Genomic DNA, 48738 nt, shown 5'->3' with positions numbered 1-48738 from the left:
GCGTCCCGGTCCGGATCGGCGTAGACGGCTACGCTCGCGATACCGGCATCCCGGCAGGCACGGGCAACACGGACAGCGATCTCGCCACGGTTGGCGATGAGCACCTTGCGCACGATGGCTCCCTCCTTGAAACAAGCCGAGTTTAGGTACAGGCGACACCTCGCGCCGAGAAGACCCCGGGCGTGAGCTTGACCACACGGAGCGTGAACCTCGCGTTGGACGAACGTCCGGATCCCCCGTCGCTCCACGGTACGCCCGGTTTTCGCGGGCGTGGCGCGGTCCGCGATGTGGGCAAGGTCTCTGGCGTGCCGTGCTGCGGCGCTTCACGTTTCTTTGTGGAAACCCTACGAATGCCGGGCGGAAACTTTGCCACGGCGTTCAGCTCATCCGCACCTCTTGTCGGGGCGCTTACCCGTTAGTAGCGTGCTTCGGCACCGACAGAGTGGGAGGGGATCGCGGTGGCGCGCAGACCAGTGGCCGCGGTGGCGGCAGTGACGCTGATGGTCGAGGCGGTCGGCATAGCGCTGCTGAACTGGATCCTCGGCCTGGTCGTGGACCGTCAGCAGATGTCCATGGGCGGCCTGGACACCGACGCGATGTCGATCGGCACCTGGGTCGCGGGCGGCCTCTTCGGCCTCTATCTGCTGGTGTGCGGGGTGGTGCTGCTGCGCACCGCCGTGCGCGACCGCGCCCCCGGCCGCCTGGCCCGCATCCTGCTCATCACCTGTGCGGTGGTGCACGGGCTGGTGGGCGCGTTCTCGGTCGGCCTGGTGGGATGGGCGGCGTTCGCGTTCCTGATGGTGGTGCTGGGGCTGATCGTGCTGAGCCTGCTGGGGTACGAGGCGGAGCCGCCCGCCGAGCCCTCCGCCGAGCCCGCGGGCGGCGGCCAGGACGCCCCCAGCCCGGCCTGATCCGGGAAAGTTCCAGGGAAAGACCTGGGAGAAGTTCGGGGAAACGCCTAGCCGGAATTCCCTAGTCGTTCCAGAGGTCCGTGATCCGCACGTCCAGTTCGGCGAGCAGTCGGCGGAACAGCGGCAGGGACAGCCCGATCACGTTTCCGGAGTCGCCCTCGATGCCGTCGATGAACGGCGCGGAACGGCCGTCGAGGGTGAACGCGCCCGCCACGTGCAGCGGTTCGCCGCTGGCGACGTACGCCGCGATCTCCTCGTCCGTCGGCTCGCCGAAGCGGACCGTGGTGGACGCGGTGGCCGAGGTGCGGCGGCCGCTGGCCGTGTCGATCACGCAGTGCCCGGTGCGCAGCACCCCGGACCGGCCGCGCATCGACTTCCAGCGGGCGGTGGCCTCCTCGGCGTCGGCCGGTTTGCCGAGCGCCTGACCGTCCAGCTCCAGCACCGAGTCGCAGCCGACGACGAGGGAGCCGGCCGTCTCCGGAAGCCCGGCCACGGCGGTGGCTTTCGCCTCGGCCAGCACCCGGGCCAACTCGGCGGGGGTCTCGGCGCTGAGCGCGTCCTCGTCCACTCCGCTGACGATCACCTTCGGCGCCAATCCGGCCTGTCGCAGCAGCCCGAGCCGGGCGGGCGAGGCGGACGCGAGGACGAGAGTGCGCTGCGCAGTCATGCGCACCAGGGTAAGCCGCTCCCGGAGAGGGGCCGCGGGCCAGGGCCAGCTGNCCGGAGAGGGGCCGCGGGCCAGGGCCAGCTGCCCCCTCCCCGCCCCTTCCCGCAGCACCGATATGCGGCTCTGCCGCGTGGCAGGGGCTCCGCCCCCGGACCCCGAGGGCTCGGCACCTCACAGCGGTAGCTGGGGGAGCTTGAGGAGCGGGGTCTGGGGCGGAGCCCCAGTTGAGGGAAGGGGCGGGGAGGGGAAGCATCGATATGCTGCTCCGCCGCGTGGCCCGCCGCAGGCGTCACGACCCGCCGGACAGGACGTCCGCTAGGGCCACATCCCCAGGATGCACATCGCCAGCAGCACGGAGACGGTCAGCACGGTGCGGGCGCGGCGGAGCATGGCCTCGGCGCGCCGCAGTTCCTCGGGCGGCTCATCGGGCGGCTCGGACCACAGCATGAATCCGATCCTGAGGCCACAGACGCCGGGGCGCCTGAGTACGCGTACTCAGGCGCCCCGGCACGAAGGTGCCATTCGGCCCGCCGCGGTCCGCTCAGGCGGGCCAGTAGGTGGTGCGCCACGCCTTGGGGCCCGGGTGCGGCACCCGGTGGCTGGGGATGGTGCGGGCCGGGTCGGACCACTCCTCCGGATCGTCCTCGGTCTGCGCGGTGGCCATGGCGGCCGCCGCGCGTGCTCGCACCACCGCCAGAGCGGCGGCCAACTCCTCGGGGGTCGGGTTGCCCCGGACAATACGGATCATGGGAACAGCCCTTCGCTAGGGGGCTAGAGGGGGCCAGAGGGGGCTAGAGAGGGATGTTGCCGTGCTTCTTCGGGGGCAGCGCCTCGCGCTTGTTCCGCAAGGTCCGCAGACCGCGGACGATGTGGCGACGGGTCTCGGAGGGCATGATCACAGCATCCACATACCCCCGCTCGGCCGCGATATACGGATTCAGCAGGGTGTCCTCGTAGTCCGCGATCAGCTCGGTGCGGGTGGCCTCCGGATCGTCGGAGGAGGCGATGGTGCGCCGGTGGAGGATGTTGACCGCGCCCTGGGCGCCCATGACCGCGATCTGCGCGGTCGGCCAGGCCAGGTTGAGGTCCGCGCCCAGGTGCTTGGAGCCCATCACGTCGTACGCGCCACCGAACGCCTTGCGGGTGATGACCGTGATCAGCGGGACGGTGGCCTCCGCGTAGGCGAAGATCAGCTTGGCGCCGCGCCGGATGATGCCGTTGTACTCCTGGTCGGTGCCGGGCAGGAAGCCGGGCACGTCCACGAAGGTCAGGACGGGCACGTTGAACGCGTCGCAGGTGCGCACGAAGCGCGCGGCCTTCTCGGAGGCGTCGATGTCCAGGCAGCCGGCCAACTGCATCGGCTGGTTGGCCACGATGCCCACCGGGTGGCCCTCGACCCGTCCGAAACCGGTGATGATGTTGGGCGCGAAGAGCGCCTGCGTCTCCATGAACTCGTTGTCGTCCAGCACGTGCTCGATGGCCTTGTGCACGTCGTACGGCTGGTTCGCCGAGTCCGGGATGAGGGTGTCCATCTCCCGGTCCTCGTCCGAGACCTCCAGATCGGCCTCCTCGTCGGGGAAGGCCGGGGGCTGGGAGAGGTTGTTGGAGGGGAGGTAGGACAGCAGGGCCTTGACGTACTCGATGCCGTCCTTCTCGTCCCCGGCCATGTAGTGCGCGACACCGGAGGTGGTGTTGTGGGTCCGGGCGCCGCCCAGCGCCTCGAAGCCGACGTCCTCGCCCGTGACCGTCTTGATCACATCAGGGCCGGTGATGAACATGTGCGAGGTCTGGTCGACCATCACCGTGAAGTCGGTGATCGCCGGGGAGTAGACCGCCCCGCCCGCGCACGGGCCCACGACCAGGCTGATCTGCGGGATCACCCCGGAGGCGTGGGTGTTGCGGCGGAAGATCTCGCCGTACATGCCGAGGGAGACCACACCCTCCTGGATGCGGGCGCCACCGGAGTCGTTGATGCCGACGACCGGGCAGCCGGTCTTCAGCGCGAAGTCCATGACCTTGATGATCTTCTCGCCGAACACCTCCCCGAGCGCCCCGCCGAAGACCGTGAAGTCCTGGGAGAACACGGCCACCGGGCGGCCGTCGACCGTGCCGTAACCGGTGACGACCCCGTCCCCGTACGGCCGGTTCTGCTCGATGCCGAAGTTGGTCGAGCGGTGCCGGGCGAACTCGTCGAGCTCGGTGAAGGACCCCTCGTCCAGGAGGAGGTCGATGCGTTCGCGCGCGGTCAGCTTGCCCTTGGCGTGCTGCTTCTCCACCGCGCGCGCGGACCCGGCGTGGGTCGCTTCTTCGATGCGGCGCTGCAGGTCCGCGAGCTTCCCCGCGGTGGTGTGGCGGTCAGGAATCTCGGGGGCGGTCTCCGGCTCGGTGGACATCGGGATGCGGCTCCTGCTCGTCCTGGGGGTGGATACGGCGGGTCTTCAGGATCGGGGGAAGGCGGGGAACGGGGTCGTACGGGTGGGGATCGTGATCAGATGGGTCCTGTCGGGTTTCGGGGGTTCCGGACCGTTCGGCGGCTTTGCGCTGGCTGGGCTACCGGCACGTAGCGTATCGGCGGCACCGCTTGGTGGCACTGCGTCGTTGGCCACACCTCCTGACCCTAGGCTGGCCCCCATGACGCCTTCTGACACCTCAGGGAGCCCAGGTGACGCGCGCGGACGCTGGTCCGACCTGGAGCGGCCACCGCTGAACGCCGCCGCGCTGCGCCGGGGGCTGGTGCGCCCCGGCGGGCTGTGGACCGAGCTCGAGGTGGTGCGGGCGACCGGCTCGACCAATACGGATCTGGTCACCCGGGCCCGGGCCGGGGCCCCCGAGGGCGCGGTGCTCATCGCCGAGGAGCAGACCGCGGGACGCGGCCGGCTCGACCGCGCCTGGACGGCCCCGGCCCGGTCCGGGCTCTTCTTCTCCATCCTGCTACGGCCCGGCGACGCCGGCGTGCCCACCGAGCGCTGGGGCTGGCTGCCGCTGCTGGCCGGGGTCGCGGCCGCCGGGGCGCTCAGCCGTACGGCGGGCGTGGACACCGCGCTGAAGTGGCCGAACGACCTGCTGGTGACGGTCGGGGGCGAGGAGCGGAAGTTCGGCGGGATCCTCGCCGAGCGGGCCGGGGACGCGGTGGTGATCGGCATGGGGCTGAACGTTTCGCTGCGCGCCGGTGAACTTCCCGTTCCCACCGCCGGGTCGCTGGCCCTGGCGGACGCCGTCTCCACCGACCGCGATCCGCTGCTGCGGGCCGTGCTGCGCTCGATCGCGGAGTGGTACGGGGAGTGGCGCCGCTTCGAGGGCGACCCCGGGGCGAGCGGCCTCCAGGAGACGTACGCGGCGGGCTGTGCGACCCTCGGGCGCCAGGTGCGGGCCGAGCTTCCGGGCGGCCGGGAGCGGGTCGGCGAGGCGGTCGCGATCGACGGCGACGGGCGTCTGGTTCTGGCCACGGAAGGCGGGGTTCAGGAGCCGGTCTCCGCCGGGGACATCGTGCATCTACGCTCCGTACCGAGGGAGGAATGACCCTCCCGCGCGAGAGTGAGCTACGGCACACCTGACGTATCGTGGTCGCGGTCGGTCCAGCTCGGGGCGGCTGTGGACGAGCTCGGGACCGGGCCGGGAAGAGGGAACGGAAGGGCAGTGCGCAGGGATCGGACAGGGGGCGGGCGGTGACCGCCGACGACGCGGGTTCCGGTACGGCCGAGGAGCGCGAGGTGCTGGACGCCGCCGCGCCCGACGGGGCCGTACGGGACACCGGGGCGCGGGAGAGCGCCGCCGCGGAGACCCCCGACGAGGACCAGCCGGACCCCATCGCGCTCCGGCTGGAGCAGCTGATCCTCGGCGCCGAGCGGCGCTACACCCCGTTCCAGGCCGCCCGCAGCGCGGGCGTCTCGGTCGAGCTGGCCACCCGCTTCTGGCGGGCCATGGGCTTCGCCGACATCGGCCAGGCCAAGGCGCTGACCGAGGCGGACGTACTGGCGCTGCGCCGGCTGTCCGGCCTGGTGGAGGCCGGGCTGCTGAGTGAGCCGATGGCCATCCAGGTGGCGCGGTCCACCGGCCAGACCACCGCCCGGCTCGCCGACTGGCAGATCGACTCCTTCCTGGAGGGGCTCACCGACCCCCAGGAGACCGGGATGACCCGGACCGAGATCGCGTACCCGCTGGTCGAGCTGTTGCTGCCGGAGCTGGAGGAGTTCCTGGTCTACGTCTACCGGCGCCAGCTCGCGGCGGCGACCGGCCGGGTGGTCCAGGCGGCGGACGACGTCGAGATGGTGGACCGGCGGCTGGCGGTCGGCTTCGCGGACCTGGTGAGCTTCACCCGGCTGACCCGGCGGCTGGAGGAGGAGGAGCTCGGCGAGCTGGTCGAGGCGTTCGAGACCACGGCCGCCGACCTGGTGGCGGCGCACGGCGGGCGGCTGATCAAGACGCTGGGCGACGAGGTGCTCTACGCGGCCGACGACGCGGGCATCGCCGCCGAGATCGCGCTGCGCCTGATCGAGACGCTGACGCATGACGAGACGATGCCAGAGCTGCGGGTCGGGATCGCGTTCGGCACGGTCACGACGCGGATGGGCGATGTCTTCGGCACGACGGTGAACCTGGCCAGCCGGCTGACGTCCATAGCCCCCAAGAACGCGGTCCTGGTGGACGGCGCGTTCGCCGAGGAGCTGAGCCGCACCGGGGAGGCCCCGGTGTCGGAGGCGGAGGCCGCGGAGGCGGCCGCCGCGGCGGAGAAGGAGGGCGAGGAGCCGCCCTCGTACCGCTTCGCGCTGCAGCCGATGTGGCAGCGGCCGGTGCGTGGCCTCGGGGTCGTGGAGCCGTGGCTGCTGAGCCGTCGCGCGTGAGCCCGTGCGGGGCGCGCGGTGCGGGTGCGGCCGGATCGTTCCGGTGGCGCTGACCGGATCGGTGAACCGGGCGCGGTGAAGGGCCCGTTGGGCTAGCCTACGTCCGCAAGATCCACTCGGTGGATCGCAGGTCCTGTCGTCGAAGTAGCACCGTCCGCGTCCGCCCGCGGGGTGGGCCCGGCGGTGTCCAGGAGCACGTGTGACCCAGCTTTACGATTCGAGTGCTCAACGTCCGGGCGCCTTACCTCCGCCGGGCTGTCCCGCCCACGGGGAGGCCGGTGCCGAACCGCTCCACGCGCCCGAGTTCGGCGCGGACCCCTTCGCGGTCTACCGGCGGCTGCGCGAGGCCCACGGCCCGCTCGCGCCGGTGGAGCTGGACAGAGGCGTACCGGCCATGTTGTGCCTGGGGTACGACACGGCGCTGGAGGTCATGCGGCGCCCCGAGACCTTCTCCAAGGACCCCCGCCACTGGCGGGCCAGGAACGAGGGCCTGCTGCCGGAGTCCAGCTACGCCCCGCAGGTCATCAGGCCCCGGCCGCAGGTCGACTTCGTGGACGGCGAGGAGCACCGGCGGCTGCGCGGCGCCATCGAGGACACCACCGGCCGGATCGACTCCAGCGCCCTGCGGAACTATGTCGAGCGCATCGCCGACTCGCTGATCGACCAGTTCTGCGAGGCGGGCGAGGCCGAGCTGATCGGGGCGTACTGCGCACTGGTCCCGATCATGGTGACCAGCCAGCTCTTCGGCTGCCCGCAGGAGATCATGGATCGGCTGCTGCGGGGTGTGGCGGCGTTCATCGACGGCTCGGACCCCTCGGGCGGGGACCGGACCTCGGGCGCGGCGCTGCGCGAGCTGATCGACCTCAAGCGGCGCGAGCCGGGCGCCGACATCACCTCCTGGCTGATCGCCCACCCGGCGCGGCTGAGCGACGAGGAGCTGGTCGAGCAGCTTCTGCTGCTGATCGGGATGGTGACCGGGGTGGTGCCCGGCCTGATCGGCAACGCCCTGCGGGTGCTGCTCACCGACGAGCGGTTCTCGGGCGAGCTGATGGGCGGCAGCATGCTCGTCGAGGACGCCCTCGACGAGGTGCTGTGGACGGACCCGCCGCTGGCCAACCTGGGGCTCTACTTCCCGGTGCACGACACCAACCTCGCCGGGAAGCGGCTGCGCGCGGGCGACGCCGTGATGATCAGCTTCGCGGCGACCAACCGGGACGCTCTGCTGAGGTCCCCGCACAAGCAGGGCAACCGGGCCCATCTGGCGTTCGGCGCGGGCGCCCACGCGTGCCCCGGCCGGTCCTCGGCCCGGCTGATCGCCTCCGTCGCGCTGGAGAAGCTGCTGGACCGGATCCCCGATCTCGCGCTCGCCGGGGAGGTCGAGGAGCTGAGGTGGCTGTCCGGGATCTTCGTACGGGGGGTGATCACGCTGCCGGTGCGGTTCGCTCCCGTTCCCAGGCCGGGGAGCCGGCGCGGGGCGCCGCCCGCCGCCCGCCCCGGGGAGCCGGGTCCGCAGGGTCAGCCGGGCGCGCAGGGACAGCCGGGGCCGCTGGGTCAGCCGGGGCCGCTGGGCCAGCGGCAGGAGGCGCCTCCGGGGACGCCTCCGCCGCCGCCCATCCCGCCGATCTCGCTGCCGTTCGCCACCGACGCGGCGTCCGCGGCTGAACCCCCGACGGGGGCGGGGCCGGGGCCGGAGTCGGAGCAGCAGGCGGAGGACGGGCAGAAGCAGCAGTCGATCCTGCTGGGTTTCCTGAACCGGTGGCGGCGGGCGCGCTAGGCGCTCCGCGGGAAGTGGCGCAAGGTGCGGTCGTTCATCCGCGGCCGCGTAACCGCACCGGGCTTCAACGAGGTCGCTCAGGCCCTGTCCGGGGGCTCACCGGTTCCGCGCGCCCCGGGGAGCTGGAATGATCGCGGGCAGTGTGTTCACGGTCGTTAACCGGGAGGGTGCGTGATGAGTGAGCAGCGGTACGGGGAGTGGGTCGCGGTCCGCAGGGACGGCTTCGTGGCCGAGCTGGTGCTGGACCGGCCCAAGGCCATGAACGCCGTCTCGTCGGAGATGGCGCGCTCCATCGCGGCGGCCTGCGCGGCGCTGTCCGAGGACCGCGACGTCCGGGCCGTGGTGCTGACCTCGACCCATGAGCGGGCCTTCTGCGTGGGCGCCGACCTCAAGGAGCGCAACTCGCTCACCGACGCCGAGATGATGCGGCACCGGCCGGTCTCCCGCGCCGCCTACACCGGGGTGCTGGAGCTGCCGATGCCCGCCATCGCCGCGGTGCACGGCTATGCGCTGGGCGGCGGCTTCGAGCTGGCCCTGTCGTGTGACGTGATCGTGGCCGACCCCACCGCCGTGGTGGGGCTGCCCGAGGTGTCGGTCGGGGTGATCCCGGGCGGCGGCGGCACCCAGCTGCTGCCGCGCCGGGTGGGCGCCGCGCGCGCCGCCGAGCTGATCTTCTCCGCACGCCGGGTGGCCGCGGCTGAGGCCCACGCCCTGGGCCTGGTGGACCGGCTGACGGCGGAGGGCGAGGACCGGGCGGAGGCGCTGGAGCTGGCCCGGGGCATCGCCGCGAACTCCCCGGTCGGCGTGCGGGCCGCCAAGAAGGCGCTGCGGCTGGGGCAGGGGCTCGATCTGCGGGCCGGCCTTGAGGTCGAGGACGCGGCGTGGCGGACGGTGGCCTTCTCGGGGGACCGCGCGGAGGGTGTGGCGGCGTTCAACGAGAAGCGACCGGCGAACTGGCCGGGGGAGTGACGGACCCGGACCGGGCGGCGTACCGGGGACCGGGGACCGGGGTACCCGACCGGGGAGTACCGAGGACCGGGGAGTACTGAGGAGCGGGGAGTACCGAGGAACGGATCCCGACCGGAGAGTACCCCGACCGGGGAGTACCCCGACCGGGGGAGTAGCGAGCCCGGACCGGGGAAGCTGACCGAATCCGGGGAATGGCCCCGGCCCGGGGGGAGCGATACGGCCACCGGGGGTGACCGTTCGCTCGGATACCCGGGGTGAACGGCCCGCAGCGGATTGTTCTCGACGTTCTTACGCTGGAGAGCAGAGCGAACGATGCATGGCCGTGAGGAATGCGAGGCCGTCGTGACGGACAACGGGGAGATCGGCGGACGGCCCGGCGGGGTCGACGGACGATTGCGGGCGGTCGTACGGCTCGCTCAGGAGATGGCGGCGGCGCACACCCCGCAGGAGTCGGTGGGCGCGGCGGCCGAGGCGGCCCGCCGCGCCCTCGACGGCAGCTTCGCGGCGATCTCGGTGTGGGAGCGGGAGCGGGGGCGGCTGCGGGTCCTGGTGAACGTGGGCGAGCTGATGACGGGCGAGGAGCGGCTGCCGGAGGACGAGTCGTACCCGGTGCACGACTTCCCGGAGATCGCCGAATTCCTGCATGAGCACTGGGCCGCGGGCGGGGAGCCGCACGCCTGGGTCGAGACGGCCGAGGGCGTGGGCACAGGAACCGGCACCGGCAACGGCACCGGCTCGGCCCCGCCCGGCGGCAGCTGGGGGAGGGTGGCGGCGTTGCGGCGGCGCGGCCGCGGCAGCTGTGTGGTGGCCCCGATCGTGCTGCACGGGCGGGCGTGGGGCGAGCTGTACGTGGCCCGGGCGGCCGGACGGCCCGTCTTCGACCGCGACGACGCCGACTTCGCGACCGTGCTGGCCTCGGTGACCGCCGCCGGGCTGGCCCAGACCGAGCGCCTGGAGGAGGCCCGCCGCCTCGCCTTCACCGATCCGCTGACCGGTCTCGGCAACCGGCGGGCGGTGGACATACGGCTGGACGAGGCGCTGGAGGCGTACCACGCCGACGGCACGGTGGTGAGCCTGGTGGTCTGCGACCTCAACGGCCTCAAACGGGTGAACGACACGCTCGGCCACGCGGTCGGGGATCGCTTGCTGGAACGATTCGGCTCATTGCTGTCTATATGTGGCGCGATGCTGCCCGGGGCGCTGGTGGCGCGGCTGGGCGGCGATGAGTTCTGCCTGCTGGGGGTGGGGCCCCCGGCGGACGAGGTGGTCCGGGTGGCCGATGAACTGTGCCGGCGGGCGGCGGAGCTGGAGCTGGGCGAGGGGGTGGCCTGCGGGATCGCCTCCACGGGCGATCCGATCGGCCCGGTGCCGTCGGCCCGCCGCCTCTTCCGCCTGGCGGACGCGGCCCAGTACCGGGCGAAGGCGGCTCGGTCGCAGAAGCCGGTTGTGGCGGGCCGGGACGGTGGTGCCGAGGACGCGGTGATCCGCCTCGCCGACACGTCTCCCGCTCACCCCCCAGAACGCCGCCGCTTCCGAGGCCGCCGCTAACCCCCACCGGGGCTGCGCCCCGGTCCCCGGTCCGGACGGGGCCGCGCCCCTGAGCCCCGGCGCGGCGGGTGCGGTGCGTTTCCTTCCCCACCCCGCCCCTTCCCGAATCCGGGGTCAGGCCCCCGGCCCCCCACCGGGGCTCCGCCCCGGCCCCACCGGGGCTCCGCCCCGGCCCCGGCGGGGTTGCGCCCCTTGGTGCCTGTGGGGCAGGGGCGGGAGGCCCATGTGTCAGGCTCTCCGGCAGTTGAGGAGCGGGGTTGGGGGCGGAGCCCCGTGTCTTCAGCCGCTCCGGCGATTGAGGAGCGGGGGCCGGGGCCTGGCCCCGGTTCGGGGAGGGGCGGGGTGGGGGAGGACAGCGGGGTGACAGGTGGGGTTTCACTCTCTAGGGTGCCTGAATATGGATATGCACACTGTGGTGGTGGGGACGTCCGGAACGACCGCCGACGATGTCATCGCCGTAGCCCGCGGCACCGCGCGGATCGAGATCTCCGAGGCGGCGCTCGACGCCGTCTCCGCGGCGCGGCAGGTGATCGACGACCTCGCGGCCAAGCCCGAGCCCGTCTACGGCGTTTCCACCGGCTTCGGCGCGCTCGCCGTGCGCCACATCAGCCCCGAGCTGCGCGCCCAGCTCCAGCGCAACATCGTGCGCTCGCACGCCGCCGGCATGGGCGCGCGGGTGGAGCGCGAGGTGGTGCGGGCGCTGATGTTCCTGCGGCTCAAGACGCTCGCGTCCGGCCGCACCGGCGTCCGCCCCGTCGTGGTCCGGACGATGGCCGCGCTCCTCAACGCGGGGATCACCCCCGTCGTGCACGAATACGGCTCGCTGGGCTGCTCCGGCGACCTGGCGCCGCTGTCCCACTGCGCGCTGGCGCTCATGGGCGAGGGCGAGGCCGAGGGGCCCGACGAAACCGTGCGGCCCGCCGCCGAGTTGCTGGCCGAGCACGGCATCGAGCCGGTCGAGCTCCGCGAGAAGGAGGGGCTCGCGCTGCTCAACGGCACGGACGGCATGCTCGGCATGCTGATCATGGCCTGCGCCGACCTCGCCCGGCTCTTCACCGTCGCCGACGTGACCGCCGCCCTCTCCCTGGAGGCGCTGCTCGGCACGGACCGCGTCCTCGCGCCCGAGCTGCACGCCATCCGCCCCCACCCGGGGCAGGCCGCCAGCGCCGCCAACATGCTGCGGGTGCTGGCCGGTTCGGGGCTCACCGGGCACCACCAGGACGATGCGCCGCGCGTCCAGGACGCGTACTCGATCCGCTGCGCCCCGCAGGTCGCGGGCGCCGGCCGGGACACCCTCGCACACGCCCGGCTGGTCGCCGAGCGCGAGCTGGCCTCCGCCGTGGACAACCCCGTGGTGCTGCCCGACGGGCGAGTGGAGTCCAACGGCAACTTCCACGGCGCGCCCGTCGCGTACGTCCTGGACTTCCTGGCCGTCGCGGCCGCCGACCTCGCCTCGATCGCCGAGCGCCGCACCGACCGGCTGCTGGACAAGAACCGCTCCCACGGGCTGCCGCCCTTCCTGGCCGGCGACCCGGGCGTGGACTCCGGGCTGATGATCGCCCAGTACACCCAGGCCGCGCTGGTGAGCGAGATGAAGCGGCTCGCGGTGCCCGCCTCGGTCGACTCCATCCCGTCCTCCGCGATGCAGGAGGACCATGTCTCGATGGGCTGGTCGGCGGCGCGCAAGCTGCGCACGGCGGTGGACAACCTGGCCCGCGTCCTGGCCGTCGAGCTGGTCGCCGCCACCCGGGGCATCGAGCTGCGCCAGGGTCTGGAGCCCGCGCCCGCGAGCCGGGCGGTGCTGGCGGCGGTGCGCCGGGCGGGCGTCGAGGGGCCGGGCGAGGACCGCTATCTGGCGCCCGACTTGGCGGCGGCGGACGCGTTCGTACGATCCGGAGAGCTGATCGAGGCCGTGGAGTCGGTCACTGGTCCCCTGGACTGAACCGGACCGGGGGCTGGTACGCCCCCGGGCGGAGGGGCCGGTACGCCCCCGGGCGAGGCCGGTACGCCCCCAAGCGGAGGCGCTGAGCGCGTCGGGCGAAGTCCGCTACGGTTCCCCGCGCCCCGCGAAGGGGCGCGCGGCTGTGTCGATATGCGGCTCCGCCGCGTGGGACCAGCCACGACGGCGCCGCAGACGGCCGACGACGCATCGCAGCACTTCCAGCGGAGCGCTTAGTACGCCTCCGGGCGGGTGCGCCGCACGGAGGCGGTCACCATCGCCACGCCCAGCCCCAGGAAGGCCGTGCCGCCGAAGAGATACGGGGTGACGTCCACGCTGCCGGTATCGGCCAGATCCCCGTCGGGCACGGCCTCGGTCCTGGGCCCGGACCCGGGCGAGCCCTCGGAGGTCCGCGAGGACGACGAGGACGACGAGGACGATCCCGGGTCCTCCACCGTGGCGTTGGCGGACGGGACGAACCACAGGGCGCACAGCAGCGAACCGGCAGCGGCGGCGGTCAGCAGCGGTCGGCGTGCGGACAACGGCATCCTCCTTGAGGCTGCGGCAAATTGACCCCGTGCGCCGATCGTAGTGACAACTGCGGGTCGCGCGGAAGCGAGACGGGTCGGCCCCCTAACCTCCGTCGCATGACGAGTACCGATACATCACGGTTTGTTCGGCTTCGCGTGGAGCTCGTAGTCGAGATCACCGATGCGGACCGGCTGCGGCGCGCGACGTACGAGCGGATCGACGGCGACGAGTCCATGGCCGCGGAGGAACGGGGCCACGCACGCCGCATGGTGGAGTCGGACGAGGCCGAGGCGCTGGCCTATCTGATCGAGCCGTTCGAGCTGGTGGAGGAGGTGCCGGGGGTCGAACTGGCCCAGGCGTCCTGGAGCAGCGAGCACATCGACTACGACCCGCGCGCCGCCGAGTGGTCCGGGGCCTTCGCCGACCTGGACGAGGACGATTGAGGGACGGCTGAGCCCGGAGGGGCGCATTCCGGGCGGCGAAGACGGCTGAGCCGTGCCGGTCCGGGTGCCGACGGGTCTTACGCTTGACTGGCGCCTTCGCCGAGTGGTCTCGCGCACAGTTTTACTGTGCGTGGAACCGACCAAAAGGTACAGGCGTTCTTATCGGGCAGGTCCGGGGTTTCTGGGGTCCAGATCAAGATCCAGGTCAAATGGAGAAGCGTGTGATGACGGACGGCAAGCGCCGTAAGGGGCTGGTGGCCGTGGCCGCCGTGCTCGGCGGCGTACTCACTCTCGCCGCGTGCGGCGGGGATGGCGGTGGCGACGACGCCAAGAACGACGGGCACAAGTCGCAGTCGCAGGTCGACGAGGCGGCGGCCAAGGACGCGTCGGACGCCCACATCAAGATCACGCCGAAGGCCGGTGCGACGAACGCGGGCATCAACAGTGACACCAAGGTCACGGTGAGTGGCGGCAAGCTCACCTCCGTCACGATGACGTCCGCGGCGACCGGCAACACCGTGGCCGGGACCATATCGCCCGACAAGACGTCCTGGAAGCCGAGCGGGCAGCTGGAGCGGGCCACCCAGTACAAGATCAGGGCGTCCGCCGAGGACTCCAAGGGCCGTAAGGCGACCGAGAACTCGTCCTTCACCACCGTCTCGCCCTCCAACAGCTTCATCGGCAACTTCACGCCGGAGGACGGCTCCACGGTCGGCGTGGGCATGCCGGTGTCCATCCGCTTCGACAAGGCGGTGACCAACAAGAAGGACGTCGAGTCCCACATCAAGGTCACCTCCAGCAGCGGCCAGCAGGTGGTCGGCCACTGGTTCGGCGCCGACCGGCTCGACCTGCGCCCGAAGGACTACTGGAAGGCGGGCTCGAACGTCTCCCTGAAGCTGGACCTGGACGGCGTCGAGGCGTCGCCCGGTGTCAAGGGCGTCCAGGAGAAGACGGTCAACTTCAAGATCGGCCACTCCCAGGTCTCCACGGTCGACGCCGAGTCCAAGGAGATGAAGGTCGTCCGCGACGGCAAGCTGCTCAAGACCATCAAGATCTCGGCCGGCAGCCCCGAGAACACGACCTACAACGGTCAGATGGTGATCTCCGAGAAGTTCAAGGAGACCCGGATGAACGGTGCGACGGTCGGCTTCACCGACGACGACGGCAAGGGCGAGTACGACATCAAGGACGTGCCCCACGCGATGCGGCTGTCCACCTCGGGCACCTTCATTCACGGCAACTACTGGGGCGCCAAGTCCATCTTCGGCAACGTCAACACCAGCCACGGCTGCGTCGGTCTGTCGGACACCAAGGGCGCGGGCGACCCCAACACGGACGGCGCCTGGTTCTACAACAACTCCCAGGTCGGTGACGTCGTCATCGTGAAGAACTCCAAGGACAAGACCATCCAGCCGGACAACGGCCTCAACGGATGGAACATGGACTGGAGCCAGTGGGTGGCCGGAAGCGCGGTCGGCAGCGCCTGACACACCCTCTCCTCACCACCGCCGGGCGGCGGTCGGCCCCAGGGCCGGCCGCCGCCCGGCTTTGTGCGGAGGGTGCGGAGGCTCTGTGTCGCGGCCCGGAAGCCGGGTGCCGCGTTCACGGCCCGTCGACGAACCGGTGCCCGCCGTAGCGGTCCCGCGCCGAGTGGCGTGACGCCCGGGCCGGAGGAGAATGGGCCATGGGGGCATCCCGTACCGGCCGCACCCGGCCGGAAGTGGCGACACGGAGGCGGCCCCATGCCCGAAGTCACGTCCTATCAGCCCGGAACGCCCTGCTGGATCGATCTGATGGTCCCCGACCAACAGGCCGCCCTGGACTTCTACTCCGGGCTGTTCGGCTGGGAGGGAGAGATCGGCCCTCCGGAGACCGGCGGCTATGCGACCTGGACCCTGAGGGGCAAGCCCGTCGCGGGGGTGATGTCCGCGCGGTCGATGGGCGAGGAGGCCCCGCCGCCGACCGTCTGGACCACCTACTTCTGCTCCGCCGACGCCCAGGCCACCTCCGAGTCCATCAGCCGGGCCGGGGGCACCGTGCTGATGCCGGTCATGGATGTGATGGACCTCGGGCGGATGCTGGTGGCGGCCGACCCGCTGGGAGCCGTCTTCGGCATCTGGCAGCCGCTCGGCTTCACCGGCGCGGGCCTCGTCAACGAGCCGGGCACGCTGATCTGGAACGAGCTCAACACCACCGACCGGGAGGCGGCTTCGGCCTTCTACGCGGAGGCGCTGGGCGTGGAGTCGACCCCCGTGGAGGGCGAGGGCGCCGAGGGCTATTTCGAGCTCTCCGTCGACGGCCGCACGGTCGGCGGGCTCCAGCCGCTGCGGGAGGGGATGCCGCCGGAGGTGCCCCCGCACTGGCTGGTCTACTTCGCCGTCGAGGACACCGACCGCCTTTCGGCCAAGGTGTCCGCCGAGGGCGGCACGGTCCTCCGGCCGCCGTACGACATGGTCGCGGGCCGTATGTCGGTGGTGAAGGATCCGCAGGGGGCGCCGTTCGCCCTGATCGCCCCGAAGCCCATGAGTTGAGCCGGCGTGAGGCCCCTGGACCCCGGGGCCTGGGGCGGAGCCCCAGTTGAGGCAACCGGTGCGGTTCGGGTGCGCCCCGAAGGGGCGCGGGGCTGTGTCGATGTGCGGCTCCGCCGCGCGGGCGCGACCGGCCACGACGCAGCCGAAGATGAACGACCGCACCTCGTGGCACTTCCCGTGGAGCGCTTAGCCCCGCTTGAGGACGAAGTAGCCGGAGGTGGAGCCGACGGGCGTGTACGAGCTGCCCGGGTGGAGCTGCCCGGCGTACTCGATCACCTGCCGCTCGGTGCGCTCCGGCGGCTCCTGGAGGGCTATGTAGTCCGGCCGTATGCCCTGCGTGGCGCCGACCCACAGCACCCGGCAGCGGCTGGTGAGCCGGCTTATCGGCCCGACGTTGGCCTCCACCGTCGCCCCGTCCGGGATCCGGTCCAGCAGCCGCTCCACCGCCCGCGTCTGGGGCGACTTGTCGTACGTGGCGCCCTGGGTGAGGCCGTACAGCGGCATGGAGGACGACAGCGCCAGGGCCGCGCCGCACACCGCCGCGGGCAGCTGACGGGCGTACGAGGCGAGCCAGGGCCGGTCGGTGTCGCGGACCCGGTCCAGGGCGTCCACCAGGGCCAGCATGACGACCGGCATCAGCACCGCGCTGTAGTGCCAGTCCGTGCCCCAGTAGTGGTCGTCGTGGGAGAGGAAGCGCCAGCCGAGGGTGGGCACGGCGGCCAGCAGCAGCGGGGAGCGCAGCGCCAGCAGCCCGGTGGTCGGCAGCAGGATCCACAGCAGGGTGCGCAGCGCGGTGCCGAACGGGATCGTGCCGGTCTGCTCGCCACCGCTGCCGACCTTGTCCCAATAGTCGTACGAACCAGCGCCGTTGAAGCCGGGGATGACGACGCCGAGCGCGAGCGCCGAGGCCGCGATGCCGAAGCCCATCAGCGCGACGGCGAGCGGGACGGCGCGGGGCCCGCGCTCGGGGTCGCGCCGGGCGCGGATCCAGACGACCGCGCCGATCGCGGCCACCGTGGCGCCCATGTCCTCCTTGACGAAGACCAGCGGGGCGGCCCACAGCAGCGCCGCGTACCAGCGCCCGCGGATCACCGCCTCCAGGGAGAAGGCGATGAGCGGAACGGCGAAGCAGATCTCGTGGAAGTCGAAGTCCACGGCGCGCTGGAGGCCCCAGGACACCCCGTAGGCGATGCCGATCGCGAGCCCCCGGCCGCGCCCCAGCAGCCGGGCGGCGACGCGGGTGACGGGGACGGCGGAGACGGCGAACAGCGCCGCCTGCGCGACCAGCAGGGTGACCGGGCCGGGGAAGAGCCGGTAGACGGGGCCGAGCAGGGCCGTTATGGGGCTGAAGTGGTCGCCGAGGATATTGGCGCCGGGGCCCTTGAGATCGGCTATGGGGGCCCGGAAGTGCGCGTACGCCCGTATCGCCTGCTCGAAGATGCCCAGGTCCCAGGACATGGTGGCCATGCGGCGGTAGCGGCAGACCGACAGCGCCGTGAAGGCGGCGAAGAGGGCGAGGGCCAGCCAGTACGGATCGGCCTTCGGATGCCGCAGTACGCCTGCCCTCGCGAGAAGCCGGGTACGCCCCCCGATGACGGCGGTCGCCCCCTCGGCGCCGGTGCCGGGCGGAGCGGTTGCGGCCGTGTCCATCCAGGGTCCTTATCGTGTGGGCGGTCTGTGCGAAAAGATACGCGAAGGGGGCGGGAAGGTTGCAGGGACGGTTTCGCATACCGATGCGAAGTTCCGCGGCGGTGCTGGCGGCGCTGCTGGCGGTCGGCGGCTGCAAGGCCGGTGACCAGGACGGCAAGGGCGCTGACGAGGGCGGGAGCGGTTCCAGTCGGCCCGCGGCGTCCGGCTCGGCCCTGGCGGCTGTGTCCTCGCTCACAGTCAAGGGCCGTGCGCCGAAGACGGGTTACGAGCGGAGCGAGTTCGGCAGCTCGTGGGTGGACACCGACGACAACGGCTGTGGGACCCGCGACGACATCCTCAAGCGGGACCTGAAGGACGTGAGGTTCCGCGACGGCCACTGCCTGGTCGCCTCGGGCACGCTCACCGACGATCCGTACACCGGCCGCGATGTCCGGTTCGTCCGCGGCCGCAGCAAGGTGGACATCGACCATGTGGTCGCGCTGTCGGACGCCTGGCAGAAGGGCGCCCAGAAGTGGGACCGGGACAAGCGCCTGGAGTTCGCCAACGATCCGCTCAATCTGATCGCCGTGGACGCCTCCGCCAACCGCCGTAAGGGCGACGGCGACGCGGCGACCTGGCTGCCGCCCAACAAGGCGTACCGCTGTGACTATGTGGCGCGCCAGGTGGCGGTGAAGAAGGCGTACGGGCTGTGGGTGACCGGGGCCGAGAAGAGCGCGATGACGCGGGTGTTGGGCGGCTGCCCCCACACGAAGCTGCCCGCGCGCTCGGGCGGGCGGTAGCTCGCGGAGGCCGGCGGCGGTCACCGCGGTTCCGGGCGACCGGCGGCGGCCACCGGTTCCGGGCGACCGCGGCGGCCACCGGTTCCGGGCGACCGCGGCGGCCACCGGTTCCGGACGACCGGCGGCGGGCCGGGAGCCGGAGGCTGACCAAGAGCGTGGTGAATCGTTGTCCAAGCAGTGGCCTAGGCCGCGCCGACTTCATACCATCGATCAACGCCAGATCGTTTGTCGCGCCGCACGATCTCTGCCGGGAGGCTCAATGATCCGCCGCCGTACTGCGCTCTCCGTCTCCGCCGCGTCCGCGCTGCTGCTCTCCGCGCCGCTGATCACCGCGTGCGGCGACGCCCCGCGGCCCGGTGCCGCGGCGGTCCTGGACGGTGGCCGGATCACCGTCTCCGAGCTCCAGGCGCAGGTCAAGGCCGTCCGCCAGGCTCAGGGCAGTGACCCGAGGGCGGCTCAGATGGTCGCGGGCAGCGGTCGGCTGGGCCAGGACACGCTGATCCGGATGATCCAGTTCCGGGTGATTGAGCGGGCCGGAAAGGACAACGGGATCCACCCCACCCGCCGCGAGGTCCAGCGCGCCCGCTCCGCCGCCGAGAAGCAGAGCGGCGGGGCCACCGCCCTGCGCGCCCTGTACCTCCAGCAGGGCATCGCGCCCGGCGGGATCGACGAGGCGGTCCGGATGGACCTCACGCGCAACGCGCTGCTGCGCAAGCTCGGCACCTCCAAGGTCAACGAGGTGTTCACCCGGACCTCCAAGGCGCTCGACATCCGGGTGAACCCCCGCTACGGAAAGTGGGACAACACCCAGGGCACCGCCGTCCTGGCCAAGGAGGCCTGGCTGCGCACCACCGGCGGTACTCCCGCGCGGGCGTAAGTTACGTTGCAAGGGTGACCGCACCTGACTCGCCCGTCCCCGCCGACGCCGCCGCCCCCACCGGGCGCATCGTCCTCCTCACCACCAGCCACCGGGTGGCGCCCGGGCTGCTGTCCTGGCCCGCCTGGCAGGCGCTGCGCGGTGCCGACCGGGTGCTCTCCGGCGATCCCGACCACCCGCAGCTGCCCTATCTGCGGGACGCGGGCGTCGAGGTGGCGCCGGGCGCACCGGGCGCGCGCGAACTGGTCGACTACTGCGTGGCGGAGGGCGGCCGCACGGCCGTCGTGATCACCTCGGCCGAGGGCGAGTCCGAGCTGACCGACGGGCTGGCGCGGCTGGCCGGATCCGGCCGGGAGGCGATGCCGGACCTGGAGCTGCTGCCCGGTTCCTACGATCTGCCGGGCGCGCGGCTGCTCGATCTGGTGCAGGTCATGGACCGGATCCGCGCCGAGTGCCCGTGGAGCGGCACCCGGACCAACGAGGAACTGGTGAAGTACGGCATCGAGGAGGCGTACGAGCTCGTCGAGGCCATCGAGGAGGGCGACCGCGAGGCGCTGCTCGAGGAGCTCGGCGATGTGCTGCTCCAGGTCGTCTTCCACGCCCGGATCGCCCAGGACGACCCCGAGCACCCGTTCTCGATCGACGATGTGGCGGGCGGCATCGTGGACAAGCTGATCCACCGCCACCCCCATGTCTTCGGCGACGAGGCCGCCGAGACCCCGGAGGACGTCCGGCGCCACTGGCTGCGGACCAAGGCGGCCGAGAAGCGGCGCGATTCGGTCACCGAAGGGGTGCCGCTCGGTCAGCCCTCGCTCGCGCTGACCGCCAAGCTGGCCTCCCGCGCCCGGACGGCCGGGCTCGACGTGGTGCTGCCGGACGGGGCGGGCATCGGCTACGAGCTGCTGGCGCTCGCGGTGCGGGCCGAGGCGGACGGCGTGGACCCGGAGGCGGCGCTGCGCGCGGCGGCCCGCGCCTACCGCGACGCGATCCGGGCGGCGGAGGCGTCCACGGCGCGGTGACGCGGGGGCTCCCCGATGACGCGGGCTCCCGGATGACCCGGGCTCCCGGATGACGCGGGCTTCCGGATGACCCGGGCGGTGACGCGGGGACGGGTGTGACTCCCCTGTGGCCGGAGTGATATCCGGGCGGGCCCGGGTACCCGGCCGCCATGGATACGTACACCGAGGATCTCGCCGTGACCCGGGACCTGCTGGTCGGGACGGGGCCGCTCATCGTCGGGCTGGTGGTCGTGATCCTGTGCTTCGGGGCCGTGTGGTGGGGGATACGGCTACGGGCCCGTGAGCCGGTCCCGCCCCAGCAGCCGCAACGCCGCGCCGGTTCCTGGCAGACGGCCCAGGAGGCCGACCACGAGGCGCGGGCGGCGGGCCATGGCCCGGGGCACCAGGACGACGAGGACAGCGTCGGCTATGTCACCCAGAACCGGGAGCCCGATGAGCTGCGCCGGGACGGCAGCCGCCGGCTCCCGTACGACCTGGGCGGCTCCGGGACCCGGGACTCCGGCAGGGGCGGCACCGAGGACCGGCCCACCTGGCGCCCGGGCAGCAGCGGCTCGTTCGGCAACGGCTGAGGCGCACGAGGCGCCGGACACACGGGACGTACGTACGACGCGGGCCCGCCACCGGTGGTGTCCGGTGCCGGGCCCGCGTGCGGTCGTGCGTGTGGTGGTGCGTCCGCCCGTGCGTGGGGCAGCGCGGAGATCAGCCCCTGACGGGCACCGGCTCCAGCGTGGCGCGGAAGTGGCGCAGGATCGGCGACTGGTCGGTGATCCGGAAGCCGTACACCTGGTCCGCGTTCTTGGCGATCTTCGCGAGCGTCTCGCCCACGTGGTCGTAGTGGCTGCGGGTGTAGACCCGTCGCGGCAGGGCGAGCCTGACCAGCTCGTACGGCGCGCTCTTGATCGGGTTGCCGTGCTCGTCCTCCTCACCGAGGTAGAGCGACCCCAGCTCGGCCGAGCGGATGCCGCCCTCCAGGTAGAGCTGGCAGGCCAGGGCGTGGCCGGGGTAGTGGTGCGGCGGGATGTGCGGCAGCAACCGCCCGGCGTTGAGGTAGAGCGCGTGCATGCCCGGCGGCTCGACGATGTCCACGCCCGCGGCGCGGACCCGGTGGGCGAGGTGGGAGGCGATCTCGGCGCGCTCGGCGAGATAGCTCGGCTCGGTCACCTCGGTCAGCCCCTGCGCCATCATGTCGAGGTCGCGCCCGGCCAGACCGCCGTAGGTCGCGAACCCCTCGGTGGCGATGAGGAGCAGCTCGCACTTCTGCGCGAGCTCCGGGTCGTTGGTGCCGATGAAGCCGCCGATGTGGACGATGCCGTCCTTCTTGGCGCTCATCATGCAGCCGTCCGTCAGGCGGAACGCCTCCTCCGCGACCTGCCGGGGGGTGCGGTCGCGGTAGCCCTCCTCATGACGGGTGACCAGCCAGGCGTTCTCGGCGAACCGGGCGGCGTCCAGGAAGAGCGGCACCCCGTGCTGACGGCACAGGGCGGCCGTCCGCTTGAGGTTCTCCATGGAGACGGGCTGGCCGCCGCCGCCGTTGTTGGTGATGGTCATGACGACCACGGCGACCCGGGAGCCGTCGGGTCCGGACAGCGTCCGGGCGAGCGCGTCCAGGTCGATGTTGCCCTTGAACGGGTCGGTGCTGTCGAGGTTCTTGGCCTCGGGGCACGGCAGGTCGCGCGCCTCGGCGTCGTTCAGCTCGACATTGGCCCGGGTGGTGTCGAAGTGGGTGTTCGACAGCACGAGGTTGCCGCGCTCCAGCAGGGTGGTGAACAGCACGCGCTCGGCGGCGCGCCCCTGGTGGGCGGGGAGGATATGGGCGTAGCCGGTGAGCTCGGTGACCGTCTCGTGGAAGCGGTAGAACGAGCGGGAGCCCGAGTAGGACTCGTCGCCCGCCATCCCCGCGGCGAGCTGGGCGGCGGAGAGGGCTCCGGTGCCCGAGTCGGTGAGGAGGTCGATGGTCACCTCTTCGGCGCGCAGGTCGAAGAGGTTGTAGTTGACACGCTTCAGCGCGGCTTCGCGCTGCTGCCGTGTGGTGACGGGTATCGGTTCGACGACCTTGATCCTGTACGGCTCCACGCTGCCCCTGCTCCTGTCTGTTCGTCGTTCGGTGTTTCGGCGTGCTCGGCTTGCTCGGCGTGCGGTGTCCCGGAGTTCGGTGTCCCGGCGTGCTCGGCGTGCTCGGAGTTCGGTGTTCCGGCGGAGTTACAGTCGAGCCCGCACCCGGTCACGGGTGGGGACCGTCTCGCGGGGCGGCCGGGTCTCGTACGCCTCGGAGGAGACGTAGACGGTCACCCGCCGCGGCCGGCCGCGCTGGTGGACCAGTGCCAGATAGGCGATCAGCCCCACGCCGTCGCCGAGGGGGCGCGGGTTCACGGCGGCGAGCGCCCGGTCGAGGGCCGCGCTGTCCATGCCATTGCCGCGCAGCACGGCCACGGCCCGCTCCCGCGCCTCGCCGTCGTGCCGGACGTAGTCGCGGACGGGCACGTGGAGCGTGTATCCGCTGGGCAGTCCGGTCGCCGTCTCCGTGAAGGAGTGGCAGGTGAGGGCGGGGCGCCCGGTGAGCCGGTCGGCGCCCTCGCCGTCAGCGCCCCCGCCGTCGGTGAGGTCTCCGGCGGGGAGATCACCGACGGTGCGGAAGAACTCCTCCAGCCGCTCCCGGCGCGGTGCCGGGGTCATCCGGGGCAGCGAGCCCGCCTCGGCGGCGGACAGCCCGGGGTGCTTGAGGTAGACCTTCACCCGCGGGGCGTCCCAGTCGCCGAGGTCCAGGGCGAAGAACGGGAAGCCCTCCGCCCGGGGCAGCGAGTCGAACGCTTGGCCGTGGCCCAGCCTCGCCAGCGCCTCGCGGACCGTCTCGGCGGCCCGGTCGGCGCCGTTCGCCGAGGGGTTGAGGTAGACCTTGACCCCGGGGACCCCGCCGGGGCGGAGCTCCAGGGCGCACCACAGGGCCAACGGGCCCTCGGGGGAGGGTGGGAGGAACAGGTCCTCGATCCGGTCGAGCTGGTCGGTCGAGAACCCCCAGCGGTCCGCCATGGCGTGGATCGACCGCAGACCGGCCCGGCCGTTCTCCGCCAGGTCGTCCCCGCTGGAGCAGCCCGGCTCCACCAGCACCCGCAGGTCCGGGGCCCGGCCAGGCAGGAAGGCCAGGGAGAACTCCACGGGGCTGTGGTCGTCGGCGAGGAAGGTGCGCGACGGGGGTGGCAGCGCCAGCGGCTGTCCGGCCGCGGCCCCCAGACTCTCCATCAGCACTCCGGCGTACGCGGCCGTATCGGCCTCGCTCAGCCCCGCCACGTGGCACAGCCGGGTCAGCTGGCCCGTGGTGAGGTCACCCAGCAGTGCTTCACCCGAACGGAAACCGTTCATCGAACCTCCCGCTGAATCGAGAGGAACGGCTGTTTGGGTTTGGGCGGCGGGGAAACCCGGTGTTCCCGTCCTACGAGAAGATACCCGCCCCGTGGGGCGGGTATCCGGGCTCCCATCGCGTGTGCTTTCGCGAAATTAGGGTAGGTGTTCGATTGGCCGCAGGGGTGGGGGTGCGGTCGGGATATGAGTGAAACCGCTGATCGTCGACCGACAGTGATGTCGTCGGCGGCGGGAGACCTCACGACAGCTCCTCTTAGATTTTGGCCAACATAAATTGCGCAACACTGCCTACCCGTCCATTTGAACATTCATGCGGTATGAAATGGGTTCCCGATGTGACCTATATCACGCTCGCCACCAGGAGAGGAACGAACTCCACAAGCCGCCCTTCTCCTGCTTATTCTGGGTGTGGGCGCGATGGTCAACCGTGGGGATCTGTTGCTGCGTAACGGGCTGTTTATCCGTACGTATCGGAGTGAATCGGGCAGGCAGTGCGGTCAGCCCTCGGTTGAAGGGACCGGGGCGCCACGTCAGGCTCGACTCGGGTACCGCCAGCTCGATGTCCGGCAGCTTGTTGAGCAGTTTCTCGATGGCCACCACGCCGATCAGCTGAGCGGTGTCCTTGGCCGGGCAGGCGTGCGGACCGGCGCTCCATGCCAGGTGAGCGCGCTTGCTGAGCTGCTGCCGGGAGGCGGACAGCGCGGGGTCGCTGTTCGCGGCCGCGATGGAGATCAGCACCAGATCGCCCGCCCGCAGCCGGGTCCCGGCGAAGTCCACATCGGTCACCGGGTAATGCGGAGCGTAATTGGCCATCGGCGGGCTGTTCCACAGCACATCGTCGAGGGCGTCCTCGACCAGCAGCCCGGCCCCCGCGTACCGCTCGTCCGAGAGCAGGAGCAGCAGCGCGTTGGCGATGAGATTCCGCTGCGGTTCGGCGCCGGCGCCCAGCAGCAGCACCAGCTGATGAACCATTTCGCCGTCGTTCAGCTGGGCGTGGTGCTCCATAAGCCAGGAGGTGACATCGTCCCCCGGCTGCTTGCGCTTCAATGCGACGAGTTCGGCGATGCTCTGGCCGAGGACCTCGTTCGCCTTTTCGGCGTTGATGCCGTCGAACATTCCGGAAATACCGAAGATGACCCGGTCGCCGATCTCCGCCGGGCATCCGAAAAGCTCATTGAAAACAAACAGCGGCAGCAGTTTGGCATAATCATTGAGCAGATCGGCCGAGCCGCGGGAGACGAACTGGTCCATCAGATAATCCGCGACACGTTCGACATGACGGCTCAGCCGATGCGTATCCACCCGGGCCAGGCTGTCGGTCACCGCCTGACGCAGCCGCATATGCTCGGCACCGTCGGTGAACATGCAGTTCGGCCGGTACTCCAGCAAGGGGACGACCGGATTGTCCCGGGAGACCCTGCCCTCGTTGTAGTCACGCCAGCGGCGCGAGTCCTTCCGGAAGGTGTCCGGGTTCTGCAGCAGCTGGAGCGCCGCCGAGTAGTCCGTGACCAGCGTGGCCTCGACGCCCGGGGAGAGCTCTACCGGTGCGGTCGGGCCGTACGAGCGCATATACGCGTAGTAGGCACCCGGATCGGCGGTGAACTCCGGCCCGTGCAGCGGCACCCGCTTGCCACTGCCATGGGCGGGGCAGCCGGGCGGTGGCGCCACCGGAAAATCCGATTGCATGTTCATCAGGAGCTCCTAGCGGGTACGTTCCTGTAGGTAACGGACAAGCGTTATCAGCGCGTTGGCCGATGACTTCTCGTCACGTGCGTCACAGGTGACGATCGGGGTCTCGGGCAGCAGGTCGAGCGCCTCGCGCAATTCGTTGTCGGGGCGGACCGGTGTGCCGTCGAAGTGGTTGACGGAAATCGCATAGGGCAGTCCGTAGTGCTCCACCAGGTCGATCACCGGGAAGGATTCCTTGAGCCGTTCCGGGTCGACGAGGATCAGTGCCCCGAGAGCGCCTCGGGTCATGTCCTCCCACACCTGGACGAAGCGCTCCTGTCCGGGCGTGCCGAAGAGATACAGGACAAGTCTGTCGCTGAGCGTGAGCCGGCCGAAGTCCATGGCCACGGTGGTCGTGGTCTTGCCCCGGGTGCCCATGAGGTCGTCGATATGGGCTCCGGCCTGAGTCATCCGCTCCTCGGTGCGCAACGGAGGAATCTCGGACATGGTGCCGATGAACGTCGTCTTTCCGACCGCGAAATGCCCCACGACCAGGATCTTGGCCGCGATCTGCACCGCTTCGTTCAGATAGACGTCCTCATCCGAAACGGGCCTGGAGCCCATCCAGCACCTCCTGAAGGAGCGAAACGTCGACAAGCTGCGCGGGAGGCGCGGGTGCGCGGGTGACGAGGTATCCGTCCGAGGAGAGATCGGACAGCAGGACCTTCACGATGCCGATCGGAAGTCCCATGTGTCCGGCTATCTCCGCGACCGAGAGATAACCACCCGAGCACAGCTCCAAGAGCCCGCGCTTCTCCGGGTCGAGATGGCTGGGGGGTCTCTGTTCGGAGGCGGTGACCAGCGTGATCAGGTTGAACTGGTCGTTCTCCGGCAGCCCTCGACCGTTGGTGATGACGTACGGTCGCACTAATTGGGCGGATTCGGGCTCCTGCTCGCCTGGTGCCGTCATGCCTGAATTCCGGTGTTTTCGCGAGGCGGTGTGGTCAGCGCCTTGCCGAGCTGCCCGACAAGCTGCTGCATCCGGAAGGTGATGTCGGCCATGTCGACATCCGGCGCGGAGGAGACCGCCAGGTACGCGCCCTCACCCGCGGAGATGAGGAAGACCCAGCCACCGTCGAACTCGACCAAGGTCTGGCGCCACGTCATATGGGGGCCACCGCAGAAGCCGGCCATGGTGCGGCTCAGCGACTGGATGCCACTCATTGCCGCCGCGACGGTGTCGGCCTCGTCCTTTTTGACCTCTTGAGAACGGGCCATCAGCAGACCGTCGGCGGAAACCAGGATCGCATGACGAGCCCCTGGAACTTCCAGGGCGCTCTCAAGCATCCATGACAGGTCGTTGTTCACTGAGGATCATGCCCTTCCCTGTTCGGGTTTGCTGCTGAGCGGCCGGACTGTGTGCCGCGCTGGAACGCGCCCATGATCGATGCGGTTTCCTCGCTGGTCCGGGCCGCGGCAGTGGTGGAGTCCGCTCTCGGGACGATGGAAATCGCGCCCTTACGGCGACGCTTGGGCAGGCCCCCGGCGGTGGAACCGCTCACGGTGGAACTGGCCACGGCGGAACCGCTCGGCTCCGGGTGCTCGGCCGCGGCGGGAGCGTGGGTCGTCGGCTGCTCTTCCGGCTCGGGCATATTGGTCAGAAGGTCCTCGGGGAGAAGCACGACCGCGCGAACACCACCGTAGGGAGAGGCCGAATCGACGGACACCGTGAAGCCATAGCGCGCGGCGAGCACACCGATCACCGCGAAACCGAACTGCGGCGGATTGCCCAGTCCCGTTACACCGGTGGCGTGCGTGGCCGAGAGCAGCTTGTCCGCCCGGTTCTTCTCCTCCTCGTTCATACCGACGCCGGCGTCGTCGATGATGACGCAGACGCCCTTGGGGACAGTGCGGATGGTGATGTCGATGGGCGAGTCGGGCGCGGAGTAACTGGTCGCGTTGTCCAAAAGCTCGGCCAGCGCCAGCGCCACCGGTTCCACGGCCCGGCTGACCAGGGCGAAATTGCTCTGCGAGCGAATTTCCACCCGGGTGTAGTGACGGATGCGGCCCTTGGCGCTGCGCACCACGTCGTACACCGAGGCGACGGCGCGCTGCCGGCCCAGCCAGCCGTCACAGAGCACCGCGATGGACTGCGCACGCCGACCGAACTGCGAGTTCATGTGGTCGATCTCCAGGAGGTCCTGGAGGATCTGGTGCTCGCCGTACTTGTCCTGCGTCTTGGAGATGGCCAGCTGCTGCTCGTTGGCGAGGCCCTGAAGGGTACGCATGGCGGACTTCAGCGCGCTCTTGGTGGCCTCTTCGGCGCGGGTGTGGGCCTCCTGTACCGCCTCGGCGTAATTGTTCTCGAGGTCGGCCGCGCGTTTCTCTAGCTCCGCCTTCTCCTGGCGCAGATTCGCTCGCGCCTTTCGCCCGCGGATAATGGCGGTGGCGGCGAGAGGCGTGCCAGCGATCAGGGCCCAGAGCGCTGGATCCTGTAGATATTGCGTCATTGAGACTCTCTTTAAACGACTAGACCGCCAGGGACTTTAGGGAGGTGTGGTGCGTTATGCGTCTGGAAATGGTCGGAGCGGCGGTAAGTCAGCGCCCGTACGGCGCCCGCGGGTTCCGGGGACATCGCACTCGTCTTGCCGACGGCAGCGCACAGGCGTCGGTGCGCCGGAACGGCTCCGTATGCCCGACTGGCGGCATAATGCTCCTCAGAGTGGGGATCCTCTCGGCGTGATGCGCCGGATCGCCGTGTGTCTTACGCGCCCTTGGCTCGCCTGGCAAGCGCGGTGATCGTATCACCGGTATCACTGGGCCCCGTGCATGTGCCCCAGTCTCATTCGTTCACCTGACGTCGTTTCAGCCACACCCCTGGTTCACCGCGTTGACCGACGTCAGGGCGGTTCCCGAGGGGTCGTAACGGGGCGGCGCGGGCATCCGCCGAACGGCGGCGCCAGCCATCAGATATCCGGGCATTCGGACCGGGCTGTGTGTGGGCGGTGAAGGGTGTGTGGAGATGAATGGGGAATTCCGCTAACTGTTCATCCCCTTCATGACGCCCTTATTCTCTTTGTTCTGCTTATTCCCTTATTCCTCTTGTCTGCCGTTACTTCCGGCAGACCGGGGGAGGGTGGCCCCTCGCCGGTATCGTCGGGGGGTGTCGGAACAGCCCCGTGACAGCTCCGCTCCCACCCTCTTCACCTGGGAGTTCGCCAGCGATCCCTACCCCGCGTACGCCTGGCTACGCGAACACGCCCCGGTGCACCGGACCACGCTGCCCAGTGGTGTGGACGCCTGGCTGGTGACCCGTTACGCCGACGCCAGGAGGGCGCTGGCCGATCCCCGGCTGTCGAAGAACCCCCAGCTGCACAGCGCGGCGGCCCATGCCAAGGGCAAGGTGGGCATCCCGGGGGAGCGGCGCGCCGATCTGATGACACATCTGCTCAATATCGACCCTCCGGACCACACCCGGCTGCGGCGGCTGGTGTCGAAGGCGTTCACCCCGCGCCGGGTGGCCGCGTTCGCCCCCCGGGTGCGGACCCTCACCGATCAGCTCATCGACGCCTTCGAAGAGAGGGGAGAGGCGGACCTCATCCATGAGTTCGCCTTCCCCCTCCCTATTTACGCCATCTGCGATCTGCTCGGGGTGCCGCGCGAGGATCAGGACGACTTCCGGGACTGGGCGGGCGCGATGATCCGGCACGGCGGGGGCCCGCGCGGCGGAGTGGCCCGCGCCGTGAAGAGGATCCGCGCGTATCTGGGCGAGCTGATCCACCGCAAGCGCCTGGAGCTCGCGGAGCGCGCGGAAGAAGAGGACGGGGAGGACCTGATCTCGGGGCTGATCCGGGCCAGCGACCACGGGGAGCACCTCACCGAGAACGAGGCCGCGGCCATGGCCTTCATCCTTCTCTTCGCCGGCTTCGAGACGACCGTCAATCTCATCGGCAACGGCGTCTACGCGCTGCTGCGCCATCCGGAGCAGCGCGCCCTCATGCAGCGGGCCCTGGAAGAAGGGGACGAGCGGCTGCTCGCCGCCGGGGTCGAGGAACTGCTCCGCTACGACGGACCCGTGGAGATCGCCACCTGGCGGTTCGCCACCGAGCCGCTCACCCTCGCCGGGCAGCGCATCGCCGAGGGGGAGCCGGTGCTGGTGGTGCTCGCCGCGGCTGACCGGGACCCCGAGCGGTTCGCGGAGCCGGACGTGCTCGATCTCACCCGCCGGGACAACCAGCACCTCGGCTACGGCCACGGCATCCATTACTGTCTGGGCGCCCCGCTGGCCCGGCTGGAGGCCCAGACCGCGATCGCCACCCTGCTGCGGCGGCTGCCCGGGCTGCGGCTCGCGCTGGATCCGGACGATCTGCGGTGGCGCGGCGGGCTCATCATGCGCGGGCTGCGCACGCTCCCGGTGACCTGGAATTCCGCGGACGGCTGAGACCTGAGGAGACGGGCGGCCGAGGCCCCCAAGGCCCGTACGGCCGGACATACGTGACGAATGATCAGCCGTGTGACCTTGGCGTGACCTGGGATACATCGCCTTGTGATGATCGAGTGCCCTCGCTATGTTCACCGGCGAACCTTGTCGCCGTAGCGCGATAGCGCCATAAGAGAGGTCAATCGCATGCGTTCCGGTAATGGTCGACACCGTCGCCCCCGTCAGGCCCCGGCCATCATCGTGGCGGCGGGGGTCACGGGAGCGGGCCTCGCCATGCCCCTCTTCGGGGCGGCCGGCGCACAGGCCGCCCAGACCACCACATGGGATCACGTCGCCGAGTGCGAGAGCGGCGGTATGTGGAGCGCCAACGAGGGCAACGGCTTCTACGGCGGGCTCCAGCTGACCCTCGACATGTGGAAGAAGTACGGCGGCACGGAGTACGCCCCGCGCCCCGACCTCGCCAGCCGCTCCCAGCAGATATCCGTCGCCGAGGCGATCCTCGGCGACCGCGGCCCCGACGCCTGGCCGAGCTGTGCGCTGGGCGCCGGGCTCACCGACGGCGGCGGCGCCCCCGATGTGGACCCCGGCGGCACGGCCACCCCGGACCCGGGGACGGGCCGTGACGGGGGCGACCTGGGGGACCGGGGGCGGGACGGCTCCTCCTCGGACGCGGACCGCTCGGGGACGTCCGGCAGCGCCGACAAGCCGGACGCGCCGGACGCTTCCGGGTCGGCCGAGGACCCGGAGGCGCCCCACACCTCCAAGTCCCCCGACGGTCTGGACGGCTCCGCGTCGGACGACCCGGCGTCGGACGGCCCCTCGGGCTCGGACACCCCCTCGGCGTCGGACGGCTCCAGGGACCCCTCGGCGGACCCCTCCGCCGACCCCGCGCCCTCCGGCCGCCACCGCGGCGACCCGGACGCCGGGGAGCGGGCCGACGACGGCGACGCGGGGAGCGCACGGCCCTCCGGGCGCCATGCCTCGCGCGGCGCGTCGGACCGCGACGAGAGCGCCACGGGCGACGCTTACACTGTTCGCCGCGGTGACAGCCTGTCAGGGATCGCCGAGCACCAGAATGTGGCCCGGGGTTGGAAAGAGCTCTACGAATCCAACGAGGACCTCATCGGAACCGACCCCGATCTGATCATCCCTGGTCAGCGACTTGACCTCACCATCAGGGAGCAGTGATTCGGGGGGAATTGCCCGATCTGGGCCCGGTGAGACATACATCTCGTCACATTTTACGGGCCGCACCTCGTGTCCGATCCCTCCTCACCCGGCCCCACCTGCGCGGATGTGGGCCGGGTGAGATCAATTACAGCCCCATTCACTGCCCTTGGGGTGTTTGAACCTTCTTGGAAGGTGTGTTTAACGTCTTTCCGCTCGCCACCGCGGGCACCGTCGATCGTCACGCCGAATCCTGCCGGCGGTCGGGGGGAACCGACGCGTCAGCGCCGAAGGCAGGAGCGGGGGACCCAAGGTAGGTGCCGAATGGCCTGTGGAAACGGGCTCGTCGGCTAGGGGTGAAGCCGGGAGCGACCATCGTGACCGGCCGGGCAACTCACGTCCGAACCCGACAGCTCACCTCGTAGGCGTCGGTGAGGAAACGAACCAAAATGCTCAAGTCCAACGGGAAGCACCGCCGCCCCTCCAAGGCCACCCGTATCGCCGCGCTCACCGGTCTCGCCGGTGCCGCCGTGGCGGCACCGCTCATCGGGGCGACCTCCGCCTCCGCGGCCACCACCTCGCAGTGGGACCAGGTCGCGCAGTGCGAGTCCGGTGGCAACTGGTCGATCAACACCGGCAACGGTTACTACGGCGGCCTGCAGTTCTCGAGCTCCACCTGGGCCGCCTACGGCGGCACGGCCTACGCCTCCACCGCGGACAAGGCCAGCAAGGCCCAGCAGATCCAGATCGCCGAGAAGGTCCTGGGCAGCCAGGGCAAGGGCGCCTGGCCGGTCTGCGGCAAGGGTCTGACCTCCGGCGGCAGCCCGTCCGCCCCGTCCGCGCCCTCCGGCTCGCAGAGCCAGTCCTCGGCGACCACCAAGTCGGCCCCGGCCGCCCAGCCGGCCCAGCCGAAGGCGCAGCCCAAGGCACAGCCGCACACCGCGCCCGAGCACGCCGCGCGGCAGCAGACCCGTGGCCCGATCAAGAAGGGTGACGGCGAGTACAAGGTCAAGTCCGGCGACACCCTCGGCAAGATCGCCAAGGCCCACGACGTCAAGGGCGGCTGGAAGAAGCTCTTCGAGCTGAACAAGGACATCGTGGAGCAGGCCGACCTGATCTTCCCGGGCCAGCAGCTGCACCTCCGCTGAGCCACGGCCACGGCCTCGGTCATGGCCACGGCCTCGGCCTCGGTCATGGCCACGGCCTCGGCCTCGGTCATGGCCACGGACACGGCCCAGGCCTGAGGACTCCCCCCAGGGACCTCTCCTGAGGCCGGCCCCGAGAACGAGCCCCGGCCGGGCGTGCCGCCCACTATGGCGCGCCCTGCCGGGGCTTTCCCAATGCACAAGAAATCTGGATTTTTGATCCAGAATCTGGCTTTTTGTGTCACGCCCCTGTCTCGTGGGGCGGGCGAACGCGGGGCGCAGCCCTCCCGGCCCGTTAGGCTCGTGCTGCTACCGCAGACCCATACGAAGGAGAACCTCGTGCCGTCCATCGACGTCGTCGTAGCTCGCGAGATCCTCGACTCGCGAGGCAACCCCACGGTCGAGGTCGAGGTTGGCCTCGACGACGGCAGCACCGGCCGTGCCGCCGTGCCGTCCGGCGCCTCCACCGGCGCCTTCGAGGCCCTCGAGCTCCGTGACGGCGACAAGAACCGCTACAACGGCAAGGGCGTGGAGAAGGCCGTCCTCGCCGTGATCGAGCAGATCGGCCCCGAGCTGGTCGGCTATGACGCCACCGAGCAGCGGCTGATCGACCAGGCGATGTTCGACCTGGACGCCACCCCGGACAAGTCCTCGCTCGGTGCCAACGCGATCCTCGGCGTCTCCCTCGCCGTCGCGCACGCCGCCTCCGAGGCGTCCGACCTCCCCCTCTTCCGTTACCTCGGCGGCCCGAACGCCCATCTGCTGCCGGTGCCGATGATGAACATCCTCAACGGCGGGTCGCACGCCGACTCCAATGTGGACATCCAGGAGTTCATGATCGCGCCCGTGGGCGCGGAGTCCTTCTCCGAGGCCCTGCGCTGGGGCGCCGAGGTCTACCACACCCTGAAGTCCGTGCTGAAGGAGCGCGGCCTGTCCACCGGCCTGGGCGACGAGGGCGGTTTCGCGCCGAACCTCGGCTCCAACCGCGAGGCCCTCGACCTGATCGTCGAGGCGATCAAGAAGGCCGGCTACCAGCCGGGCCAGGACATCGCGCTCGCGCTGGACGTCGCCGCCTCCGAGTTCTACAAGGACGGCACCTACCAGTTCGAGGGCCAGTCCCGCTCCGCCGCCGAGATGACCTCGTACTACGCCGAGCTGGTCGCCGCGTACCCGCTGGTCTCCATCGAGGACCCGCTGAACGAGGAGGACTGGGACGGCTGGAAGACCATCACCGAGCAGCTCGGCGACAAGGTCCAGCTGGTCGGCGACGACCTCTTCGTCACCAACCCCGAGCGGCTGTCCCGCGGCATCGACAGCGACACCGCGAACGCCCTGCTGGTCAAGGTCAACCAGATCGGCTCGCTGACCGAGACCCTCGACGCGGTCGAGCTGGCCCAGCGCAACGGCTACAAGTGCATGATGTCCCACCGCTCCGGTGAGACCGAGGACGTCACCATCGCCGACCTGGCCGTCGCCACCAACTGCGGCCAGATCAAGACCGGCGCCCCGGCCCGCTCCGAGCGGGTGGCCAAGTACAACCAGCTGCTGCGCATCGAGGAGATCCTCGACGACGCCGCGGTGTACGCGGGCCGTTCCGCCTTCCCGCGCTTCAAGGGCTGAGCGGACACGTCTGACGCCCGTCCCCGGCCGCGGTCCCGTACCGTGGCCGGGGACGGCGTCGCTCGACGGCGTTACCCAAGCGAAGTCATCACCGGGGAGGCGACGTGCCGGCGGATCGGGAACGGTTCTCCACCGCGACCAGGCTCAAGGCGCTCGGCGAGCACGCCGCCGCCCGGGTCTACCGCGTGCGCACCAAGCGCCGCCGCGGCCGGCTGACCGGCCGGGCCGCCCTGCTCGCGCTGGTCGTCTGCTCCCTCGTCGTGGCGCTCGCCTATCCGATGCGGCAGTACATCTCCCAGCGCTCCGACATCGCCAAGCAGCGGCAAGAGGCCCAGCGGGCCCGCGAGGACGTGAAGAAGCTGCGGGAGCGGAAGGCCCGGCTGCGCGACCCCGCCTACACCGAGCAGCAGGCCCGGGAGCGGCTGCACTTCCTGATGCCGGGGGAGACCGGCTACAGCGTGGTGGACGGCACCGGCCTCACCGAGCACTCCACCGACCAGGGCGCGGCCGGCCGCCCCTGGTACACCAACCTCTGGGACGCCGTGGACACGGCGGACGCGGCGGGGGCGGGCGGCACGCGCCGCTGAGGCGCCGCGCTCCGGCCGCCGGCCGCACCCGGCGTTCGAACCGAAACGAAGAAGAAGAGCTTTCCCACTCATGGACACGCCCCCGCCCCAGACGGAGCCCACCGCGCCCACCGACGCGGACATCCACGCCGTACGGGAGCAGCTGAACCGCGTGCCCCGGGGCCTGCGCGCGGTTCAGCACCGCTGCCCCTGCGGCAATCCGGACGTCGTGGAGACCGCGCCGCGGCTCGAGGACGGTACGCCCTTCCCCACCCTCTATTACCTGACCTGCCCGCGCGCCGCGTCCGCGATCGGCACGCTGGAGGCCGAGGGCGTGATGAAGGAGATGACGGCCCGGCTGGGCACCGACCCCGAACTGGCCGCCGCCTACCGCGCCGCCCACGAGGACTACATCGCGCGCCGCGACGCCATCGAGGTGCTCCGGGGCTTCCCCAGCGCGGGCGGGATGCCGGACCGGGTGAAGTGCCTGCACGTGCTGGTGGCCCACTCCCTCGCGGCCGGCCCCGGGGTCAATCCGCTCGGGGACGAGGCGATCGCGATGCTGCCGGAGTGGTGGCGCAAGGGCCCGTGTGTGAGCCCCTGCGGGACCGATGACCCGAGCCGGGACCGGGCCGAGGAGCCGAGCCGGGATCGGACCGATGACCCGAGCCGTGAGGAGAGCGCATGACCCGCGTCGCCGCCGTGGACTGCGGCACCAACTCGATCCGGCTCCTGGTGGCGGACGCCGATCCGGCCACCGGGGAGCTGATCGAGCTCGACCGCCGGATGAAGATCGTCCGGCTGGGCCAGGGTGTGGACCGCACGGGTCGGCTCGCCCCCGAGGCCCTGGAGCGCACCTTCGCCGCCTGCCGCGAGTACGCGGAGGTCGTGGCGGAGCTGGGCACCGAGCGCGTCCGCTTCGTGGCCACCTCCGCATCCCGGGACGCCGAGAACCGCGAGGAGTTCGTGCGCGGGGTCGTGGAGATCCTGGGCGTGGAGCCCGAGGTGATCACCGGGGACCAGGAGGCGGAGTTCTCCTTCACCGGGGCCACCAAGGAGCTCAGCGGCCGGACCCATGTGCCCGGGCCGTATCTGGTGGTGGACATCGGCGGCGGTTCGACGGAGTTCGTCGAGGGCGGCGAGGAGGTGCGGGCGGCCCGCAGCGTGGACATCGGCTGCGTCCGGCTGACCGAGCGCCATCTGGTGGTGGACGGCAGGATCAGCGATCCCCCGACGGAGGATCAGATCGCCGCCATACGGGCCGATGTGGAGCAGGCGCTGGACCTCGCCGAGCGCACCGTGCCGCTCGCCCGCGCCTGCCGTCCCGCGGACGGCCACGCGCTGGTCGGGCTGGCCGGTTCGGTCACCACCGTGGCCGGGATCGCGCTGGGCCTGAAGGAGTACGACTCCTCCGCGATCCACCACTCCCGGATCAGTCTCGGCCAGGTCCGCGAGATCACGGGCAAGCTGCTCCGCTCCAGCCATGCCGAGCGGGCGGAGATCCCGGTGATGCATCCGGGGCGGGTCGATGTGATCGGCGCGGGGGCGCTCATCCTGCTTTCGATCATGGAAAGGACCGGCGCCGAGGAGGTCGTGGTGAGTGAACACGACATCCTCGACGGGATCGCCTGGAGCATCGCCTGAGCGGGCGGGATAACGTATGAGCGGCCGCGGAACCCCCTTCGGGGGCGCTCCGCGAGCCGCCTCCGAGAAAGTTCGTGAAACTCTTCACATGAAAAAGGCCCCTGGTGACCGCCCGATGCGGCGCTCTGGGGCGGTTTCGGCGGCCGGGCCCCGTAACTGACCGGATCGTGAGGTGTCGGGGCGGCGTTCGGCGCCTCCGCGCCCACCGTCTGGTCTACTCCCGCGTTCAGTCACAAGCCCTGTTCAGAGGGGTGGGAACGTGTCGATCCGGTCAGTGGTTCCCCTCCGCCCGTATGGCGTCCATCACGGGGGCGGCGGAGTGTAGCAGATACCCTCACCATGCTTGTGAAGGGGCTCACGAGGTGCCCCCCCAAGGGTGCTGGATACTCGAATCATGAGCACCACGGAGCGTCCCAGGATCCTCGTTGTAGGCGGTGGGTACGTTGGCTTGTACGCGGCGCGCCGCATTCTGAAGAAGATGCGGTACGGCGAGGCGACCGTCACGGTCGTCGACCCTCGCTCGTACATGACGTACCAGCCCTTCCTCCCCGAAGCTGCGGCCGGCAGCATCTCCCCGCGCCACGTCGTGGTTCCGCTGCGGCGCGTGCTCCCCAAGGCGGAGGTCCTCACCGGCCGCGTGTCGACCATCGACCAGGACCGCAAGGTCGCCGTCATCCAGCCGCTCGTCGGCGAGACGTACGAGCTTCCCTTCGACTACCTGGTCGTCGCCCTCGGCGCGGTCTCCCGCACCTTCCCGATCCCCGGTCTCGCCGAGAACGGTATCGGTATGAAGGGCATAGAGGAGGCCATCGGCCTGCGCAACCACGTCCTCGAGCAGCTCGACAAGGCCGACTCCACCACGGACGAGGAGATCCGCCGCAAGGCGCTCACCTTCGTCTTCGTCGGCGGTGGCTTCGCCGGCGCGGAGACCATCGGCGAGGTCGAGGACATGGCCCGCGACGCGGCCAAGTACTACCCGAACGTGAAGCGCGAGGACATGCGCTTCATCCTCGTCGACGCCGCCGACAAGATCCTCCCCGAGGTGGGCCCGAAGCTGGGCAAGTGGGGTCTGGAGCACCTGCAGAAGCGCGGTGTCGAGGTCTACCTCGAGACCTCGATGAACTCCTGCGTCGACGGCCATGTCGTCCTCAAGAACGGCCTCGAGGTCGACTCCAGCACCATCGTGTGGACCGCGGGCGTCAAGCCCAACCCGGCGCTGGCCCGGTTCGGCCTCCCGCTCGGCCCGCGCGGCCATGTGGACACCGCCCCGACCCTCCAGGTCCAGGGCAGCGACTACATCTGGGCCGCCGGTGACAACGCCCAGGTCCCGGACCTCGCCACCGGCGAGGGCGCCTGGTGCCCGCCGAACGCCCAGCACGCGCTGCGCCAGGCCAAGGTCCTCGGTGACAACGTGGTCTCCGGCATGCGGGGCTTCCCGCAGAAGGACTACAAGCACGCCAACAAGGGCGCCGTCGCGGGTCTGGGCCTCCACAAGGGCGTCGCGATGATCGTCTTCGGCAAGATGAAGATCAAGCTGAAGGGCCGCCTGGCCTGGTACATGCACCGTGGCTACCACGGCATGGCCATGCCGACCTTCAACCGCAAGATCCGGGTGCTCGCCGACTGGACGCTGGGGATGTTCCTCAAGCGCGAGGTCGTCTCGCTCGGCGCCATCGAGAACCCCCGCGAGGAGTTCTACGAGGCCGCCTCCCCGGTCAGCGCCGCCACCGCGGCCAAGCCGGCGGCCCCGGCCGAGAAGGCCAAGGCGTCCTGACCCCAAGGGCCTGACCCTGCGGGTCCGACCCGCACGACCGACGCCGAGGGCGTCCGCCATCCGTGGGGCGGACGCCCTTACGTCTGCCCTCGGATGCCCCTCCGATGGCCCGCTTTTGAAGCTGTTTTGCCGATTCCAGACGTGTCGGTGGGACTGTACGGCGGGTTCCATGGTGTTTACGTGGTGAGTGAATCTTCCTGACTCGCCATCACGGAGGTGCGATATGGCCGACGCCGCTGGGCGGATCGCCACCCTGGCCGAGGAGGTGCTGGGAACCCCCCTCCCGATCCGCGTCCGCGCCTGGGACCACAGCGAGACCGGTCCGCCCGGCGCCCCCACCCTGGTCATCCGGCGCCGCCGGGCGCTGCGCAGGATCCTGTGGCGGCCGGGCGAGCTGGGCCTGGCCCGCGCCTGGGTCGCCGGGGACCTCGATGTCGAGGGCGATCTGTACGACGCCCTGGACCGGCTGTCCGGGCTGCTGTGGGAGCGCGGCCCCGCCACCGCGCCGCGGTCCCGGCTGATCACCGGCCTCCAGGCGCTGCGCACCCCCGCGCTGCGCACCGCCGCCCGGGAGATGATCGCGCTCGCCGGGCCGGGGCTGCCGCCGCCCCCGCCGCGCGAGGAGGCCCGGACCACCCTCGGTCCGCTGCACTCCCTGCGCCGCGACCGCAAGGCGATCAGCCACCACTACGACGTCGGCAACGACTTCTACGAGCTGGTGCTCGGCCCGTCGATGGTCTACTCCTGCGCCTACTGGGACAGGCCGGACTCCACGCTGGAGGAGGCCCAGCGCGCCAAGCTGGACCTGGTCTGCCGCAAGCTGGCCCTGAAGCCCGGCCAGCGGCTGCTGGACGTGGGGTGCGGCTGGGGCTCGATGGTGCTGCACGCGGCGCGCGAGTACGGGGTGCGCGCCGTCGGCGTCACGCTCTCCGAGGAGCAGGCGGCGTACGCCCGCAAGCGCATCGCGGACGCCGGGCTCACCGACCAGGTGGAGATCCGGGTCCAGGACTACCGCGAGGTCCCGGACGGGCCGTACGACGCCATCTCCTCGATCGGCATGGCCGAGCACGTGGGCGCCGTGCGGTACGCCGAGTACACCGCCATCCTGCACCGGCTGCTGCGGCCCGGCGGGCGGCTGCTCAACCACCAGATCGCCCGGCGCCCCCAGCCGGACGAGGAGGCGTACCACGTGGACGAGTTCATCGACCGCTATGTCTTCCCCGACGGTGAGCTCGCCCCGGTCGGCCGGACCGTGACCCAGCTGGAGGAGGCGGGCTTCGAGGTGCGGGACGTGGAGGCCATCCGCGAGCACTACGCGCTCACGCTGCGCCGCTGGGTCGCCAACCTGGAGCGGTCCTGGGCCCAGGCCGTGCGGCTGACCTCCCCGGGCCGGGCCCGGGTCTGGCGGCTCTACATGGCGGCCTCCGCACTCTCCTTCGAGCGCAACCGGATCGGGGTCAACCAGATCCTCGCCGTCCGCACCCCCGAGGGCGGGGCCTCGGGGCTTCCGCTGCGCACCCGCGAGTGGCGCGGCTGAAGGCGACCGAAGGCGGCTGAAAGCGGCCACAACGCGGACGTCCCCGTCCGCCCCTCTCGGGGGCGGACGGGGACGTCCCGTGTCAGCTCGCCGCTGTGCGGCTCATGTTCGGCTTATTCGGCTACTCGGCCTTGATGGCGGCCAGCATGTTGAGCTTGGAGGCCCGCCGGGCCGGCCACAGCGCCGCGATGACGCCCACGAGGGCGGCCATCAGCAGGAACAGCCCCATCCGCGGCCACGGCACCACCATCTCGTAGCTCGGCAGCTCGGTGGCGATCAGCTCACCGGCCGCCCAGCCGAAGAAGACGCCGAGGCCGAGGCCGAGCACCCCGCCGAAGAGCGAGATGACCAGCGACTCCAGCCGGACCATCCGCTTGACGCCGCCGCGGTCCAGGCCGATCGCCCGCAGCATGCCGATCTCCTTGGACCGCTCGAAGACCGACATCGCCAGGGTGTTGATGACACCGAGCACCGCGACGATCACGGCCATGGCGAGCAGCCCGTAGAGCATGTTCAGCATCAGGGTGAAGGCGCTGGCGATCTCGTCGGAGGTGTCCTGCTTGTTCTGGATCTTGATCGCCGGGTTGTCGCCGAGCGTCTTCTTCAGCAGGTCCTTGTTGTTCTCCGTGGCGCCGCCCTTGGTCTTCAGCATCACCTGGAAGTCCGCGACGGTGGCCATGTGCGGGGTGACCGTGGCGTTGTCGACCATGACCCCGCGGATCATCTGGTTGCCCTCGTAGACACCGCCCACGGTCAGCTTGCCGCTGCGGCCGTCCTCGTAGGTGACCGGGATGGTGGAGCCGACCTTCCAGTGGTGCTCGTCGGCGATCTTGTCGTCGATGAGCGCCTTGGTCCCCCCGAGCGCGGCGAACGAGCCCTCGGTGAAGTCCACGTTCACCAGGTCCTTGATGGCCTTCGGGTCGACGCCCGTCAGGGAGTCGGAGTCGCCGGCGACCCGGGCCGGGGAGGAGCGCAGCGGGCTGATCGTGCTGACCTCGGGCAGCTTCGCCAGGGTCTTGGACACCTCGGGCGACAGCGGCCGCGCACCGGTCCCGCCCATGCTGACGACGTAGTCGGACTTCAGCCCGTCGGCCGCCATCTTGTCGATCCCCTTCTGCATGGATCCCGCGATCACCGTCATACCGGTGATCAGGGTGAGACCCACCATCAGGGCGGAGGCGGTGGCGGCGGTGCGGCGCGGGTTGCGCACCGCGTTCTGCCGGGCCAGCTTGCCGGGCATCCCGAAGATCCGCAGCACCGGGGAGGCGGCCGCGATCAGCGGCCGGGACAGCAGCGGGGTGAGTACGAAGACGCCGATCACCAGGACGGCGGCGCCGAACGCCATCGGGCCCTCGCCGTCGCCGCCCATGCCCGCACCGGCGACCACCAGCGCGATACCGGCCGCGGCGAGGATCGTGCCGATGGTGTTGCGCACCACCAGACCGCGGGTGGTCGGCGCGGCGTGCACGCTGTTCATCGCGGCCACCGGCGGGATCTTGGCGGCTCGGCGGCCGGGCAGCCAGGCGGAGAGCACGGTCACCACGACGCCCACGAGCACCGAGACCAGCACGGTGGTCGGCGCGACGATCAGCGGACCGTCCGGGACGTTGGCCCCGGTGGAGTTGAGCACCGAGCGCAGCACGGCGCCGATGCCGACACCGGCGGCGAGACCCACCACGGCCGCGACGGCGCCCACGACGGTGGCCTCGATCAGCACCGAGCGGGTGACCTGACGGCGGGTCGCACCCACCGCGCGCATCAGGGCGAGCTCCCTGGTGCGCTGGGCGACCAGCATGGAGAAGGTGTTGACGATGATGAAGATGCCGACGAAGAGCGCGATCCCGGCGAACACCAGCATCATGGTCTGCATGCTGCTCATGCCGTCTTCGATCGCCTTGGCCTGGTCCTTGGCGAGCTTCTTGGCGGTGGTGGCCTTGGCCTGCTCGGGCAGGATCTTGTCGATCGACGACTTCAGGGTGGACTGCGAGGTGCCCGCGGCGGCCTTCACATCGATCTCGTCGAACTGCCCGGGCTTGCCGAACAGCTTCTGCGCGGTGGCCGTGTCGTACAGCGCGAGGGTGCCGCCCGCCGCGACATTGCCGTCGTCGGTGGTGAAGACGCCGACGACCTTCTGGGTGCGCACCGGGCCGTCGACGGACACCCGGATGGAGTCCCCGGCCTTGTAGTGGCCGCGCTCGGCGGTCCTGGAGTCGAGCGCGACCTCACCCGCGGCCTTGGGGGCGCGGCCCTCGGTCATCGTGTACCGGGAGTCCTTGCCGTCGGCGCCTGGGTAGTAGTTGCCGCCGCGGTTGGGGAAGCCACTGCCGAGCAGGTCGCCCTTCTTGTCGGCGAGGGCGGAGTAGCCCTGCACCACACCGTAGGCGGAGGCGGCGCCGGGCGCCTTGGACGCCTGGTCCAGCAGCCGCTGGCTCAGCCGGGGCGCGTCACCGGGGTTGGCGGCGTCGTCGTCCTTCTTGTCGGGGGTGATGGCGACGTCGACGCCCTTGAAGCCCTTCTGGGAGCTCTTCTGGTAGGCGTCGGAGATGGTGTTGGTGAAGACCAGGGTGCCGGCGACGAAGGCCACGCCGAGCATCACGGCGAGCACGGTCATCAGCAACCGGGCCTTGTGCGCAAGCACATTGCGCAGGGCTGTACGGAGCATGAGGTGTCAGTCCTGAAGGGGTGGAGTGGGGGAGTGCGAGGCGGCGTGCTTGTACGGGCGCGCGCTCCGCGTCAGCTCGTGCGGCCCTTGGCGTCGAAGCGCTTCATGCGGTCCAGCACCGAATCGGCGGTGGGGTCGCGCAGCTCGTCCACGATCCGGCCGTCGGCGAGGAAGACCACCCGATCGGAGTAGGACGCGGCGACCGGGTCATGGGTCACCATCACGATCGTCTGGCCCAGCTCCCGCACCGAGTTGCGGAGGAAGCCCAGGACCTCGGCGCCGGAGCGGGAGTCCAGGTTGCCGGTCGGCTCGTCGGCGAAGATGATCTCCGGCTGGCCGGCCAGGGCGCGGGCGACGGCGACGCGCTGCTGCTGACCACCCGACAGCTGGTTGGGGCGGTGCTTGAGCCGCCCGGCCAGGCCGACCGTGGCCACCACCTGGTCCAGCCACGCCTGGTCGGCCTTGCGGCCCGCGATGTCCATCGGGAGGGTGATGTTCTCCAGCGCGTTCAGCGTCGGCAGCAGGTTGAACGCCTGGAAGATGAAGCCGATCTTGTCGCGGCGCAGCTGGGTGAGCTTCTTGTCCTTCAGCGTGGTCAGTTCGACGTCGCCGATCCGGGCCGAGCCGCTGGAGATGGTGTCGAGACCCGCCATGCAGTGCATCAGCGTGGACTTGCCGGAGCCGGAGGGGCCCATGATCGCGGTGAACTCCGCCTGGCGGAACTCGACGGAGACCGAGTCCAGGGCGATTACCTGGGTCTCGCCCTCGCCGTAGACCTTGCTCAGGTCCGTGGCCCGGGCGGCCGCCCCGGTGGAGTGGGCGGTGCTTTTGACGCCGAGAGGCATGGTGGTCACGGTGGATGACTCCTGTCGTGCTCTGCGGGAGTGGGCGGGACGTCACTCCATGGTTCCGGTTGTGAAAGAGCACGGGATCACCCCGTGCTCCGGTTCTCGTGGGGGTCTCGCGATGTAGGCGTTGACGGCGGAGTCCTCCTTGAGGAGGAGAAGGCGCCCCGTCCGGGGCGTCGAGATTGCGTCAATCCCCAGTTAACGGGGGTTCAGGGCATATCGGCAGGTCCAATGGCCGTCGGTATCCGCGGGTACCCCGCCCCGATGCTGATGCACCCTCAGTTGCCAATAAAATAAGACAACCTCGGTCTGCGGATTCACTGTGCGGGGGCATGTCCCCGGATAGGCTCGTGCTGCTCTCTTCCAGGGGAGGGTCGTATGCGCACCGTACGGCCCAGGGGGAACCGCTGCCCGGATGGTGGAATGCAGACACGGCGAGCTTAAACCTCGCTGCCCCTCGCGGGCGTACCGGTTCAAGTCCGGTTCCGGGCACCTTCAGATCCGGTGGGCGCACTCAGCGTGTGTGGATGGTCGCCCCAGGTGCGTGCGCGGGGCCCGCAGGGGCCTCGCGCGGCCTCTTCCCGCATGAAAAGATCCTCCTTGGGCACTAGGGTGCTTTCTTTGCTTACCCATTACTCTTGAGTCAAGGTCGCGCACGGCGGCCATGGAGGAGTGAGATGAGGAGCAGCAACCCGGTCTTCTCGCGACGGGGGTTCAGCCGCAGCGGCGGCTACGCCGGTTTCGGCGCGGCGCCGCAGGCCGGGAGCCCCGCCGCCGGTCAGGCCAACCCGTACGCGGGCGGTAACCCGTACGCGCAGACACAGGCGCCCACGAACCCCTACGTGGCGGGCGACCAGCAGAATCTGACCCCCGAACAGCTGCAGCAGATGTACGGCGCGCCGCCGGCGGGCCCGCTGCAGACCGGCCGCATGACGATGGACGACGTCGTCATGCGCACCGGTATGACCCTCGGTACCGTCATCGTCGCCGCCGCGGCCGCGTGGATCGCGCAGCTTCCGGTGGGCGTGGGCTTCGGCGCCGCGCTCGTGGCGATGGTGCTCGGCCTCGTCCAGTCGTTCAAGCGCACGGCCTCGCCCGCGCTGATCATGGGTTACGCCCTCTTCGAGGGCCTTTTCCTCGGCGTCATCAGCCAGGTGTACAACGAGCGCTGGTCCGGCATCCCGATGCAGGCCGTGCTCGGCACGATGGCCGTGTTCGTCGGTGTGCTCGTCGCGTACAAGACCCGGCTCATCCGGGTGAACGCGCGATTCCAGCGCTTTGTGCTCGCCGCCGCCATCGGCTTCATCCTGCTGATGGCGGTCAACCTGCTGTTCGCCGCCTTCGGCGGCGGGGACGGCCTCGGCTTCCGCAGCGGCGGCCTCGGCATCGTCTTCGGCCTCGTCGGTGTCCTGCTCGGCGCGGCGTTCCTGGCGATGGACTTCAAGCAGGTCGAGGACGGTGTCCGGTACGGCGCTCCGCGTGAGGAGTCCTGGCTGGCCGCCTTCGGGCTGACGCTCTCGCTGGTGTGGATCTACCTGGAGCTGCTCCGGCTGATCTCGATCTTCAGGGATTAGCGTCCCTGGTAGCGCGTAGCACCTGGAAGGGCCCGCGGAGGCGATGACCTCCGCGGGCCCTTCTTCCTATGCGGCTTAAGCCGCTCCGTTCGGTGGGTCTGTCATACACGCTTCTGCCTCCGGGCAGCGGCTACAGCAGTTTGCGTGCCGCACGCCTCAAGTCGTGTTCATGGATGATCGCCTTCGCGTGGCCGTAGGCGAGCTGGTGCTCGCCGCGCAGCCAGCTGACCTTCTCCTCGAATCGGAAGAAAGCGGGGCCCTCGTCGACCGTGCGCAGCCAGTCGGCGACTTCACGGCCCGTGCACTGGGGGATGCGGGAGAGTAGGTTCCGGTGAGTCTCGTCGGAGAAGATTTGGGACATCGGCGCCTCCGGACGCTTCCATGCCGGACCCGGGTCCATGGCCCGGGTTTCCTTCAGCTCACCGTGCCTGAGTGTTCGCCCGTTGGCAACAGTCCCTCAGTGGCGCATACGCTCGGAACGTGGACGATGTCACCCCTCTCCTCGCCGCCGTCGACCGGCTCGCCGACCGGTTGCGCGCCCTTCCGCAGTCCCGGCTGCGCGCGGGCGCGGCGGCCGAAGGACTCGCCCTGGCCAGGGAATTGTCGGTGCGCGCACAGCGGCTCGAGGAGCCGGGCACCCCGCCGCGGATCATGCCGGACGCGGGGCTGTTCGTGGTCGCCGACCAGGTGGCGGTGGCCGGACACGACTTGGTGCACGCGCTGGAGCGTGCGCCGGGCGGCGCCGGGGGCGGCGCTACGACGCGGGGGGCCGCCGAGGCGGTGGCGCTCGTGGCGGAGGCGGCGGGGCGCTGCGGCGTCTGAGGGTGCCGCTTACGGTTACGTCGCTTACGGTGAGTTACGTCGCTTACGGTGGGTTATGCCGCTGTCGGTCAGTTACGGCGAGGCGATGACGTGGTGGCTACGGCGAGGCGATGACGTGGTGGCTATAGCGAGGCGATGACGCGGTCGGCGAGGACGTACACGTTCTCCTCGCCGCAACCAAAGGTGAGCGCGTACGCACCGGAGACGCCCGAGCCGCCCAGCAGCACCGGGGCGGTGCCCTCGCGCAGCGCGTCCGCCAGCCGCTCCGCGGTCTCCCGGTGGCCCGGGGTCATGCAGATCGTGGTGCCGTCGGCGAAGACGTAGACGTCGAGGGTGCCGAGGGGCCCGGGCCGCACATCGGACAGCGGGGTGCGGGCGTCGGCCAGCTCGCTGAGCCGGGTCACCGTACGGTCGTGGTCGGCGACGGGTGACGACGGGGTGAAGTCGGGGTGGGACGGATGGCGGCGGCGGGCCGCCGCCAGCTCGGCGGACTCCAGGGGCTCGGCCGCGGGCTCCGCCCCGGCGCCCAGCTCCAGCTCCACCTCGGACTCGACCTCGGGCTCCTGGTCCCCGGCGGCGTCCATGGCCTCGGGGCCGAGCGCGTCCAGCCCGAGCAGCGGTTCGAGCCCGGCCAGGTCGGCCTGGCGGGGCACGAAGAGCTGCGCGTCCTGGGAGGCGTCCTCGCCGAACCCGCCAGGACCGCTCAGCAGCGAGTGGGCGTCGGCCGCTCCGGCGGAGTCCCTGGCCTCCTGGGCGGCCCAGAACGCCCGCGCCTCGGCCAGCTCGCGCTCCCGCTCCTCGGCCAGCGCGTCGGCGACGGCCGCGCGTATCTCGGCGGCCGGGGTGGCGCGGGGTGCGGGCACCGTAGCGCCGCCCTCCTCACCGCCGCCTCCGCCGCCCGTGCGGGCACCGGCGGCCACGGTGGCCGCGAGCTCGGCACGCAGCTCACTGATCTGCCGGCGCACACCGCGCGCGGTGTGCAGGGCGGCCGCCCCTACGGCCGTGGCGGCCACCGCGGCCAGGAGGAGGACAAGACTCGTGGGGCTCACTGACGTACTCCCGGTTGGCTGTAGATCCCCCGAATTCCTACCTCAGCTTGAGGCTTATCGCCTCTCGACGTCAGCGCATACCATCACCAAATAGGCAGAATTCGATACCGGGCGGGCCTTTGGTCACCGGTGCTGAGCTGGGTAGACGGCTCTCCCCCAGGACCTTTGTCACATCCTGGGGGAGATTCGGTCACGGCCCGGGCCGAACCAGTGTCGCAGACGCGTCGCGGCGGGGCCGCGGGGCCCGGGTCGGCTCGGCTCGGCTCGGCCGTGCGTCCTGGGGGATCTTCCCCCTCCCCGCCCCTTCCCGCAGCATCGACATGCGGCTTCGCCGCGTGGCAGGGGCGTCGCCCCTGGATCCCGGGGTCTGGGGCGGAGCCCCAGTCGAGGGAAGGGGCGGGGAGGGGAGCGGCCCGCCGCAGGCGGCAAGATCCGCCAGACACCTCTCAGCAGGTCGGAGGAAGTCCGCTCTGGTTCGGCAGCGCCCCGAAGGGGCGCGGGGCTGTGTCGATGTGCGGCTCCGCCGCGTGGGACCAGCCACGACGGCGCCGCAGACGGCCGACGACGCATCGCGGCACTTCCGGCGGAGCGCTTAGCTCAGGCGCTCGATGACCATGGCCATGCCCTGGCCGCCGCCGACGCACATGGTCTCCAGGCCGAACTGCTTGTCGTGGAACTGCAGCGAATTGATCAGCGTGCCGGTGATCCGGGCGCCGGTCATGCCGAAGGGGTGGCCCACGGCGATCGCGCCGCCGTTGACATTGAGACGGTCCAGGTCGATGCCCAGATCGCGGTAGGACGGGATGACCTGCGCGGCGAACGCCTCGTTGATCTCCACCAGGTCGATGTCGCCGATCGACATCCCGGCCCGCGCCAGCGCCTGCTTGGACGCCTCGACCGGTCCGTAGCCCATGATCTCGGGGGAGAGGCCGGTGACGCCGGTGGACACGATCCGGGCCAGCGGGGTCACGCCCAGCTCCCGCGCCTTGGTGTCGGACATGATCACCAGCGCCGCGGCGCCGTCGTTGAGCGGGCAGCAGTTGCCCGCGGTGATCCGGCCGTCGGGGCGGAAGACCGGCTTCAGACCCTGCACGGCCTCCAGGGTGGTGCCCGCGCGGGGGCCGTCGTCCGTGCTGACGACCGTGCCGTCGGGGGTGGTCACCGGGGTGATCTCGCGCTCCCAGAAGCCCTTCTCGATGGCCTCCTCGGCGAGGTTCTGGGACCGCACGCCGAACTCGTCCATCTCCTCGCGGGTGATCCCCTTGAGCCGGGCCAGGTTCTCGGCGGTCTGGCCCATCGCGATGTACGGGTCGGGAAGGAACCCGTCCTCGCGCGGGTCGTGCCAGTCGGAGCCGCCCTGCTCGGCGCGCGCGGCCGTACGGGCCTCGGCCTCCGCGAACACCGGGTTGTGGGTGTCCGGCAGCCCGTCCGAGGTGCCCTTCTTCGACCGCGAGACCATCTCGACGCCCGCCGAGATGAAAACGTCGCCCTCGCCCGCCTTGATGGCGTGCAGCGCCATCCGCGAGGTCTGGAGGGAGGAGGAGCAGTAGCGGGTGATCGTACAGCCGGGGAGGTGGTCCATCCCCATCTGCACGGCCACGATCCGCCCCAGGTTGTGCCCCTGCTCACCGCCCGGCAGACCGCAGCCGAGCATCAGGTCGTCGATCTCGCGCGGGTCGAGCTCGGGGACCTTGGCGAGCGCGGCCTGGATGATCTCGGCGGTGAGGTCGTCCGGCCGCAGATCCTTGAGCGAGCCCTTGAAGGCGCGGCCGATGGGCGAACGGGCGGCAGAGACGATCACTGCTTCGGGCATCACGGCTCCATGGGGGCGGGGTGCGGGCGGGACTCCGAGGGAAGTTACCCGTACGTATCGGCGGGGTCACGGGGTGCGGGCTGTGACACGGGACTCTTTTTTCCAAGCGTACGCTCAGCAAGCCCGACCGCGCCCCGGGCGCGCCCTCGCGCCCGGGGCCCGTCCCCGCGCCCGGGGTTCGCCCCCGGGCCCGGGGTTTGCGCCTTCCGGGCGGCACGGGGCCGTGCCGGGGGCGTGTGCTGCTTGCCGTGCGTACGTTCGGCGAGCCGGGCCGCGTCCGAGGTTCGCCCCCGCGCCCGGGGTCCGCCCCCGCGTCCGAGGTTCGCCGCCTTCCAGGCGGCATGAGGCCGTGCCGGGGCGGTGTGCCGCTTGGCGTGCGTACGCTCGGCGGGGCGGGCCCGGGCCCGGGGTCCGCCCCCGCGCCCGGGCCCGCCCCCCGGGCTCGGGGTTTGCGCCTTCCGGGCGGCACGGGGCCGTGCCGGGGGCGTGTGTGCCGCTTGGCGTGCGTACGCTCGGCGAGCCGGGCCGCCGCCCCGCGATCCGCCCCCCGCGCCCGGGCCCCCAGGCCCGGG

General features: G+C 71.0%; 44 protein-coding genes, 1 tRNA gene and 1 riboswitch. Of the genes, 26 read left to right on the top strand and 19 right to left on the bottom strand.

Features of this window, described 5'->3' with window-relative positions:
* The coding region (locus tag IEJ02_RS42950; RefSeq protein WP_161198291.1) for a biotin carboxylase N-terminal domain-containing protein at nt 1-113 on the bottom strand (113 nt) is incomplete at its 3' end.
* A gap of 345 nt (nt 114-458) precedes the next feature.
* On the opposite strand from IEJ02_RS42950, the gene IEJ02_RS42945 reads away from it, so the two are divergent.
* On the top strand, nt 459-911 hold the full coding sequence (locus tag IEJ02_RS42945) for a hypothetical protein (RefSeq protein WP_191069742.1): 453 nt from the start codon (nt 459-461) through the stop codon (nt 909-911).
* 61 nt (nt 912-972) lie between these two features.
* Here the strand turns inward: IEJ02_RS42945 and IEJ02_RS42940 are convergent, their stop codons facing one another.
* From IEJ02_RS42940 to IEJ02_RS42930, 4 genes are all read right to left on the bottom strand, one after another.
* On the bottom strand, nt 973-1578 hold the full coding sequence (locus tag IEJ02_RS42940; RefSeq protein ID WP_137978309.1) for a Maf family protein: 606 nt from the start codon (nt 1576-1578) through the stop codon (nt 973-975).
* 315 nt (nt 1579-1893) lie between these two features.
* Nucleotides 1894-2025: a morphogenic membrane protein MmpB gene (gene mmpB / locus IEJ02_RS50085; protein WP_020870724.1), complete on the bottom strand. Its 132-nt coding sequence runs from the start codon at nt 2023-2025 to the stop codon at nt 1894-1896.
* 94 nt (nt 2026-2119) lie between these two features.
* Entirely contained in the window at nt 2120-2326 is a 207-nt protein-coding gene (locus tag IEJ02_RS42935) for an acyl-CoA carboxylase epsilon subunit (protein ID WP_137978308.1), read from the bottom strand.
* Nucleotides 2327-2369: 43 nt separating this feature from the next.
* Entirely contained in the window at nt 2370-3971 is a 1602-nt protein-coding gene (locus IEJ02_RS42930) for an acyl-CoA carboxylase subunit beta (protein ID WP_191069741.1), read from the bottom strand.
* Between the two features lie 238 nt (nt 3972-4209).
* Here IEJ02_RS42930 and IEJ02_RS42925 point away from each other — a divergent pair, with 238 nt between their 5' ends.
* From IEJ02_RS42925 to hutH, 6 genes are all read left to right on the top strand, one after another.
* Nucleotides 4210-5097 (top strand): biotin--[acetyl-CoA-carboxylase] ligase, encoded by an 888-nt coding sequence (locus IEJ02_RS42925; RefSeq protein WP_191069740.1) that lies wholly within the window; start codon nt 4210-4212, stop codon nt 5095-5097.
* Nucleotides 5098-5243: 146 nt separating this feature from the next.
* Entirely contained in the window at nt 5244-6419 is a 1176-nt protein-coding gene (locus IEJ02_RS42920) for an adenylate/guanylate cyclase domain-containing protein (protein ID WP_191069739.1), read from the top strand.
* Between the two features lie 199 nt (nt 6420-6618).
* On the top strand, nt 6619-8193 hold the full coding sequence (locus IEJ02_RS42915) for a cytochrome P450 (RefSeq protein ID WP_191069738.1): 1575 nt from the start codon (nt 6619-6621) through the stop codon (nt 8191-8193).
* 174 nt (nt 8194-8367) lie between these two features.
* Nucleotides 8368-9162 carry an enoyl-CoA hydratase/isomerase family protein gene (locus tag IEJ02_RS42910; RefSeq protein WP_137978304.1) on the top strand — a complete coding sequence of 265 codons (795 nt, stop codon included), beginning with the start codon at nt 8368-8370 and terminating at the stop codon, nt 9160-9162.
* Nucleotides 9163-9585: 423 nt separating this feature from the next.
* The gene (locus IEJ02_RS42905; protein ID WP_191069744.1) at nt 9586-10710 is read left to right on the top strand and encodes a GGDEF domain-containing protein; all 1125 of its coding nucleotides are present in this window, start codon (nt 9586-9588) and stop codon (nt 10708-10710) included.
* A gap of 403 nt (nt 10711-11113) precedes the next feature.
* On the top strand, nt 11114-12652 hold the full coding sequence (gene hutH / locus IEJ02_RS42900) for a histidine ammonia-lyase (RefSeq protein WP_191069743.1): 1539 nt from the start codon (nt 11114-11116) through the stop codon (nt 12650-12652).
* 230 nt (nt 12653-12882) lie between these two features.
* On the opposite strand, the gene IEJ02_RS42895 is transcribed toward hutH, so the two are convergent.
* A complete protein-coding gene (locus IEJ02_RS42895) occupies nt 12883-13197 on the bottom strand; it encodes a hypothetical protein (protein WP_370467229.1) in 315 nt (104 codons plus the stop codon).
* A gap of 138 nt (nt 13198-13335) precedes the next feature.
* Between IEJ02_RS42895 and IEJ02_RS42890 the strand changes: the two genes are divergently transcribed.
* The 3 genes from IEJ02_RS42890 to IEJ02_RS42880 all read left to right on the top strand — a co-directional run bounded on the left by IEJ02_RS42890 (nt 13336) and on the right by IEJ02_RS42880 (nt 16154).
* Nucleotides 13336-13623 carry a hypothetical protein gene (locus IEJ02_RS42890; protein WP_275560977.1) on the top strand — a complete coding sequence of 96 codons (288 nt, stop codon included), beginning with the start codon at nt 13336-13338 and terminating at the stop codon, nt 13621-13623.
* Between the two features lie 209 nt (nt 13624-13832).
* Nucleotides 13833-15110, top strand: a complete 1278-nt coding sequence (locus IEJ02_RS42885) for a L,D-transpeptidase (protein ID WP_191069735.1) — start codon at nt 13833-13835, stop codon at nt 15108-15110.
* 255 nt (nt 15111-15365) lie between these two features.
* Nucleotides 15366-16154, top strand: a complete 789-nt coding sequence (locus IEJ02_RS42880) for a VOC family protein (protein WP_191069734.1) — start codon at nt 15366-15368, stop codon at nt 16152-16154.
* A 186-nt stretch (nt 16155-16340) separates the two neighbouring features.
* Here the strand turns inward: IEJ02_RS42880 and IEJ02_RS42875 are convergent, their stop codons facing one another.
* Nucleotides 16341-17804 carry a DUF2079 domain-containing protein gene (locus tag IEJ02_RS42875; protein ID WP_191069733.1) on the bottom strand — a complete coding sequence of 488 codons (1464 nt, stop codon included), beginning with the start codon at nt 17802-17804 and terminating at the stop codon, nt 16341-16343.
* Between the two features lie 83 nt (nt 17805-17887).
* On the opposite strand from IEJ02_RS42875, the gene IEJ02_RS42870 reads away from it, so the two are divergent.
* From IEJ02_RS42870 to IEJ02_RS42855, 4 genes are all read left to right on the top strand, one after another.
* Nucleotides 17888-18583 carry an HNH endonuclease family protein gene (locus IEJ02_RS42870; RefSeq protein ID WP_191069732.1) on the top strand — a complete coding sequence of 232 codons (696 nt, stop codon included), beginning with the start codon at nt 17888-17890 and terminating at the stop codon, nt 18581-18583.
* 259 nt (nt 18584-18842) lie between these two features.
* The gene (locus IEJ02_RS42865; protein ID WP_191069731.1) at nt 18843-19460 is read left to right on the top strand and encodes a SurA N-terminal domain-containing protein; all 618 of its coding nucleotides are present in this window, start codon (nt 18843-18845) and stop codon (nt 19458-19460) included.
* Between the two features lie 14 nt (nt 19461-19474).
* On the top strand, nt 19475-20479 hold the full coding sequence (locus IEJ02_RS42860) for a nucleoside triphosphate pyrophosphohydrolase (protein ID WP_191069730.1): 1005 nt from the start codon (nt 19475-19477) through the stop codon (nt 20477-20479).
* A gap of 149 nt (nt 20480-20628) precedes the next feature.
* Entirely contained in the window at nt 20629-21048 is a 420-nt protein-coding gene (locus IEJ02_RS42855) for a DUF6479 family protein (RefSeq protein WP_191069729.1), read from the top strand.
* Nucleotides 21049-21178: 130 nt separating this feature from the next.
* On the opposite strand, the gene IEJ02_RS42850 is transcribed toward IEJ02_RS42855, so the two are convergent.
* The 7 genes from IEJ02_RS42850 to IEJ02_RS42820 all read right to left on the bottom strand — a co-directional run bounded on the left by IEJ02_RS42850 (nt 21179) and on the right by IEJ02_RS42820 (nt 28014).
* Entirely contained in the window at nt 21179-22552 is a 1374-nt protein-coding gene (locus IEJ02_RS42850) for a tryptophanase (protein WP_191069728.1), read from the bottom strand.
* A gap of 126 nt (nt 22553-22678) precedes the next feature.
* The gene (locus tag IEJ02_RS42845; protein ID WP_191069727.1) at nt 22679-23836 is read right to left on the bottom strand and encodes a tryptophan dimethylallyltransferase family protein; all 1158 of its coding nucleotides are present in this window, start codon (nt 23834-23836) and stop codon (nt 22679-22681) included.
* Nucleotides 23837-24181: 345 nt separating this feature from the next.
* Nucleotides 24182-25528 carry a cytochrome P450 gene (locus tag IEJ02_RS42840; protein WP_191069726.1) on the bottom strand — a complete coding sequence of 449 codons (1347 nt, stop codon included), beginning with the start codon at nt 25526-25528 and terminating at the stop codon, nt 24182-24184.
* A 9-nt stretch (nt 25529-25537) separates the two neighbouring features.
* A complete protein-coding gene (locus IEJ02_RS42835) occupies nt 25538-26128 on the bottom strand; it encodes a GTP-binding protein (protein ID WP_137978294.1) in 591 nt (196 codons plus the stop codon).
* Nucleotides 26103-26474 carry a DUF742 domain-containing protein gene (locus IEJ02_RS42830; RefSeq protein ID WP_137978293.1) on the bottom strand — a complete coding sequence of 124 codons (372 nt, stop codon included), beginning with the start codon at nt 26472-26474 and terminating at the stop codon, nt 26103-26105. Before IEJ02_RS42830 ends, IEJ02_RS42835 begins: the two co-directional genes overlap by 26 nt.
* Nucleotides 26471-26872, bottom strand: coding sequence for a roadblock/LC7 domain-containing protein (locus tag IEJ02_RS42825; protein WP_037954446.1), 402 nt, complete (start codon nt 26870-26872; stop codon nt 26471-26473). The genes IEJ02_RS42830 and IEJ02_RS42825 overlap by 4 nt, the downstream gene beginning before the upstream one ends.
* A complete protein-coding gene (locus IEJ02_RS42820) occupies nt 26869-28014 on the bottom strand; it encodes a sensor histidine kinase (RefSeq protein ID WP_191069725.1) in 1146 nt (381 codons plus the stop codon). Before IEJ02_RS42820 ends, IEJ02_RS42825 begins: the two co-directional genes overlap by 4 nt.
* A gap of 653 nt (nt 28015-28667) precedes the next feature.
* On the opposite strand from IEJ02_RS42820, the gene IEJ02_RS42815 reads away from it, so the two are divergent.
* From IEJ02_RS42815 to IEJ02_RS42775, 9 genes are all read left to right on the top strand, one after another.
* Nucleotides 28668-29945: a cytochrome P450 family protein gene (locus tag IEJ02_RS42815; RefSeq protein WP_191069724.1), complete on the top strand. Its 1278-nt coding sequence runs from the start codon at nt 28668-28670 to the stop codon at nt 29943-29945.
* A 273-nt stretch (nt 29946-30218) separates the two neighbouring features.
* Nucleotides 30219-31133 carry a transglycosylase family protein gene (locus IEJ02_RS42810; RefSeq protein WP_317986064.1) on the top strand — a complete coding sequence of 305 codons (915 nt, stop codon included), beginning with the start codon at nt 30219-30221 and terminating at the stop codon, nt 31131-31133.
* A 254-nt stretch (nt 31134-31387) separates the two neighbouring features.
* Nucleotides 31388-31555: riboswitch (cyclic di-AMP (ydaO/yuaA leader) on the top strand.
* A 6-nt stretch (nt 31556-31561) separates the two neighbouring features.
* Nucleotides 31562-32260 carry a LysM peptidoglycan-binding domain-containing protein gene (locus tag IEJ02_RS42805; protein WP_191069722.1) on the top strand — a complete coding sequence of 233 codons (699 nt, stop codon included), beginning with the start codon at nt 31562-31564 and terminating at the stop codon, nt 32258-32260.
* A 336-nt stretch (nt 32261-32596) separates the two neighbouring features.
* Nucleotides 32597-33877: a phosphopyruvate hydratase gene (gene eno / locus IEJ02_RS42800; RefSeq protein ID WP_191069721.1), complete on the top strand. Its 1281-nt coding sequence runs from the start codon at nt 32597-32599 to the stop codon at nt 33875-33877.
* Nucleotides 33878-33981: 104 nt separating this feature from the next.
* Nucleotides 33982-34464 (top strand): FtsB family cell division protein, encoded by a 483-nt coding sequence (locus IEJ02_RS42795; protein WP_191069720.1) that lies wholly within the window; start codon nt 33982-33984, stop codon nt 34462-34464.
* A 70-nt stretch (nt 34465-34534) separates the two neighbouring features.
* Nucleotides 34535-35131, top strand: a complete 597-nt coding sequence (locus tag IEJ02_RS42790; protein ID WP_223865379.1) for a DUF501 domain-containing protein — start codon at nt 34535-34537, stop codon at nt 35129-35131.
* A complete protein-coding gene (locus IEJ02_RS42785; protein ID WP_191069719.1) occupies nt 35128-36087 on the top strand; it encodes a Ppx/GppA phosphatase family protein in 960 nt (319 codons plus the stop codon). Before IEJ02_RS42790 ends, IEJ02_RS42785 begins: the two co-directional genes overlap by 4 nt.
* Nucleotides 36088-36481: 394 nt before the next feature.
* Complete coding sequence (locus tag IEJ02_RS42780) at nt 36482-37861, top strand: NAD(P)/FAD-dependent oxidoreductase (RefSeq protein WP_137978288.1); 1380 nt, start codon at nt 36482-36484, stop codon at nt 37859-37861.
* 223 nt (nt 37862-38084) lie between these two features.
* Entirely contained in the window at nt 38085-39398 is a 1314-nt protein-coding gene (locus IEJ02_RS42775) for an SAM-dependent methyltransferase (protein ID WP_191069718.1), read from the top strand.
* Nucleotides 39399-39519: 121 nt separating this feature from the next.
* Here the strand turns inward: IEJ02_RS42775 and IEJ02_RS42770 are convergent, their stop codons facing one another.
* Both IEJ02_RS42770 and IEJ02_RS42765 read right to left on the bottom strand, forming a co-directional pair.
* On the bottom strand, nt 39520-42060 hold the full coding sequence (locus tag IEJ02_RS42770; protein ID WP_191069717.1) for an ABC transporter permease: 2541 nt from the start codon (nt 42058-42060) through the stop codon (nt 39520-39522).
* 71 nt (nt 42061-42131) lie between these two features.
* On the bottom strand, nt 42132-42914 hold the full coding sequence (locus IEJ02_RS42765) for an ABC transporter ATP-binding protein (protein WP_191069716.1): 783 nt from the start codon (nt 42912-42914) through the stop codon (nt 42132-42134).
* A 403-nt stretch (nt 42915-43317) separates the two neighbouring features.
* Here IEJ02_RS42765 and IEJ02_RS42760 point away from each other — a divergent pair.
* A tRNA-Leu gene (locus IEJ02_RS42760) sits at nt 43318-43400 on the top strand.
* A gap of 185 nt (nt 43401-43585) precedes the next feature.
* The gene (locus IEJ02_RS42755; protein ID WP_191069715.1) at nt 43586-44482 is read left to right on the top strand and encodes a Bax inhibitor-1/YccA family protein; all 897 of its coding nucleotides are present in this window, start codon (nt 43586-43588) and stop codon (nt 44480-44482) included.
* Between the two features lie 130 nt (nt 44483-44612).
* Here the strand turns inward: IEJ02_RS42755 and IEJ02_RS42750 are convergent, their stop codons facing one another.
* Entirely contained in the window at nt 44613-44843 is a 231-nt protein-coding gene (locus IEJ02_RS42750; RefSeq protein ID WP_037954490.1) for a DUF4287 domain-containing protein, read from the bottom strand.
* Between the two features lie 119 nt (nt 44844-44962).
* Between IEJ02_RS42750 and IEJ02_RS42745 the strand changes: the two genes are divergently transcribed.
* On the top strand, nt 44963-45304 hold the full coding sequence (locus IEJ02_RS42745) for a hypothetical protein (protein ID WP_191069714.1): 342 nt from the start codon (nt 44963-44965) through the stop codon (nt 45302-45304).
* A 122-nt stretch (nt 45305-45426) separates the two neighbouring features.
* Here IEJ02_RS42745 and IEJ02_RS42740 read toward each other — a convergent pair whose 3' ends face one another.
* Entirely contained in the window at nt 45427-46353 is a 927-nt protein-coding gene (locus IEJ02_RS42740) for a hypothetical protein (protein ID WP_191069713.1), read from the bottom strand.
* Nucleotides 46354-46945: 592 nt separating this feature from the next.
* A complete protein-coding gene (locus IEJ02_RS42735; protein ID WP_191069712.1) occupies nt 46946-48166 on the bottom strand; it encodes an acetyl-CoA C-acetyltransferase in 1221 nt (406 codons plus the stop codon).
* Nucleotides 48167-48738: the final 572 nt, after the last annotated feature.

Source organism: Streptomyces sp. 5-10 (genome assembly GCF_014712245.1).
Taxonomy (GTDB): domain Bacteria; phylum Actinomycetota; class Actinomycetes; order Streptomycetales; family Streptomycetaceae; genus Streptomyces; species Streptomyces violaceusniger.
Note: the sequence above shows the minus strand (reverse complement) of the source record. Positions and strands in the feature narration are given on the sequence as shown.

Coding starts and splice junctions, on each gene's coding strand:
- IEJ02_RS42940 (WP_137978309.1), bottom strand. CDS start 1,578: ATGACTGCGCAGCGCACTCTCGTCCTCGCGTCCGCCTCGCCCGCCCGG.
- mmpB (WP_020870724.1), bottom strand. CDS start 2,025: ATGCTGTGGTCCGAGCCGCCCGATGAGCCGCCCGAGGAACTGCGGCGC.
- IEJ02_RS42935 (WP_137978308.1), bottom strand. CDS start 2,326: ATGATCCGTATTGTCCGGGGCAACCCGACCCCCGAGGAGTTGGCCGCC.
- IEJ02_RS42930 (WP_191069741.1), bottom strand. CDS start 3,971: ATGTCCACCGAGCCGGAGACCGCCCCCGAGATTCCTGACCGCCACACC.
- IEJ02_RS42925 (WP_191069740.1), top strand. CDS start 4,210: ATGACGCCTTCTGACACCTCAGGGAGCCCAGGTGACGCGCGCGGACGC.
- IEJ02_RS42910 (WP_137978304.1), top strand. CDS start 8,368: ATGAGTGAGCAGCGGTACGGGGAGTGGGTCGCGGTCCGCAGGGACGGC.
- IEJ02_RS42905 (WP_191069744.1), top strand. CDS start 9,586: ATGGCGGCGGCGCACACCCCGCAGGAGTCGGTGGGCGCGGCGGCCGAG.
- hutH (WP_191069743.1), top strand. CDS start 11,114: ATGCACACTGTGGTGGTGGGGACGTCCGGAACGACCGCCGACGATGTC.
- IEJ02_RS42895 (WP_370467229.1), bottom strand. CDS start 13,197: ATGCCGTTGTCCGCACGCCGACCGCTGCTGACCGCCGCCGCTGCCGGT.
- IEJ02_RS42885 (WP_191069735.1), top strand. CDS start 13,833: ATGGAGAAGCGTGTGATGACGGACGGCAAGCGCCGTAAGGGGCTGGTG.
- IEJ02_RS42880 (WP_191069734.1), top strand. CDS start 15,366: ATGCCCGAAGTCACGTCCTATCAGCCCGGAACGCCCTGCTGGATCGAT.
- IEJ02_RS42875 (WP_191069733.1), bottom strand. CDS start 17,804: ATGGACACGGCCGCAACCGCTCCGCCCGGCACCGGCGCCGAGGGGGCG.
- IEJ02_RS42870 (WP_191069732.1), top strand. CDS start 17,888: ATGCGAAGTTCCGCGGCGGTGCTGGCGGCGCTGCTGGCGGTCGGCGGC.
- IEJ02_RS42865 (WP_191069731.1), top strand. CDS start 18,843: ATGATCCGCCGCCGTACTGCGCTCTCCGTCTCCGCCGCGTCCGCGCTG.
- IEJ02_RS42855 (WP_191069729.1), top strand. CDS start 20,629: ATGGATACGTACACCGAGGATCTCGCCGTGACCCGGGACCTGCTGGTC.
- IEJ02_RS42845 (WP_191069727.1), bottom strand. CDS start 23,836: ATGAACGGTTTCCGTTCGGGTGAAGCACTGCTGGGTGACCTCACCACG.
- IEJ02_RS42840 (WP_191069726.1), bottom strand. CDS start 25,528: ATGAACATGCAATCGGATTTTCCGGTGGCGCCACCGCCCGGCTGCCCC.
- IEJ02_RS42835 (WP_137978294.1), bottom strand. CDS start 26,128: ATGGGCTCCAGGCCCGTTTCGGATGAGGACGTCTATCTGAACGAAGCG.
- IEJ02_RS42830 (WP_137978293.1), bottom strand. CDS start 26,474: ATGACGGCACCAGGCGAGCAGGAGCCCGAATCCGCCCAATTAGTGCGA.
- IEJ02_RS42820 (WP_191069725.1), bottom strand. CDS start 28,014: ATGACGCAATATCTACAGGATCCAGCGCTCTGGGCCCTGATCGCTGGC.
- IEJ02_RS42810 (WP_317986064.1), top strand. CDS start 30,219: ATGCCCCTCTTCGGGGCGGCCGGCGCACAGGCCGCCCAGACCACCACA.
- IEJ02_RS42805 (WP_191069722.1), top strand. CDS start 31,562: ATGCTCAAGTCCAACGGGAAGCACCGCCGCCCCTCCAAGGCCACCCGT.
- IEJ02_RS42790 (WP_223865379.1), top strand. CDS start 34,535: ATGGACACGCCCCCGCCCCAGACGGAGCCCACCGCGCCCACCGACGCG.
- IEJ02_RS42785 (WP_191069719.1), top strand. CDS start 35,128: ATGACCCGCGTCGCCGCCGTGGACTGCGGCACCAACTCGATCCGGCTC.
- IEJ02_RS42780 (WP_137978288.1), top strand. CDS start 36,482: ATGAGCACCACGGAGCGTCCCAGGATCCTCGTTGTAGGCGGTGGGTAC.
- IEJ02_RS42775 (WP_191069718.1), top strand. CDS start 38,085: ATGGCCGACGCCGCTGGGCGGATCGCCACCCTGGCCGAGGAGGTGCTG.
- IEJ02_RS42770 (WP_191069717.1), bottom strand. CDS start 42,060: ATGCTCCGTACAGCCCTGCGCAATGTGCTTGCGCACAAGGCCCGGTTG.
- IEJ02_RS42755 (WP_191069715.1), top strand. CDS start 43,586: ATGAGGAGCAGCAACCCGGTCTTCTCGCGACGGGGGTTCAGCCGCAGC.
- IEJ02_RS42750 (WP_037954490.1), bottom strand. CDS start 44,843: ATGTCCCAAATCTTCTCCGACGAGACTCACCGGAACCTACTCTCCCGC.
- IEJ02_RS42735 (WP_191069712.1), bottom strand. CDS start 48,166: ATGCCCGAAGCAGTGATCGTCTCTGCCGCCCGTTCGCCCATCGGCCGC.